Source organism: Methanolobus halotolerans, assembly GCF_004745425.1.
GTDB lineage: Archaea > Halobacteriota > Methanosarcinia > Methanosarcinales > Methanosarcinaceae > Methanolobus > Methanolobus halotolerans.
The window spans coordinates 1-57,542 of the sequence record NZ_PGGK01000001.1; the positions used below are offsets into that span (position 1 = coordinate 1).

At 45.7% G+C, this 57,542-nt stretch carries 60 protein-coding genes and 2 tRNA genes (1 of these 62 running past the window's edge); 20 read left to right on the top strand and 42 right to left on the bottom strand.

Going from position 1 to position 57,542, the window contains the following annotated elements; all coding sequences use genetic code 11:
• Positions 1–127 (bottom strand): transposase (locus tag CUN85_RS13610; RefSeq protein ID WP_205804316.1); only part of this gene is annotated, 127 nt, incomplete at its 3' end.
• Positions 128–309: 182 nt separating this feature from the next.
• Complete coding sequence (locus CUN85_RS00010; RefSeq protein WP_135387727.1) at positions 310–3,357, bottom strand: FAD-binding and (Fe-S)-binding domain-containing protein; 3,048 nt, start codon at positions 3,355–3,357, stop codon at positions 310–312.
• A gap of 164 nt (positions 3,358–3,521) precedes the next feature.
• Here CUN85_RS00010 and pyk point away from each other — a divergent pair, with 164 nt between their 5' ends.
• Positions 3,522–4,961, top strand: a complete 1,440-nt coding sequence (gene pyk / locus CUN85_RS00015; protein ID WP_135388317.1) for a pyruvate kinase — start codon at positions 3,522–3,524, stop codon at positions 4,959–4,961.
• A 39-nt stretch (positions 4,962–5,000) separates the two neighbouring features.
• Here the strand turns inward: pyk and CUN85_RS00020 are convergent, their stop codons facing one another.
• The 4 genes from CUN85_RS00020 to CUN85_RS00035 form a co-directional block, all read right to left on the bottom strand.
• Entirely contained in the window at positions 5,001–5,981 is a 981-nt protein-coding gene (locus CUN85_RS00020) for a formylmethanofuran dehydrogenase (RefSeq protein ID WP_135387729.1), read from the bottom strand.
• Positions 5,982–5,987: 6 nt separating this feature from the next.
• Positions 5,988–6,356 (bottom strand): ATP-binding protein, encoded by a 369-nt coding sequence (locus CUN85_RS00025; protein WP_135387731.1) that lies wholly within the window; start codon positions 6,354–6,356, stop codon positions 5,988–5,990.
• 13 nt (positions 6,357–6,369) lie between these two features.
• Positions 6,370–6,714, bottom strand: a complete 345-nt coding sequence (locus tag CUN85_RS00030) for a CGGC domain-containing protein (protein ID WP_328591213.1) — start codon at positions 6,712–6,714, stop codon at positions 6,370–6,372.
• 63 nt (positions 6,715–6,777) lie between these two features.
• Positions 6,778–7,440 carry an NAD(P)/FAD-dependent oxidoreductase gene (locus CUN85_RS00035; protein WP_135387735.1) on the bottom strand — a complete coding sequence of 221 codons (663 nt, stop codon included), beginning with the start codon at positions 7,438–7,440 and terminating at the stop codon, positions 6,778–6,780.
• Between the two features lie 85 nt (positions 7,441–7,525).
• On the opposite strand from CUN85_RS00035, the gene CUN85_RS00040 reads away from it, so the two are divergent.
• The 4 genes from CUN85_RS00040 (at position 7,526) to CUN85_RS00055 (ending at position 10,190) form a co-directional block, all read left to right on the top strand.
• Positions 7,526–7,882: a winged helix-turn-helix transcriptional regulator gene (locus tag CUN85_RS00040; protein ID WP_135387737.1), complete on the top strand. Its 357-nt coding sequence runs from the start codon at positions 7,526–7,528 to the stop codon at positions 7,880–7,882.
• Positions 7,883–7,985: 103 nt separating this feature from the next.
• Entirely contained in the window at positions 7,986–8,219 is a 234-nt protein-coding gene (locus CUN85_RS00045) for a PspC domain-containing protein (protein WP_135387739.1), read from the top strand.
• Between the two features lie 189 nt (positions 8,220–8,408).
• On the top strand, positions 8,409–8,837 hold the full coding sequence (locus CUN85_RS00050) for a YbhB/YbcL family Raf kinase inhibitor-like protein (protein ID WP_135387741.1): 429 nt from the start codon (positions 8,409–8,411) through the stop codon (positions 8,835–8,837).
• A 33-nt stretch (positions 8,838–8,870) separates the two neighbouring features.
• The gene (locus tag CUN85_RS00055; protein ID WP_135387743.1) at positions 8,871–10,190 is read left to right on the top strand and encodes a glycerate kinase type-2 family protein; all 1,320 of its coding nucleotides are present in this window, start codon (positions 8,871–8,873) and stop codon (positions 10,188–10,190) included.
• A gap of 44 nt (positions 10,191–10,234) precedes the next feature.
• Here the strand turns inward: CUN85_RS00055 and CUN85_RS00060 are convergent, their stop codons facing one another.
• Positions 10,235–11,077, bottom strand: coding sequence for a TatD family hydrolase (locus tag CUN85_RS00060; RefSeq protein WP_135387745.1), 843 nt, complete (start codon positions 11,075–11,077; stop codon positions 10,235–10,237).
• Between the two features lie 103 nt (positions 11,078–11,180).
• Here CUN85_RS00060 and CUN85_RS00065 point away from each other — a divergent pair, with 103 nt between their 5' ends.
• On the top strand, positions 11,181–11,411 hold the full coding sequence (locus CUN85_RS00065) for a hypothetical protein (RefSeq protein WP_135387747.1): 231 nt from the start codon (positions 11,181–11,183) through the stop codon (positions 11,409–11,411).
• 120 nt (positions 11,412–11,531) lie between these two features.
• Positions 11,532–12,560: an isocitrate/isopropylmalate dehydrogenase family protein gene (locus tag CUN85_RS00070; RefSeq protein ID WP_135387749.1), complete on the top strand. Its 1,029-nt coding sequence runs from the start codon at positions 11,532–11,534 to the stop codon at positions 12,558–12,560.
• Positions 12,561–12,737: 177 nt separating this feature from the next.
• Here CUN85_RS00070 and CUN85_RS00075 read toward each other — a convergent pair whose 3' ends face one another.
• Entirely contained in the window at positions 12,738–13,460 is a 723-nt protein-coding gene (locus tag CUN85_RS00075) for a helix-turn-helix transcriptional regulator (RefSeq protein WP_235856130.1), read from the bottom strand.
• A gap of 493 nt (positions 13,461–13,953) precedes the next feature.
• Here CUN85_RS00075 and CUN85_RS00080 point away from each other — a divergent pair, with 493 nt between their 5' ends.
• Positions 13,954–14,151 carry a YegP family protein gene (locus CUN85_RS00080; RefSeq protein ID WP_135387753.1) on the top strand — a complete coding sequence of 66 codons (198 nt, stop codon included), beginning with the start codon at positions 13,954–13,956 and terminating at the stop codon, positions 14,149–14,151.
• A 115-nt stretch (positions 14,152–14,266) separates the two neighbouring features.
• Here the strand turns inward: CUN85_RS00080 and CUN85_RS00085 are convergent, their stop codons facing one another.
• A complete protein-coding gene (locus CUN85_RS00085) occupies positions 14,267–15,616 on the bottom strand; it encodes a homocitrate synthase/isopropylmalate synthase family protein (protein WP_135387755.1) in 1,350 nt (449 codons plus the stop codon).
• Positions 15,617–15,873: 257 nt separating this feature from the next.
• Here CUN85_RS00085 and CUN85_RS00090 point away from each other — a divergent pair, with 257 nt between their 5' ends.
• Positions 15,874–16,377, top strand: coding sequence for an amino acid-binding protein (locus CUN85_RS00090; protein WP_135387757.1), 504 nt, complete (start codon positions 15,874–15,876; stop codon positions 16,375–16,377).
• Here the strand turns inward: CUN85_RS00090 and CUN85_RS00095 are convergent.
• Both CUN85_RS00095 and CUN85_RS00100 read right to left on the bottom strand, forming a co-directional pair.
• Positions 16,374–17,591, bottom strand: coding sequence for an NAD(P)/FAD-dependent oxidoreductase (locus CUN85_RS00095; RefSeq protein WP_135387759.1), 1,218 nt, complete (start codon positions 17,589–17,591; stop codon positions 16,374–16,376). The genes CUN85_RS00090 and CUN85_RS00095 overlap by 4 nt on opposite strands.
• Positions 17,592–17,593: 2 nt before the next feature.
• Positions 17,594–18,280, bottom strand: a complete 687-nt coding sequence (locus tag CUN85_RS00100; RefSeq protein WP_135387761.1) for an HAD family hydrolase — start codon at positions 18,278–18,280, stop codon at positions 17,594–17,596.
• 177 nt (positions 18,281–18,457) lie between these two features.
• Between CUN85_RS00100 and CUN85_RS12875 the strand changes: the two genes are divergently transcribed.
• A complete protein-coding gene (locus tag CUN85_RS12875; RefSeq protein ID WP_167848737.1) occupies positions 18,458–18,616 on the top strand; it encodes a hypothetical protein in 159 nt (52 codons plus the stop codon).
• A gap of 311 nt (positions 18,617–18,927) precedes the next feature.
• On the opposite strand, the gene CUN85_RS00105 is transcribed toward CUN85_RS12875, so the two are convergent.
• Positions 18,928–19,710, bottom strand: a complete 783-nt coding sequence (locus CUN85_RS00105; RefSeq protein WP_135387763.1) for a helix-turn-helix transcriptional regulator — start codon at positions 19,708–19,710, stop codon at positions 18,928–18,930.
• 220 nt (positions 19,711–19,930) lie between these two features.
• Positions 19,931–20,002: transfer RNA gene (locus tag CUN85_RS00110), tRNA-Arg, on the bottom strand.
• 334 nt (positions 20,003–20,336) lie between these two features.
• Between CUN85_RS00110 and thiS the strand changes: the two genes are divergently transcribed.
• The gene (gene thiS, locus CUN85_RS00115; protein ID WP_135387765.1) at positions 20,337–20,531 is read left to right on the top strand and encodes a sulfur carrier protein ThiS; all 195 of its coding nucleotides are present in this window, start codon (positions 20,337–20,339) and stop codon (positions 20,529–20,531) included.
• A gap of 7 nt (positions 20,532–20,538) precedes the next feature.
• On the opposite strand, the gene fdhD is transcribed toward thiS, so the two are convergent.
• The 3 genes from fdhD to CUN85_RS00130 are packed head-to-tail and all read right to left on the bottom strand — an operon-like array spanning position 20,539 to position 22,872.
• Positions 20,539–21,330, bottom strand: a complete 792-nt coding sequence (gene fdhD, locus CUN85_RS00120; protein WP_135387767.1) for a formate dehydrogenase accessory sulfurtransferase FdhD — start codon at positions 21,328–21,330, stop codon at positions 20,539–20,541.
• 1 nt (position 21,331) lies between these two features.
• On the bottom strand, positions 21,332–22,513 hold the full coding sequence (locus CUN85_RS00125) for an aminotransferase class V-fold PLP-dependent enzyme (RefSeq protein ID WP_135387769.1): 1,182 nt from the start codon (positions 22,511–22,513) through the stop codon (positions 21,332–21,334).
• Positions 22,514–22,548: 35 nt separating this feature from the next.
• Positions 22,549–22,872 (bottom strand): transcriptional regulator, encoded by a 324-nt coding sequence (locus tag CUN85_RS00130; protein WP_135387771.1) that lies wholly within the window; start codon positions 22,870–22,872, stop codon positions 22,549–22,551.
• 128 nt (positions 22,873–23,000) lie between these two features.
• On the opposite strand from CUN85_RS00130, the gene CUN85_RS00135 reads away from it, so the two are divergent.
• Positions 23,001–23,747, top strand: coding sequence for a HesA/MoeB/ThiF family protein (locus tag CUN85_RS00135; protein ID WP_235856131.1), 747 nt, complete (start codon positions 23,001–23,003; stop codon positions 23,745–23,747).
• Positions 23,748–23,780: 33 nt separating this feature from the next.
• On the opposite strand, the gene nadA is transcribed toward CUN85_RS00135, so the two are convergent.
• The 24 genes from nadA to CUN85_RS00255 all read right to left on the bottom strand — a co-directional run bounded on the left by nadA (position 23,781) and on the right by CUN85_RS00255 (position 49,517).
• On the bottom strand, positions 23,781–24,713 hold the full coding sequence (nadA, locus tag CUN85_RS00140) for a quinolinate synthase NadA (protein ID WP_235856132.1): 933 nt from the start codon (positions 24,711–24,713) through the stop codon (positions 23,781–23,783).
• 223 nt (positions 24,714–24,936) lie between these two features.
• On the bottom strand, positions 24,937–25,302 hold the full coding sequence (locus CUN85_RS00145; protein WP_135387772.1) for a DUF1641 domain-containing protein: 366 nt from the start codon (positions 25,300–25,302) through the stop codon (positions 24,937–24,939).
• A 13-nt stretch (positions 25,303–25,315) separates the two neighbouring features.
• Complete coding sequence (locus CUN85_RS00150) at positions 25,316–26,506, bottom strand: NAD(P)/FAD-dependent oxidoreductase (RefSeq protein WP_135387774.1); 1,191 nt, start codon at positions 26,504–26,506, stop codon at positions 25,316–25,318.
• A 277-nt stretch (positions 26,507–26,783) separates the two neighbouring features.
• Positions 26,784–27,095, bottom strand: a complete 312-nt coding sequence (gene rpsJ, locus CUN85_RS00155) for a 30S ribosomal protein S10 (protein ID WP_135387776.1) — start codon at positions 27,093–27,095, stop codon at positions 26,784–26,786.
• A gap of 33 nt (positions 27,096–27,128) precedes the next feature.
• On the bottom strand, positions 27,129–28,400 hold the full coding sequence (gene tuf / locus CUN85_RS00160) for a translation elongation factor EF-1 subunit alpha (RefSeq protein WP_135387778.1): 1,272 nt from the start codon (positions 28,398–28,400) through the stop codon (positions 27,129–27,131).
• A 119-nt stretch (positions 28,401–28,519) separates the two neighbouring features.
• Positions 28,520–30,712 (bottom strand): elongation factor EF-2, encoded by a 2,193-nt coding sequence (locus CUN85_RS00165; RefSeq protein ID WP_135387780.1) that lies wholly within the window; start codon positions 30,710–30,712, stop codon positions 28,520–28,522.
• Positions 30,713–30,753: 41 nt separating this feature from the next.
• The gene (locus CUN85_RS00170) at positions 30,754–31,314 is read right to left on the bottom strand and encodes a 30S ribosomal protein S7 (protein WP_394346209.1); all 561 of its coding nucleotides are present in this window, start codon (positions 31,312–31,314) and stop codon (positions 30,754–30,756) included.
• Between the two features lie 5 nt (positions 31,315–31,319).
• Positions 31,320–31,748: a 30S ribosomal protein S12 gene (locus CUN85_RS00175; protein ID WP_135387783.1), complete on the bottom strand. Its 429-nt coding sequence runs from the start codon at positions 31,746–31,748 to the stop codon at positions 31,320–31,322.
• 51 nt (positions 31,749–31,799) lie between these two features.
• Positions 31,800–32,225, bottom strand: a complete 426-nt coding sequence (locus CUN85_RS00180) for a NusA-like transcription termination signal-binding factor (RefSeq protein ID WP_135387785.1) — start codon at positions 32,223–32,225, stop codon at positions 31,800–31,802.
• 15 nt (positions 32,226–32,240) lie between these two features.
• Positions 32,241–32,528, bottom strand: a complete 288-nt coding sequence (locus CUN85_RS00185) for a 50S ribosomal protein L30e (RefSeq protein ID WP_135387787.1) — start codon at positions 32,526–32,528, stop codon at positions 32,241–32,243.
• A gap of 99 nt (positions 32,529–32,627) precedes the next feature.
• Positions 32,628–33,770: a DNA-directed RNA polymerase subunit A'' gene (gene rpoA2, locus CUN85_RS00190; protein WP_135387789.1), complete on the bottom strand. Its 1,143-nt coding sequence runs from the start codon at positions 33,768–33,770 to the stop codon at positions 32,628–32,630.
• Between the two features lies 1 nt (position 33,771).
• Positions 33,772–36,414, bottom strand: a complete 2,643-nt coding sequence (locus CUN85_RS00195; protein WP_135387791.1) for a DNA-directed RNA polymerase subunit A' — start codon at positions 36,412–36,414, stop codon at positions 33,772–33,774.
• An 11-nt stretch (positions 36,415–36,425) separates the two neighbouring features.
• Positions 36,426–38,240 (bottom strand): DNA-directed RNA polymerase subunit B, encoded by a 1,815-nt coding sequence (gene rpoB, locus CUN85_RS00200; protein WP_135387793.1) that lies wholly within the window; start codon positions 38,238–38,240, stop codon positions 36,426–36,428.
• Positions 38,233–39,825, bottom strand: coding sequence for a DNA-directed RNA polymerase subunit B'' (locus CUN85_RS00205; RefSeq protein ID WP_235856133.1), 1,593 nt, complete (start codon positions 39,823–39,825; stop codon positions 38,233–38,235). Before CUN85_RS00205 ends, rpoB begins: the two co-directional genes overlap by 8 nt.
• 143 nt (positions 39,826–39,968) lie before the next feature.
• Positions 39,969–40,205: a DNA-directed RNA polymerase subunit H gene (locus CUN85_RS00210; RefSeq protein ID WP_135387797.1), complete on the bottom strand. Its 237-nt coding sequence runs from the start codon at positions 40,203–40,205 to the stop codon at positions 39,969–39,971.
• A gap of 48 nt (positions 40,206–40,253) precedes the next feature.
• Positions 40,254–40,330: transfer RNA gene (locus CUN85_RS00215), tRNA-Lys, on the bottom strand.
• A gap of 374 nt (positions 40,331–40,704) precedes the next feature.
• Positions 40,705–41,940 (bottom strand): adenosylhomocysteinase, encoded by a 1,236-nt coding sequence (locus tag CUN85_RS00220; RefSeq protein ID WP_135387799.1) that lies wholly within the window; start codon positions 41,938–41,940, stop codon positions 40,705–40,707.
• Between the two features lie 58 nt (positions 41,941–41,998).
• A complete protein-coding gene (locus tag CUN85_RS00225) occupies positions 41,999–43,297 on the bottom strand; it encodes an amidohydrolase family protein (RefSeq protein WP_135387801.1) in 1,299 nt (432 codons plus the stop codon).
• Positions 43,282–43,941, bottom strand: coding sequence for an HD domain-containing protein (locus CUN85_RS00230; protein ID WP_135387803.1), 660 nt, complete (start codon positions 43,939–43,941; stop codon positions 43,282–43,284). Before CUN85_RS00230 ends, CUN85_RS00225 begins: the two co-directional genes overlap by 16 nt.
• On the bottom strand, positions 43,932–44,702 hold the full coding sequence (locus CUN85_RS00235) for a 4-phosphopantoate--beta-alanine ligase (RefSeq protein WP_135387805.1): 771 nt from the start codon (positions 44,700–44,702) through the stop codon (positions 43,932–43,934). Before CUN85_RS00235 ends, CUN85_RS00230 begins: the two co-directional genes overlap by 10 nt.
• 22 nt (positions 44,703–44,724) lie before the next feature.
• Positions 44,725–45,669, bottom strand: coding sequence for a prohibitin family protein (locus CUN85_RS00240; protein WP_135387807.1), 945 nt, complete (start codon positions 45,667–45,669; stop codon positions 44,725–44,727).
• Positions 45,670–45,757: 88 nt separating this feature from the next.
• Complete coding sequence (locus CUN85_RS00245) at positions 45,758–46,648, bottom strand: pantoate kinase (RefSeq protein ID WP_135387809.1); 891 nt, start codon at positions 46,646–46,648, stop codon at positions 45,758–45,760.
• Positions 46,648–47,892, bottom strand: a complete 1,245-nt coding sequence (gene coaBC / locus CUN85_RS00250; RefSeq protein WP_135387811.1) for a bifunctional phosphopantothenoylcysteine decarboxylase/phosphopantothenate--cysteine ligase CoaBC — start codon at positions 47,890–47,892, stop codon at positions 46,648–46,650. The genes CUN85_RS00245 and coaBC overlap by 1 nt, the downstream gene beginning before the upstream one ends.
• Positions 47,893–48,251: 359 nt before the next feature.
• Complete coding sequence (locus tag CUN85_RS00255; RefSeq protein ID WP_135387812.1) at positions 48,252–49,517, bottom strand: ABC transporter substrate-binding protein; 1,266 nt, start codon at positions 49,515–49,517, stop codon at positions 48,252–48,254.
• A 152-nt stretch (positions 49,518–49,669) separates the two neighbouring features.
• On the opposite strand from CUN85_RS00255, the gene CUN85_RS00260 reads away from it, so the two are divergent.
• The 5 genes from CUN85_RS00260 to CUN85_RS00280 all read left to right on the top strand — a co-directional run bounded on the left by CUN85_RS00260 (position 49,670) and on the right by CUN85_RS00280 (position 54,150).
• Complete coding sequence (locus CUN85_RS00260) at positions 49,670–50,500, top strand: formylglycine-generating enzyme family protein (RefSeq protein ID WP_135387814.1); 831 nt, start codon at positions 49,670–49,672, stop codon at positions 50,498–50,500.
• Between the two features lie 112 nt (positions 50,501–50,612).
• Positions 50,613–51,638 carry a Vms1/Ankzf1 family peptidyl-tRNA hydrolase gene (locus tag CUN85_RS00265; protein ID WP_135387816.1) on the top strand — a complete coding sequence of 342 codons (1,026 nt, stop codon included), beginning with the start codon at positions 50,613–50,615 and terminating at the stop codon, positions 51,636–51,638.
• A gap of 14 nt (positions 51,639–51,652) precedes the next feature.
• Positions 51,653–52,210 (top strand): DUF7109 family protein, encoded by a 558-nt coding sequence (locus tag CUN85_RS00270; RefSeq protein WP_135387818.1) that lies wholly within the window; start codon positions 51,653–51,655, stop codon positions 52,208–52,210.
• A 39-nt stretch (positions 52,211–52,249) separates the two neighbouring features.
• Positions 52,250–53,026, top strand: coding sequence for an RlmE family RNA methyltransferase (locus CUN85_RS00275; RefSeq protein ID WP_135387820.1), 777 nt, complete (start codon positions 52,250–52,252; stop codon positions 53,024–53,026).
• 134 nt (positions 53,027–53,160) lie between these two features.
• Positions 53,161–54,150 carry a tetratricopeptide repeat protein gene (locus tag CUN85_RS00280; protein ID WP_135387822.1) on the top strand — a complete coding sequence of 330 codons (990 nt, stop codon included), beginning with the start codon at positions 53,161–53,163 and terminating at the stop codon, positions 54,148–54,150.
• 33 nt (positions 54,151–54,183) lie between these two features.
• On the opposite strand, the gene CUN85_RS00285 is transcribed toward CUN85_RS00280, so the two are convergent.
• Entirely contained in the window at positions 54,184–54,474 is a 291-nt protein-coding gene (locus CUN85_RS00285) for a DUF211 domain-containing protein (protein WP_135387824.1), read from the bottom strand.
• Between the two features lie 174 nt (positions 54,475–54,648).
• On the opposite strand from CUN85_RS00285, the gene CUN85_RS00290 reads away from it, so the two are divergent.
• The 3 genes from CUN85_RS00290 (at position 54,649) to CUN85_RS00300 (ending at position 57,094) form a co-directional block, all read left to right on the top strand.
• Complete coding sequence (locus CUN85_RS00290) at positions 54,649–55,290, top strand: histidinol phosphate phosphatase domain-containing protein (protein WP_135387826.1); 642 nt, start codon at positions 54,649–54,651, stop codon at positions 55,288–55,290.
• A 22-nt stretch (positions 55,291–55,312) separates the two neighbouring features.
• Entirely contained in the window at positions 55,313–55,978 is a 666-nt protein-coding gene (locus tag CUN85_RS00295; protein WP_235856145.1) for a cyclase family protein, read from the top strand.
• 234 nt (positions 55,979–56,212) lie between these two features.
• On the top strand, positions 56,213–57,094 hold the full coding sequence (locus CUN85_RS00300) for an archaellin/type IV pilin N-terminal domain-containing protein (RefSeq protein ID WP_135387830.1): 882 nt from the start codon (positions 56,213–56,215) through the stop codon (positions 57,092–57,094).
• Positions 57,095–57,116: 22 nt separating this feature from the next.
• Here CUN85_RS00300 and CUN85_RS00305 read toward each other — a convergent pair whose 3' ends face one another.
• Positions 57,117–57,542: the 3' portion of a hypothetical protein gene (locus CUN85_RS00305; protein ID WP_135387832.1), read on the bottom strand. The gene runs 162 nt beyond the window's last position; only the last 426 of its 588 coding nucleotides appear in the window; the start codon falls outside the window, past its right edge; the stop codon is at positions 57,117–57,119.

Below are 57,542 nucleotides of genomic sequence, written 5' to 3' on the forward strand. Positions count from 1 at the left end.
GAAGCTCTTTTAAACGTGCCTCAATCTCATTTTCTAAAACATTTCGTCTATATTTAGAACACCATATTAAATGAAAACCGATGTTATACACTGTTGTATTGCTATGTTTCCATCGTTCTGTTGCCATAACAATGTATTATATGTCTGACAGTTATATAACATTTATGATTATCTATAAGGTGGGGTACGATTCATCCCACAGCTAAAGCAGTGGGCTTTCTCTACCCCTACACCCCCGTTAGTCGTAAAACAAAAAGTATTTTTTTGCAGGAAGGGCTGTCAGCCTTCCTGCTTTCTGTCCTTATATATTCAGTTCGCCTTTATGTACTCTATCATCTTCGGCGTAAGCAGTGGCGCTATCTGCGGAAGCATGTTTGGCATCAGGTTTGCCATGGCAGCCGGCATCAGGTCCGGCATCTGCTCTTTCATATAATCCGGCATCGGTACTCTCTTCTCCACCGCCACAAGCATTTTAGGCATGACCTTTGGCATCAGGGATGGCATGAGCAGTGGCATCATCCTTGGCATCATGGGCTTCATGACTGCGTCCATACCCGGTACGTACTTTACGGTCTTCATCATGGCCTGCATGTAAGAAGGCATTGCATCGATCATATCTGGTAGTAGCTCCACCATCATGTCTGTCATGTTCTCCGGCTCCATCAGCTCGATCATCTTATCGAAGGTCGCCCATGCTACAAGTGCATCGTTTGTTGTGTCGGGCAGGTTATAACCAAGACTGCGGGCCGCAAGCGCTCCCAGATCCTCGATCTTCAGATCCACATTGTTCTCCTTTGCAGCTATCCTGAACTGCACAAGGCAGCAGGGGCATAGTGCAGCCATAATGTCGGCATCCTGGTCCACAGCCTCCTGCAAACGGACATTACCTATCTTACCGGCCACTTCAGGCTCATCGATGAGCGTAACCACAGAACCGCAGCAGAGGGCCTTCTCGCGGTTGTGCTCCATTTCCCTGAACTGCACTCCCGGGATTGCTTTAAGCAATTCTCGTGGAGCATCGTATATCCCTGCACCGGCCCTGCCTATGTGGCATGAATCGTGCCAGGCAACGGTCTTGTTCAGGGGTATCTTGAACTTTGGCTTCAGCACATCCAGTTTATCCATAAGCACTTCAGAATAGTGCTTTGCCTCTATGTCAAAGTCCATACCGAGTTTATCGGCCCACTGGGGGTAAATGGTCCTCCACATAAGCAGGCATGCAGGGCATGAAGTAATGACCGTCTTTGCACCTGCCTTCTGCATGTTGGCAATATTCATCTTGAGAATTCTCTCGAACACATCCCACTTTCCGGCAACAAGCATTGGTATTCCACAGCAGGACTCCTTATCGCCAAGGTATGTGAACTCGATGCCCGCATCATCCAGGAGACGAACCGTACCTTCGGCAACATCCTTTTCCACAAAAGAGGCGGTACATCCTGCAAAGTAGGCTATCTCAGCCTTGTCCTTTATCTTCGCCCTGATGTCATCAGGTACCCATTTGTCCCTGTCGGTCCTGTAATTTGCCCAGATGTTCCTCTCTTTGTCCAGACTCTGTGCCATTATTTCGAACGGGGGAATGGTCATCATACCTTTTTTCTGTACAAAGTTCTCCCTCAGTGTCATCCATGAGCGTTCGATGGGAAGGTCAAGCTGACAGTAATAATCACACATCTCACAGGTCGTACATGCAAGGAACGTATCTGCCTGTTCCTGATCAAGTTGCATCCTGCCGGCAAAGTATTCTTTCAGGAAGAACCATTTCCCTCTGGGTGACTGGGACTCCCATCCCCTGCCATAGTACTGGTCACATTCGTTCACACAATACCCACACTGAGCGCACGTGTATGCGTGGGAGACAATATCGCCGGGGATACCTTTTATGTCCTTGAACTCCTGTTTGTCCACTCCTGACATATTACCCACTGTGCGGGTCATGGGTTCAAAAGTCCTTGCAAAGGAAAGCCCTGTACTGAGCAATGGTTTGCCCGTGAGTGTCTCGGGATTCATTATGTCATCGGGGTCAACCTGTCTTTTGAACTCCTCGATTAGTGGTAGTCTCTCACCAAAGACATTCTCTGCCTGCTTAGAGAAGTACAGTCCCGATGAATATATCCGTCCACCGTTCTCCTCTGCTATTTTAACTATGCTCAAAGCAAGAGGGAATGCGAGGTTATATTTGAATACTTTTTCAGAGTGCGGTATGAAGCATAGCATGACTGCCTCGTCGCCCTTTGTTACCATTCCTTCCACCAGTACAGGCAGGCCGATCTTGTCATTTATCTCCCTGAACATGTTATCAATCCTGTCTACAGGCACGACCACTTCTGCAGGTATGAAGGACGGTCCGAGCCTCTTGACCTTCATGGACCTGAACCATTCCTGAGTCTCATGCTCGGCGATCTCCTCGGGCAGCACTTTCCCTCCGGCCTCTTCAATGATCACTCTCAGACCGCTGACATCCCTTGATCCGGGATAAGCGAAATTGCAGATATAGGCTTCCGGAAGCTCAGGCCTGTGTTCCTCGATGGTCTCACCGTAGTGTGTCTTATAAGGTGCACGGTTCTTCATGCCAGCCCATTGAGGGTTAATGAACGAGATAGCCCATACGGGTATTTTTTTCTCCCCTGCCTTTATGATAGCATTCTTCATACTGGTAGCACCGGGAAATTCTGCAGAAATAGCATCTGTTCTCTCATAGTCCCTTACCCTGAGAGTGACCTGGGTAATGATGCCGGTAGTTCCCATGGTGCCGATTATCTTTGCCAGCTCCTCTCCGGAGAAATCCTTTACCTCACCGTTTGGCAGTACCACACGAGCCGACTTCATTGTGTCCTGTGACCAGCCATATTCATAACTTCCATAGCCGACACCGTTCTGGGCAAGCCATCCCCCTACGGTTGCCGAGAGTGCACTGGACGGGACAGCCTGTACTGCAAGTCCTTCCTTGTTCAGTTTCGTTTCCAGGTCATACCATATGATTCCTGCTCCTACAGTTACAAGGTGATTCTCTTTATCGACACTGATGATATTTCTCATAGGGGTCACATCTGCGACAATGCCTCCTTTTGTGGGGATTATACCGCCGTAACCTGAGGAGGCGCCAGCCCTTGGTACCACCGGAATGCCGTGTTTACGTGCGAACTCCATCAGTTCCACTGCTTTGTCCTCCCCGGTGACCTTCACAATCGCAGCAGGTCTTGTGTTACCGATAACTTTTTTTACGAGAGGTGGTAATGCGCCTACATCATGTGCATAATAGTGCCTTTCTTTTTCACTGAAATTGACCCCTTTCCCGAACATGGATAAAAGCTCTTGCTTTTGTACATCCTTGAACTCATAAACCGTATTTGTCATTTTAACACTCCATAATTAATATAACTTGTATATCTTTATAATAATTCTTGATGATTAATCATTTAATCCTGGATTATATAAAGCCGCTTGAATACTGCGGAATAAACCTTAATTCGGTCAGTTCCATATTGTAATTAGAGGTGGAATTGAGGATGGATGAAACAATGCACTTGCCGGATAACAAAACCAAGATCGTATGTACCGTCGGCCCCGCATCTTCTTCCGAGGATGTGCTTCGGGAATTGATCATCAGTGGTATGAATGTGGCAAGACTCAACTTTTCCCACGGTGATATAGAAGACCAGCGTAGTGTTATAAAGAGAGTAAGGTCCCTGGCCTCCGAACTTAACAAGGTGGTTACAATACTTGTTGACCTGCCTGGTCCCAAGATGAGGGTCGGCAAGTTCCCCGAGGAGCCGGTGTTCCTGAAAAAGGGGGATCATGTGACCCTGACCACAAAAGACGTAATGGGCACAGAATCAGTGATACCTGTAAACTACACGAGGCTGTCTGAAAGCGTACATGTGGGCAGGCCGTTGTACCTCAACGACGGTTTTATCCAGCTGGAATGTACTGATATTCAGGGTGAGGATGTTCACTGTGAAGTTATAGTCGGTGGTCCTCTTTCTTCTAATAAAGGGCTTAACATACCTGGTGCGGCACTGTTCATAGATCCTATAACAGGCAGGGACCTGGAGATAGTTGATTTTGCCCTTGAGGAAGGCCTGCATATATTTGGCGTATCTTTCGTAGAGTCCGGGGAAGATGTAAGGAAATTGCGTGAATACGCAGCCAGTAAAGGTAAGGAAATATTCATTGTTTCCAAAATCGAGCGTGAAAAAGCGGTAAGGAATATTGATGAAATTATAAGGGAAAGCGACGGTATTATGATCGCCCGGGGGGATCTGGGTGTGGAAATACCCATTGAGAACGTACCGGTGGTTCAAAAAGACATCATACATAAAGCCAATCTGCTAAGCAAACCGGTTATCACCGCTACTCAGATGCTTGAATCCATGGTAGAGAATGTCCGCCCGACAAGGGCAGAGGCGACTGATGTTGCAAATGCAATCATAGATGGTACGGATGCAGTTATGCTGTCAGCTGAGACTGCCGTGGGGAAGTATCCAGTCGAGACCGTGAACATGATGGTGCAGATCGCAATATCCACGGAGAAGTGGAGGAGTGATACCAAGGAAGGTATTGAACTTATGAGGAGGGCTCTGCGTCGTATGCAGCTTGGTGTTGAGGATATGATCTCCATGCAGGTGAACGACGCTCTCCAGATCCTGGATGTAAAGTATGTTGTCACTCCCACGGTATCAGGAAAGACTCCGCGCAATATCTCCCGCTTCAGGCCTGACCGCTGGATACTTGCCTTTAGCCGCTATCCTGAAACATGTGAACAATTGTCATTGCAGTATGCTGTATATCCGACGTTTGTCAGAGATGATGTTGAGTATTGGGAGATCATGGTAACTGAAAGTTTGAAAAAGTCAGGGGCGGTAGGATCTGGGGACCTGATAATCCTTACACAGGGACAGCCGTCAGGTCGTGGTCGTCCAGGGGGGACCAACCTTCTCAAGTTCATCCATATTGACTGATCCGTATACAGGGTAAATTGATCTTGATAGGTGGCAGATTCAGTCTGCCTTTCTGAGTACAATGGATCCGTCGCGCATACGGACCTCTATGTATTTTTCCTTTTCCTCTTCAAACCCGTACTTATTGTAGATCATAGACTCCACTCTTCCGGCATCCATTAGCCTTCTCATAAGGGCACTGTCTTCTCCCTTCATTTTGACTTTGGCGGCGGGTGAGCTTGTCTTTGCCTTGCTCTTGGAATAGATACTGCCTCCTGACATACCGGCTCCTATGAATCCCTTTGCTTCATGGAAGGCAAGTATTCCGTTTTTCATGTAGGCTCCTGCAAATTCCCCCGTTTTTCCATGGATTGCCACAGTACCGCCATTCAGGTGCGAACCGGTATTCATTCCAGAATTACCATGTATAGTTACAACACCTTCTTTCATCAGGACTCCTGTGCCGTTATGTGCGTTATTTCCTACAATAATATTTACAGGCCTGTAGCATCGTGCACCGATGGTTCCCCGTAATATTCCGTCGTTGAGTACAAGTGTCCGGTCATCTGCATTGTATTCATTTGAAATGATTGTGTCGCTACCTGGTCCGTTGCAGGCTATGTCCGTAATGGAGCGGAACTTGCGATAATTGTCCCTGTCCGAGACAACCTCTATGATGTTCCCAAGCGGCTCTTCTATCCTGCCGCTAATATAGATTGAACCCGAGACCATGCCCATGGCAGCCTCCGGGCCGGCATTTCCGTCCACGGATATGTTTCCTGTCCTCTCGGCATCACCGCTCCCCCCGAAGTGCTTCAGGTCAGCTCCCATGCTATAGGCAAAGTTCCTGCCAACATCTCCTGTGATGTTTACATCGTGCTCTGCTCTTAAGGTCCCGATAAGGTCTCCGTAGGTGTAATGTGTATATTCCTGGCCGGGTATTTCATAATCGGGCCCGATTTTCCGGTTATGCCATTGAAAATTAAAAGTATAGTCGCACAGGTAGTCTGCTGCTTCTGTCAGTTCTATCTCTAATGCCATGCAACCTTATCCATGTATTAGCTGTGGCAGGCAACGTGTGCATATCCATTGGCTTTCCATGCCATGTCTTACGGGGAGCAGGTAAGCGCTTTCCTCCCCGCAGCCGCACTTGCAGCACTGGATTGATATATCTGTCTTCTTTGGCTGTGCTTCGGCTTTTTCAGGATTGAACTCCAGGGCTTGTCTCTGCTCGATGGAAATAGCATCAACAGGGCACACTCCTATACAGAACCCCATCCCGTCACAAAGTTCGTCTGAAACTACCTTTGCCTTGCCATTGACAAGCTCTATAGCTCCCTCAGCACATGGGGCGATACATTTCCCACAACCTGTGCATTTCTCTTCGTCGATTCTAACTATTGTTCTGTTGACCATGATTCCCCTCACTTTAGTGATGTGTTCCTTCAACAATTTTAATATCTGCATCGGTGATAGTCTTTTTTATAGCATCTATATGCGGGCACCCGGGATAGTTCTTCATCTGCATGCATGAACTGAGATGCACCACGTCAACCCCATGTCTCTTGAGGGATTTGACCAGGCGGTATACCCTGCGTCCTGAGCATCCTCCGCATGTAAAGAAAGCTATCATCTCAGTTTTATCGTTATACTGTTTGAAATGCATACTGCGCTTGTTAAATGCCATGAAACATCCCGTTCCGGGACATGTTTCGGAGACCGTATCACATCTTACAACCGCGATCTTTGTTAGCTTTTCAACATCTTCGATAATAGCAACCCCGTTTTAAGAAAAAGGAAAGGGAAGATTCCCTTATTGTCAATAGCCGGATCGGACTTACTGCAGTCCGACCTCTTTTTTGAATTTATCGATCCCTATCTCATCAATTACTCTGCCAAGGCGATGTTTTGAACCGTTGCTCTTGGTAAAACTAATAATCTTATCTACGAGTGAAAGTACTTCATCTTCATTCAGCTCGTCTGCGATAACGTCAGCAAGTCTTGGTTTGAGTGCTGCATTTCCTCCTACCATGACAGTGTATCCTTTTGGTGTACCCATTACACCTATGTCTTTGATAGCAGGTTCTGAACATGAGTTCGCACAGCCGGAAACAGCCATTTTGAATTTGGACGGAAGCGGCATTCCATGATATTTTTCATCGATCTTAAGTCCCAGGCCCACAGAATCCTGTTGTCCGCGTTTACAGAATGTTGTACCTGGGCATATTTTTATGCTCCTCACACAAATTCCAATGGCTGCACCTGGTTTAATCCCCAGCTCATCCCATGCTTTATCGATATCCTCCTCTTTCAGTCCTACAATGGCAACCCTCTGGGATGAAGTGACCTTTAATGTTGCAGCTTCATACTTTTCAGCAACATCTGCAATCTTACGCAGTTGCTCTGCTGAAACAATTCCACCCGGAAGATGCGGTGCGATCGCATATGTTTGTTTATCTCTCTGAAGGATCGCTCCTTTCTCAAGTAAGTCTTTTGCCATTTGATTAACTCCTTATGTCTACTTTTAAGTACATGGTATATTATGGATAGTGGCTTATATATTGGATGGTTTCCAATTAGATATCATGAAAGATTGCACGATTTATAAAACGGTGGACATCATAGGAAAAAAGTGGTCCCTGTGTGTTCTTCTTGAACTCTACAAGGGTGAAAACAAAAAAAAGCGTTTCAATGAACTAAAAAATAAATTGCAGGATGTCACTCCAAAGACCCTTTCAACAAGGCTGAAGGAACTGGAAGATCAGGGATTTATTGTAAAGAAGACAGATGATTCTACGGTTCCCATCAAGTGCGAGTATTCTTTGACTGAAAGCGGTGAGGACTTCATCAGGGTCATCCATGATATCAAGAAGTGGGGTCTTAAGTGGAAGTTTGAGAACGACGAATGCGAGAACTCTAACTGCAGGCTTTGCCAGTTGTAGCTTTTCTAACTATCCTGCTTTTGTCAGGAAAGCTTATATGTGAATTTTCGCTAAAATACCAGTGAAGATCGATTGATCAGGGATTTATTAAAGGAGTGATAATATGGGTAAACAATTAACAAGATCAAAAGACAAAAGGATGATAGCAGGTGTATGTGGGGGTATCGGTGAATATCTTGGCGTCGATCCGGTTGTGATACGGCTGATATGGGCGGTTGTTACTTTATTTAGCTTTGGTATAGTAGGTGTTATAGGTTATATAATAGCCTGGGTGATTATTCCGGAAGAGGGGCAGCAAGTTTCTGGCGAAGTGCAGCATACTGACCAGGAAGAGTAAGACTTTATCCATATATGTTAAAAGTCTACCATTGTATTTCACCTGTGTCCGGTCTATCGTGCAAAACAATAAATAGACAGCATACTGAGTTGTAACCAGGGATAATGCAGTTATCTCTTACCAGCTCGGAGTCTGATAGTAACTGAGCCGGATGGAGATACACATATCAATTATCAGGGTGGATGACATATGATTATAAGTAGTGCTTTTGAAGACAGGGGTAAGATACCGGCCAAGTATACATGCGACGGGCAAAATGTCAACCCTCCTTTTGAGTTTGAGGAGGTGCCTGGGGGAACACAAAGTCTGGTGCTGATAGTTACGGACCCCGATGCTCCATCAGGTAACTTCGTTCATTGGGCTGTATGGAATATAATGCCTGAATCAGGGATAGATGAGAACAGTGTTCCGGGAATTGTTGGCAGGAACAGCTATGGAAAAAGTTCATATACAGGTCCGTGCCCTTCTTCGGGAACACACGGGTATTTATTCAGGATTTTCGCTCTTGATACGGAGCTTGGACTTGAAAGTGGATCGAAGATCGATGAGTTGGAAGCGGCTATGCAGGGGCACGTTCTTTCGGACGGGCAGATTACAGGCAGGTATGGGAGAGCTTAGGTATTTGATTTTTACTTGGTCTGAGGAGTTTATATGCCAGGCGATCTAAGGTCTGATGCAAAGGAGATCATATCACAGGCGATATCCGGAGTGGACCCTTACTCCTGTGTTCACAGGGCTGTCCGGAGGGAAGGGGACCGGCTGAATATCGGGATGAGCTCATTCGATCTATCTGCCTATGAAAACATCTACATTGTAGCCTTTGGGAAAGCTTCGGTTACCATGTCACGTGCTCTGGAAGAAATACTGGGCGATAATCTCTCCGGTGGCTGTGCGATCACAAAGTATAATTTCGGTAGTTCGCTGAAAACAGTGAAGGTGATGGAAGCAGCCCACCCTATACCGGATGAGAATGGAGTACTTGCAGCAAAACATATTCGTGCCCTCCTTGAAAAAACAGGGACTAACGACCTTATATTTTTCCTTATTTCCGGTGGGGGCTCAGCTTTGATGACCCTGCCGCGAAAAGGTATTTCCCTGTCGGATTTTGTAAACCTGACAAATAAACTCCTGCATGTAGGTGCAACTATCTATGAACTAAATACGATAAGGAAACACCTTTCTGCTGTGAAAGGCGGCGGGCTTGCGAAGATGGCCTACCCTTCGGAATCGATAAGCCTTATTCTTTCTGATGTTGTGGGCGATCCTCTGGATGTGATATCATCAGGCCCGACGGTTCCTGACAGGTCTACATTCGATGACTTCCAGGAAATTGTAGAACGATATGACCTGAAATTATCTCCGGCAGTACAGGGTTTACTGGAGGACGGACTTGAAGGTGTTGTGGAGGATACTCCCAAATCCGGGGGTCCTGCCTTTAAAAGATGCCACCATTACCTTGTGGGCAACAACTATGTTGCTTTGCAGGGAGCTGAGGATAAGGCGATTGAATTGGGTTACAATACCCTGATTCTTACATCTTCACTGGTCGGTGAAGCCCGCGAAGTTGCCAAGGTTCTTGCATCAATTGCAAGGGAGGAGAAAAAAAGGTACATGCCGCTAGCACTTCCGGCCTGCATTCTTACTGGCGGGGAAACCACTGTGACGATTGGGGGCAGAGGTAAAGGTGGCAGATGCCAGGAAATGGCACTTTCTTTTGTAATTGAAGCGCAAGACCTGAAGGATACTCTTTTTCTGCCTGCGGCTACCGATGGGAATGACGGTCCCACGGATGCTGCCGGAGCCTTTGCGGATAGTTATACCATGGAGAAGGGCAGGGATTTGCATATAGATGCAAGGACGATGCTCCAGGAGAACAATTCATATGACTTTTTCAAGGAAACAGGAGATTTGCTGATAACCGGTCCCACAGGCACGAATGTAATGGATGTGTATGTCCTGCTTATCAAATGATCTTTTTGATTGCGGATTACAAAGTCCTCATTGATTCTGGGTGTCTAAATTTCAATATCAACACTGTAGACCTTCTCAGGGTTTTCCTTATGAACCTTCCAGAATGGCTCCTCTCCGAATTCTGCAGCAAGCTTCAGGGTTCTTTTTGGTATCGTTTTTGGTCCGAGTACTGCGCCCGGTCTCTCCGGATCATCGATATAATCGGTTTCCATCATGAAACGGGTTCCCTGCTCCAGTGCTTCTTCGATAGCTCCTTTACCTGCAAGCACCCCGGGAAATATTCCCAGGCCTTCACAAACGCTGACCAGGGGTGGAGCGTAATGCTTGACAACTCTGTGTAGCTGAATGCCTGTCTTTTTGGCACGTTCGGTTATATCGATCAGTTCCGGCTCACCCACGCTCTCCGTGTGCAACTGGACGGCACAGTCAAGGTCAGCGGCAAGTGTGAAGGCGTGTTCCATGATCTCATTGGAGGCATCCCGGATCTCCTCTGAAACAGGGTAGTGAGGTCTCCCGCTCTTCAGTCCCACTGCCAGTCCCTTCTCCACATAGCCTGCGGCAATTTCCAATCCACCTTTCATGGTCTCAACAGCTTTTGATAGTTCCATGTATTCGATGAGTTTCGTAATCTCTGCAGGATGAACGCCCAGTACGGGGAAGGATGTGACCCCAGTCTCATTTATCTGCCTTGAGATGTTGATGGTCTCCTCAAAAACGGCTATGTGGTCTTCAGGCCTTGTGACCTTTATGCCAAGGGTCCAGCTTGGTTTCATGACCAGGAATATATGCGTACCTCCGGCATTCTGGAATTCCCTGACTGCTTTTAGTCCTTTGGCCCTGGGATCAATATGCATGTGTTCATCCGTGATGGGGAATGTGCAGTTCATACTATCGTTTATGAATCCATTCTATCTAAAACTGTAAGGTGTTAATTCGAAATGGAATTATTATTTGCTTATGTATAAATAATCACAATATCAATATGTTATTATGGATGCCGGATCGTTTTTAAATAACAGGGAAGTCCGACTTAGTTTACTATCACTTCTTGGTCAGATCATCATAATTTCTTTTGCTTCTGCGACATTGATATATGAAGACGTTTCCCAGGAAAGATATACTGTGTTGATAATCCTTGTGCTGGCTTTTATGTCTCTTGTTGTCCTCACTGTTCTAAGACTACTGCGCCTGGCAAAGGATGCTGATTCCAGCGGTAAATAAGCATATTAATACAATGTTTCTATTTTCTATATTTCGCGTTGGGTATAACATATATATGATGTAGTCGTTAACAAAGCAATTTCCTCTTTATAATTATATCAATTATTGGAAAGTGAGAATATGGCAAAATCAGCAGCAGTAATAAAAGGCGATGGAGTTGGACCGGATCTTGTAGAAGCAATGCTGAAGGTAGCGAATGCTGCAAACAGCGATGTGGAGTTCATCAAATGTGATGCAGGCGCAACATGGTGGGAGGAAAATGGTGGTGACTCACTCATTCCCGACGAGACATGGGCTCTTCTTGAAAGCTCGGATGCATGCTATAAGGGTCCTACAACGACCCCTGGAATAGTGGGCGCACCAAGGAGTGTGGCCGTATCCATCAGGCAGAAGTACAATCTTTATGCCAACGTAAGGCCGGTAAAGACTTTCCCAAATACCAACAAGCCACTCGGTGACGTGGATTTCGTATGTGTCAGGGAAGGAACAGAAGGCCTGTATGTGGGTGAGGAGATCAAACTGACCGACGATGTATCGATCGCTATCAGGAAGATTACACGTACGTCCAGTGCAAATGTCTCGAAGTACGCTTTCGAGGAAGCAAAGCGAAGGAACTGCGATGCAGTTGTTGCCATCCATAAGAGTAACATCCTGAGAAGGACCTGCGGTCTTTTCCTTGAAGAGGTCGAGAAAGCAAGTAAGAATTACGATGGGATCGATGTATGGGAATATCATATTGACAACATTGCCCAGCAGCTTATCAAGAACCCGCAGATATTCAATAACAAGATCTTGCTCTCAACCAACCTGTTCATGGATGTCATCAGTGAGGAATGTTCCGCGCTTGTAGGAAGTATCGGACTTATTTACTCTGCAAACATAGGAGACAACTATGCAATGTTCGAGCCTGCACACGGTTCAGCACCAAAGTACGCAGGTCAGGACAAGGTCAACCCTGTGGCAACTATCCTTGCAGGTGCATGGATGCTCGATTATCTTGGCGAGAGTGAGCAGTCAAAGGCGATTTTTGCAGCAACCGAGAAGGTCATCTCAGAAGGCAAGTATGTAACATACGACCTCGGTGGCAGTGCAAAGATGAGTGAAATGACAGATGCGATTGCAAAGTACGTTGAATTAGAGATGAAGTAATTTGCTGTGACCTATAAACAGACATAGTTGCTTAACCAGCAATATTAGCGTGTTTTGTTATACTATACTTGGATTGTCTGAATAATCTAGGTAAGTATGACAGAACCGATTTTTTTCAGAATCATCCATAACATCTATAGATAAAGTGAATTTTTTATGCGGTGCAAAGGTAAGGTATTATATTTCAGTGATTGGAATTGAATCTTTCTGATAATATTCAAATAACTGTTTTCCCCATGCTACTGCCTTCGGACCATGGCACATAAGTTGTTTGTGGTCATATATGCCCTCATTCGTTAGTAATTTCAATACAATACAATACTCGTTTACCTTCAGCGAGAGGAAATGCATTTTTTCAGGATACATGTATAGTTCTACCCGCTCATTATGCATGAGTTCATGCAGTTCATCATTATTATCTCTCTTTATTTTATCGAAAAGATGTGGGTCAAAAGTGAGTGATAGATTAACTCCTCTCTCTATCATGTCCTTGAACAGATCAGGAAAATCAGGATGGATGCCGGAGGCTATCATATTAAATGATTTTGAGGATCTGGATTTTTCATGAGCTTCTTTGTTATAATCAAAAATTTCCGCTAAACCTGGTTGGACAACAGTGCAAGGATGAACTTCATGTAATCTTTTTAATAAAGGCGGAGGGATGAAATCCAGATTCCTGTTCTGCCAGTAACCCTCGGTTGTGTTCATAAATTCCTCAATGCTTAAAAAGGGTTTTAACTTTTCAATAATTAATTTTCCCATACAAGTTAGGCTGTAAACGCCCTTCTCTCCTGTTACCAGGTAATGTTCTTCCAGTATCTCTATATTCGAGAGAAACTCTTTTATGGCCATTCCCGAGGCTATACAAAGTGTGTCAAAATCTTTTGGACCCTCGTCCATATATAAAAGTAAAAGACAATTCTTATTTGACGCAATCACCGTTTGAAGTGATGTTTTTTTTATTCAGGTACCCCCTTTTCAATCAAACCCCTTAAAAAAACTACAACAAATTTGGTGCATAGGAAAATCTTATATATGTGCTCATTCTGTACTTCAACCAAAATAAAGTTCTTTTCGTATTTATAGATTACTAAAACAATATTAGCTTAATGGTATAATTGTAAACCGGAATTGTTTCTGGAGCGATAAATTCTGACTACTCCCACGACTCAAGTCGTGAAGTTCTGATCAGAACCCTGTTGAAGCCTCACGGTATTTTTGATCACTATCTATTATTACCTAAAACCCTGATTCACAGGATTTACATACATTTTGCATCTTATCTTCAGGCATGTACTCCCAATCTTTTTAATAGATAGGTCTGATAATCTATATGGGGGAATAATACGGGGAGTATATGTTTTCCCTGTTTTACGCCAGGAGGGTGTATAATATGCCAAAGTTCGAAGTGTTCACAGATAAAAGCGGGAAATACAGGTTCAGGTTAAAAGCTCCGAATGGGGAAATAATCGCAGTGGGGCAGGCCTATGCAAGCAAAGCTGGTTGCATGAACGGAATCGAGTCAGTAAGGAAGAACGCTCCGGTCGCAGATATCGTAGAGATTGAGGAGCCTGAGGATATAGAAAGTTGAAATATTTAGAAAAGATTCCCGGTTCTAAATAAAACAGATGATGGCGGAAATTTCCGCCATACTGTTCTGCTATGCTCTTCCCGGGCGGCAGTTTACGATCAAATGGAAAGCGTGTTCAATCTATAGTATCATGCATACGTGGCTTAATTCCACGTGTGTTGCTTTCCGTACTTGCTTCTATATTATCGCCATCTTCGTCACGGTGCATTTCCTTTCTGACCATGGGATTGAACATGAAGTATTTTTTGACATATGCGAGTATCTCCTCGTCGGAGATGCAGGAAACCCTTCTATCCTCATTGTAGAGTTTCTGGATATCGGCCTGGATAGAACGAAGCCTTTTGTCATTTTTCTCAATTTCTATATTTACATCCATCAGTTCATTGAGAGTTTCCTGTACCTTGAATCTCAGAACTTCGATACCTGATGAGTCTCCTACAAGGAATATCCTTTTCCCCCCGACTATCTCGGGAGGGTAGGGTTCGTAGGTGAAAGGGTTCTTGATAACGCCTGCAGTATGGATGCCTGACTCGTGGGCAAAGACATTGTTACCGACAACGGACTTATTCCTTGGTATCCTGATACCGATCTCCTTCTCCATGAACTTGGAAAATTCGGCGACACAGTCCAGGTTGTACTTATCAAATCCCTCTATACGCCTTTTAAGGAAAAGGAGTAATTTCTCCATCTCTGCATTACCTGACCTTTCTCCTATCCCAAGGAAAGTGACGTTTGACCAGTTGGCACCATGCCAGTATCCTGCCAGGGAATTGGGGACGGCAAGACCGAAGTCATCATGACAATGTGTTTCGATCTCCTTAACATTCAGTTTCTCTTTGAGGTGTCTGACAATTGTTGGTATTCCATAGGGTTCGTCCACACCTGTAAATGGTACTCCGAAACCAATAGTGTCACAAATGCGTATTGTGCAACCGGGGTCGATATCCATGATCTTCTCGATAAGGGGGAAGACGAAATTATAGTTGTCAGCACGGGTCATGTCCTCTATATGTGCTCTTGTCTTCAGTCCATGGTCCACCGCATATTGCAGCGCATTGAGGTATTTCTCTTCAGCTGCTTCACGGTCTGGCAGTCCCATCTTGTCAAAGATATGCGGATCGGATACAGACATCAGGATGCCTGTCTCCTCAATACCGTCAACATCCAGGACCATATCTATATCTGCAGGATTTGCACGGGCCCAGCCTGTAATCTCCGGGAACTCATATCCCATATCCTGCATAAGTTGAATTGCTTTTCTGTCCCTGTCGTTATAGACGAATGTCTCCAGCTTTTCAATGCCTATTCTGTGCAGATATTCATATATCTTCACCTTGTGGTGTGTCCTCACAACGATACCAGGCATCTGGGCACCATCACGTATTGTACTGTCACTGATAGATACTTCCTGCCCATATGGCAATTTTATCTTCGGAAGGTCATCATAGTCCCTGTATGTTTTCATTCTGTTCCTCCTATAGAGCAAGCTGTCCGATTTTCCCGGTATAAGTGACTTCTCTAGAAATGGCAGGATGATTATTATCCATCCGGATAACGAGCGTTTCAACTCCGGGTAAACGTGCGTTATTAAATAACTAGTAGAGGGTAGTACATGACTTTATCCTTAAAATGCTTTTCTTCTATCCTTGTACAATTATATGTACTGTTATGAGGGACGAACTAACCTTAAATCTTAATACTTTCAAGGATTACATGATGATTATGTGGAGTATACTACTCAAGAAATTTGAAAAACATCCGGCACAACAAAAAGTACTGAGACTTTTGTTCGAGCGCGGTTTTCAGGTGAACGATGAAGGAAAGGTTATATCAGGTGCTATCGAGGTGGCCCATACTCAGCTTGCAAAGGAAGCAGGTGTTGACAGGCGTGTTGTGGACTCAACGACAGAGGCTATACTATCCGATGATACTTTAAGGAATATATTCCAGAATGTAAGGTCCATTCCTTTCCTGCGTGACGTCGCTCCGTTGCTTGACCTCGGAGTCATAATAATCACACCGGACGATGCAGTTCACAAAGGTATTATCTCAGAGGTATCCACGGTCATCGCACGTCACAATATTAGCATCAGACAGGCAGTTTCAGATGATCCTTTTTTTACGACGGAACCACGACTGACAATAATAACCGATACAAAGGTTCCAGGTAGTATTGTTGAAGAACTCCTTGCCCTTGAATCCGTCAGGGGTGTGAGCATCTATTAGGAATGCCAGAGCACAGTCTTTGCGAAGGCCCTGAACACTCCTAAGAGATGCCTTGAATTAGATGGTCTCAACAGTTTTTTAATGACTATAGATGGGTGGTCCATATCGCCGTAGGTGGTGATGGTGTCAAGTATAGGTGGCTTGTTCATTGAAGCAATGAGCTCATCCATTTCGGAGTCCGAACGTCCTCCTATAAAGTTATGTATGTTCATTCCTATGGCAAGTTCCCTGCCAATTTTTGCCCTCCACCTGCAATCATACTCGGCAAGCCGTTGAGCTGAATTGTCTTCCTCAAGTGCAGCCCTTGCAGCAACCTCACCTGCTATTCTGGCACAGGCAACACCTGTGTATATTCCTCCTCCGGATGTGGGCTTGACCTGTCCTGCTGCATCCCCTGTAATGAGTGTACCTTCAGCATATGTCTTGTCCGGGGGTCCAAGGGGTATGCCGCCTATCACAAGGTCAAGATGCCCTCCCTCGTACCGTGAGGCAATATGATCATTATTCTTCAGCATTCTGTCCAGATATGTCCGGACATTCTCATCGGCCCTGCAGTCAATGGCCAGCCCTATACGGGAAATATTTTCATTGACAGGGACTGTCCAGCCAAAGAACCCCGGGGCCTGTGAGCCAACGAACAATTCCACATAATCCACATCAGGGGATTTATAAGGGGCCTCGATCTGTATGCCCGGAAGTATTTTCTTGACCTGTCCGAGTCCTGCCATCCTTGCTACACGACTGCGCACACCATCGGCACCAATCACTACTTTTGCCCTGATCTCTCCTGGCTGGCCATTTTCTATAATTGAGAGCTTCTGAACACCATCTATGTTATCAAGGCCAGTAGCCCTTGTGTTGAGTTTCAGTTCTACTCCACTATCAAGTGCCATTGAAGCCAGGGTCCTGTCAAAGTTCTTTCTTGACACGACATATGCCTTTGTCTCTTTCCCGTCTATTGGAAGACAGGCACCACTCATCGGGTATACGAAAGCACCGCGTACCTTATTCAGGACAAAACTGTCAGAAGGGAGGACCTCACACTCGGATAGAGCTCTTGTGCTCAAGAGGCCCGTACACCCTACAGGCGAACCTATGGATGCATGGTCTTCTATCATCAGTACAGTTGCGCCGTTGTTCACAGCATATCTTGCGGCTGTGGAGCCCACGGGTCCTGCTCCTACAACAACGACATCATAATCGGTATTCTTCATTTTTATATCCCGTTCCTGATCAGGTCAAGTATGTCATTGAAACTCCTGAGCACATGGTCGGGTCTTTCCATGATGTTATCTCTGTCCTTTTCAGGGTTCCTGTCACCATAGATCGCATATGCTGCCAGCATGCCCAACTGTTTTGAAGGTACAATATCCCTAACCAGGCTGTCCCCTACAAAAAGTGTTTCTTGAGGCTGGAGTCCCATCGAGTCCAGGGCATGTATGAATGTTCTGTGTGAAGGTTTCTTCCATCCTGTGATGTCATAGGTGAAAAGGGAGTCAAAGGAATCGAACAGTTCTACCTTTTCCAGGCGTGGTCTTGCGTTCTTCATTTCCGCATCCGTAAGGATACTCAGCATAATATTCATTGATCTCAGTTTCTGGATAGTTTCCCTCACGCCCGGGTAAAGCTTAACTGAACGAATCTTTTCTTTCTCATATATACTGCAGCATTCAAGAAAGTTCTTTTCGGAGAAAAAACCACTATCTTTCATATAATCACTGATGTTTTCAGTGCTTTCAAATCCATGCTTTCCTCTGCGGAAATATCCAAACAGTTCGTGAGAATTCCCCTTTTCCAGATACTGTACAACAGCTGAGCAGGCAAATATCTTTGCTTCTACTAGATCGAACAGCGTATTGTCCATGTCAAAAATAATACCTTTGATGCTGCTGTTTTCATTCATTTTTTTCAGTTGCTTTATAGGCATCTTCTTACTCTGCTTTAGGTCAATAGTTTTCAGATATATATTCAATATACTTGTTAACTTTGGTAATTTTAACAGCAAAAATTTTATATATTTAATTTTTATAATATATACAAGGATTTTCTAGCAGAAAATCTTTTGCCAGGAGGGCACACATTGGCTACAGAAGCAAACTCCACCATAAACAAGAACAAAGGAGCAACACACCAAGCTCCGATATCTGATGATGATGCAAAAGAATATGTTAAAGAGGGTTTCTATTCTGCTTGCGGGCAGGCTTTCATACGTGTATCTCCGAACAAAAGAACTAATTGAATTAGGCAGGTATCCAATGATCTCTTTAAAATGATATGTCCGGGAGAAAAAGCTCTGGGAATATTCTATTTCCATTTGCCAATCCTCTGCTTTTATACTATTCTACTTCCTTATATAACGTAATAGAAGGTTTGGTTATATACGAATAAATCCTACTATTACATGTACACATCTTGACAACCTCAACCAACTAACTTTTACAAAGGGTGTGTACTGACCACTGAAGCACCTATCACAGGTGCTTCAAAAACTTTAGCTGACAGAGCAAGATGTTTGGAAGCCCTGCCCCCGGGATGATCATAGGTCAGGCTCTAGTCGTTCAGGATATCGGACCTTTTCTTGTAATACTGGAAAAGTTCTTCGCCCCAGGCAATGGCAGTTGGTTCAGAACTCAGGATAATGCGGTTTGTATACCTGCCGTTCTTATCCAGCAGTGAGAAGGACATGCATTGGTCGCTTACAGTAATACTGACAGGTTTTACGGCTTGTCTGTAGATGGAAATATGAGAGTTACCGTTCTTGAAAAGTATTTCTATCTCTTTTTTATACTCTCTTTTTAGCGACTGTGACAGGGTATTCTCACTGGACGAAACAGTAATGTCTGAATGCGTATCACCTTTTAGTATGTTATATACCTGTTCTGTCATTATCACATTCACATCAACACCCTGTTCCAGAAAACTGGAATATGGCAGAAGATAGGAAGGATGGTATATGGAGATCAATGTTGATATATGACTTGAACCGTCGATCCTCTTGAGCATCTCCTCCTGTTGTTCAAAAATGCTCGGAAGGTTTGGTTCCAGAACTTCACATGCACCCAGTTCTCCTATTCTGTGGAGCAGATCTTTGGGTATGGGGCTAAGATCATGGTCGATCCAGTAATCCATATTCTTCTCATGCACATTCAGGCTCATCAGGAGTTTTTCCATGTTCTCTACTATAGCTTCTCCTGTTGGTGTAAGGGCATAGGTATCCCTGTCATAGCTCACCAGATTCCACTCAAGTAACTTTTTCACCTGCGGTATCATGGATTTCCAGGGAAAATCGAAAAAATCCTTTATTACTTCTTTTGTTTTTGGACCCTCTTTCAAGAATAATAACAGATTCTTCCTTTTTTCCGAAAGAAATATAGTATCAAGTAAGGAAGACCTCGTTCTAAACCCCCATCTCTATTTGGTCTTGCATGCATATAAATGATTGCAAAAAGCCATTCCTCTCTTATTAATAATTTAAGAGGCTACTGGTTATATGGGATGTACAATGGCCTGTTATGATAGTTATGGCCATGTTCGCATGACCGGAGATGTATTACGGACCCGCCGGGAATTGAACCCGGGTTCTAAGCTCCGGAGGCTCAAGTGATATCCTCTACACTACAGGTCCTCTAAAATAGATCCTATGCAGTTTCCTAATACGGTCATTGAAGATAAATTTGATGCATAGTGCTTTCAGACTAAAGATATGATTTCCAGAAGTTTTGTAACATCAAAGGCTAAATTCGTACTGTTGGCAGCTTTAAATAACTGTTATCCTTACCCGCGCAGCTTTTAAGTAACATACCTGTATATTTGTTGTGTCACAATTGTGAATCATTATCTGGATGGTGAACCGCAATTCAACTGCCGGCAGGGTGATCTGATTTCTGTTAGAATCCGAATACCGGTCCCTGATCTTTTCATGTTTGAGAAATCCTATGTTCCTGTGAGTTGTAAAGTTTATGAAAGTTACGCTACATTCCGGAAAAACAGAAGAACTGGAAATTGGACATCTGACTGTTGAAAAACTCCTGCAGTCCCTTAAGATCAGCCAGGGTGAAGTACTTGTGGTACTGGACGGTGAAATAATTCCTGAGGATTACGTACTCTGCAATAGTGATGAGATCCGCATAATTCATGTTGTTTTTGGAGGTTGAGCCTGGCTCATCCTTGATCTTTCTCAAGATAACTGATATCCCTGGAAGGAATATCTGACACGCGTTTCCCTCCAGAATATATATTCATCTTTTTCCCCCTCACAAAACCAATGATAGTAAGGCCTCTGGCCCTTGCTATACTAATAGCAAGTGTAGTGGTGGCACCTCTGGACACGATTACGGGTATATTTGCTACAAGGCATTTTCGGACCATTTCTGAGGAAATGCGCCCTGAACATATCACATATGTCCCGGATAGGTCTATCTTCTGTTCCAGAGCATATCCTATCACGCGGTCAAGTGCGTTATGCCGGCCGATATCCTCCACTACGGCAATCCTTCCCTTTGTGTCATACAGTCCTACAACGTGTATGCCTCCTGTCTTTACATGCAGTTCGGATTCAAGTGCTTCCTTCACGGTAGTTCTGATATTTTCAGTACTAAGTGACAGGTTCGAATCTATCTCCGGAAGTTTTTCAATATCAAGGAACGACATGCTTCCACCGCATCCGCTAAGCACCGTTTTTTGTGAAGTGAGTATCTTGAAAGGCTCTGTTGTGAGGACGCTGACACTGTTACCTTCGAAGCGAATGGATTCTATCTCTTCGATACTCCTGATTATGCGCTCGGTATAGAGAAAACCAATAATGAATTCCCTGAACATCACAGGACTTGTCATAGCAGTCAGGACATGTCGGCCGTTGACACTGACAGCAAGCGGTATCTCTTCTATGACCGGATGCAGATCAGTTGAGAATGATTCTCCTTCTGCTTTGATACAAGGTAGGTCTCTGAACATTTCATAGTCTCCGGGTGATCTCTTCAATGGTAGCCAGGAGGAGGTCTATCTCCTCTTCTGTGTTATACAGGTACATACTTATGCGTACCGTGCCGTTGGGAAGCCCCATGTATTCCATGAGCGGATGGCAGCAATGTTCCCCTGACCTTGTGATCATATCTGAGCCCTCATCAAGTATGTGTGATACTTCGTGCGGATGCATGCCTTCAATGTTGAAAGAAACAACACCTATCCTTGCACTCTTTTCAACAGGGCCGTAAACATGTACTTGTTCCATGTCTTCAAGTCCGTGAATGACCTTTTCCGTGAGTTTCTTCTCATGTCTTTCGATGTTATCCATGCCTACTTTTCTCAGGTAGTCAACAGCATACCCAAGTCCGATCATGCCTGCAATATTGGGCGTTCCGGCCTCGTAACGCTGGTAACCTTCGGCAAGGGTGTAACTGTCAAGGGATACTTTGTCGATGGCCCCGCCTCCAAGCAGGAGGGGATCAATATCTGTCTCCTTCATCCAGAGTATTCCCGTACCGGTGGGTCCGAGCATCTTGTGCCCTGAAAAGCAGAAATAATCACATCCTGTTTTCTTTACATCTACAGATATATGAGGCACCGACTGTGCGCCATCTATCAACAGTCTCGCACCGTGCTCCTGGCATATTGATGCTATCTCTTTTACTGGCAGGACGTTCCCAAGGACGTTGGAAGCGTGCGTGAGGGCCACAAGTCCGGTGTTCTCATTGATCGCAGACTCAAATGCACTGATATCTATCATGCCGTCGGGGAATGGTTCAATGGTGGACACTCCAATCCCTTTCTTACGAAGGTGAACCCAGGGGAGGAAATTCGAATGGTGTTCCAGTACAGTTGTCACAATATTGTCGCCACTATGCCACTCGAGCCCGCAGGCAACCATATTGATAGCTTCGGTCGTGTTCTTGGTAAGTACAGTGGTACCATCTTCTCCGCCAATCAACTCTGCTACTTTTATGTGGGAGTCCCAGTAGCGTTGTGTTGCAATGGTGGTCAGCCGGTGGACTCCTCTGCCCACATTTGAGCGGTAATGCCGTTCGAATTCATTCATGGCACGGATCACAGGCTCAGGGGAAAGGCTTGTTGCGGCATTGTCAAGATAGGCAATATTGTCGAGGAGTGGAAAATCCTCTCTTATAAGATCAATATCCATTAAGTATCCCCTCTCGGTAGATCACATGTACAGTATTATTTTTCGTTTCCACTGCCCATGCACTTTTGGTCTTCCTCACGCATTTGCATGCATATATGGCATATCCTGACAGAAAGGTTGTCCACGCGTTTATCTTTCATATCCATCGCCAGGAGGTGAATAGTTTCTTTGACGTCATCCTCGAACACGATTCTGTATCCTCTCTTTTTAGAAAGATACTGTGAGACTGCCGATGGTGCCATATCAAGTTCTTTTGCGATGTCCTGCTGACTCAGGCCACAGTTCACAAGCTCTTCTGCAATTGCTGCTCTTATAGCGGGAAGAATATCCCAGACTATCATCTGGCAGGGTAATTTCATAATATCTACTCATATTCTGATTTTAAATATCTGTTCCCGGAACTGATCAGCAATTGCGGATTACTTCTATAGGTTAAAGTACCTTTTGCAATATGTGCAGGAGCAGGTTTTTGTGCCTTGAAGGGAAAATGGGAAACATGTTAAGCGAGCAGGAACTGGAACGCTATTCCCGGCAGATAATGCTTTTTGGTGAGAACGGGCAACAACACCTGAAAAATGCAAATGTATTCATTGCAGGTGCAGGGGGTCTCGGGTGCCCGATAGCACTGTATCTTGCCGTTGCGGGAGTGGGTAATCTGAAAATGGTTGACAAGGATGTGGTCGATCGCTCCAATCTTAACAGGCAGGTGCTTCACTGGGAAACGGATATCGGAAAAGAAAAAGTGTTATCCATTGAAGAGAAGCTTCGTTCCATAAACCCGGATATTGATGTGGATGTATTTACTAAGATCATAGATATATCAAATGTTTCTGAACTCATTGCCGATGCTGATGTTATAGTGGATGCCATGGACAACTATTCCACACGTTATCTTCTCAATCAAGTGGCACAAGAGAAGGGCATTCCGCTGATCCATGGTGCTGTCCGGGGTTTTGACGGGCAGGCTACAACGATCATCCCGGGAAAGACCGCCTGTCTTAATTGTCTTTTTCCTTCCGCGCCCCCGGGTGAGATATTTCCTGTCGTAGGTGTGACCGCAGGGCTCATTGCCATGGTACAGGCGAACGAAGTAATAAAGTACCTCGTGGGAACAGGTGAAATGCTTACTGACAGGCTGCTGATCTGGAACGGTCTTTCCGCGGAAATTGAATACTTAAAATTCAAAAAAAGATGTGACTGTATCATATGCAGCAGTTATTCGGATAAAAGCTGATCTTGCTTCCTGCTGCGAATGAGCAAATCCGACTTAACGGACTTCAAGCATTCTGATTATGGCCTTACGTGCTCTGTCAGCTATCTCTTCGGGGACCACTACCTGTGGTGTGAGATCTTTAAGAGAATTATATACTTTATTCAGATCGGTCTTTTTCATATTTGTGCATATGGCCTGAGAGGACAGCGGGTAGCATGTCTTTTGAGGGCATTCCTTTTTCATTCTGTGGAGTATGCCTATCTCTGTGCCTATTATGAACTCCTTGCCCGGACTTGAACAGACATGTCTGATCATTCCTGATGTAGAATATACACCATCTGCAAGGTCAATGACCTCTGCCCTGCATTCGGGATGAACAAGTACTTCTGCTTCAGGATGCAGGTTACGAGCCTCTTTTACGTCTTGCGGGGTGATCCTGTCATGTACAAAACAGAACCCTTCCCAGGGAAGTATTTCTTTATCACTGAATCTGGAAACATAGGATCCGAGATTTTTATCCGGGACAAAAATAATCCTGTCCTCATCCAGTGATTCCACTACCTTCACAGCATTTGAAGAAGTACAGCAGATATCACTCTCTGCTTTGACCTCTGCTGTGGTGTTGACATAACATACGACTGCTGCATCAGGGAATCTTTCTTTCAGGACCCTCAGTTCTCCGGCGCTGATCATATCTGCCATGGGACAGTTAGCTTCAGCGGCCGGCAGCAGGACTGCCTTATCAGGTGAGAGGATGGCTGCAGTCTCGGCCATAAAATCGACCCCGCAAAAAACAATAACATCATTATCCAGGGTAGCCGCTTTGCGTGCAAGTTCCAGTGAATCCCCTGTGAAATCAGCTATATCCTGTACTTCTGCTACCTGGTAGTTGTGGGCAAGTATAATCGCATTTTTTTGCTCTTTGAGACTGTTTATCTCCTTTCTCATCCGGTCCGGATCATAAGTAATCTTGTTAATGTCATCCATGGATTGACCTTTGTTAGGTTTTTATCGTATCAATATGTAAATACCCGGTTGCTCAAGACCGGATTCACAATTGTGAGTAGTTTCCATTGCTTTTATCTGTATTTATACATATTGACGGGTATCCGGATTTTCTTTGTGAAAGATCGCAGTGATTCTTCTGAATATATTAAGGATTCCGGTTAAAATATGGTTTCCACCGATATTATGTGGAAGCCGGAGCATTTCAATCACTGGATGCCCTGCCAATTGCTTTTAATAATTCCAGCATGATTCCGAGCCCTTTCTGGAAATCCTCATTCTGCATCTGCCTGTACAGTCCACTGACGCCTACCTTTGGTGGATTCAGGAGAGCTTTATCGAGCTGGGGGTCCTGCAGTCCCCTTTCCATGATGTCAACAAGATCTGTGCTCATGACGGTGTTTGTGATCTTTAACACGGTTGTCATGAGTCCGGCGATCCCGTGGGCAGTCTGGTCGTTCATGTAGTCCTGCAGGATTTTTGTTGTTCGCACAAGGTCTAAAACAGCTTCAACATCAGCTGGTGTTATTTCGATTCCTGATATCTGGTTTGCACTAGTTCCGTCTGTCATATTCTTTTCCTCCTCAGAATAGTCCCTTTACACTGATGTCCCAGTGTATATGGTAATACATTCGGTACAGGAACCAGCCCATTTTTGTGGTTGTAAAGGGTTCGGGAGGCACACCGTACTTCCAGGTGGCAATATAGCCTCTCCCCTGTGTGGAAGGAGACTCAAGTTCAGTGACGATCGGACATCCTGTTTCTCCCTCATAAGGAGTTTTGATACGGTTTCCGCGGATATCATTGATCAGGTTCTGACTCACTGCAATTGCCTGATAGTGGGCTCCGATCCCCGTCTTAAGAATATCGGCGGGGCCGAGGTCGCCAAGTACGTACACATCATCAAAGTTCCCTGCAGAACCGCGATACTGGAGGGTGGCCTTATCTGCAGATAACCATCCTTTATCATCCGCAAGGCCTGAATCTATCAGTACCTGGGGTGCCTTATGCGGAGGAACGGTTATCAGCAGGTCATAGTTGATTGTGTCCCCGTTCTTTGATGTCAATTCCTTTTTGGCTGCATCGACACTGGCAAGCTGGAAAGTCCTTATGACCTCTATGTTCTTTTCTTTTAATTGTCCGGTCACTAGTTTGTTGAATTCCGGTGGTCCTATAGGCTCCATGGGCCAGGCAAGGGTCAGTTGTACATCGTCCCTGTTCTTCCTGAAATTACGCAGGTAGCTCTCAAGCATGAAAGTGAATTTTACAGGTGCGCCCGGACACGGAACAGGCATAGAAGCAACAGAGACCACAATCCTTCCGCCATTAATGTTCTTTACCAGGTCCCTTACTTTGAAAGCATCCTCTATGGATGTGTAGAAAGTGTTCAGATCATCTGCAAGGCCCGGAACTGCATCAATATCAGCTCTGCAGCCCATTGCAATAACAAGATAGTCATAGCTATACTTCTTATCGCTCTTGACAGTTACTTCTTTATTGTGAAGATCTACTGCTGTAATCTCGCCATTCCTGCCGTAAAAAGACTTTACTCTGGGGCTTATAAGTTTCTTTCTTGGTCTTGTGATGTCTTCGGGCGTGTAAAGCTCGAAGGGTATAAAAGTAAAACCGCCCTGGTTTATATTCGTGTCATTTCTGTCAAGAATTATTATTTCTAATTCTTCTTTTGCAATCCTGTTCCTGAACTCTCTGGCCAGTACATTTGCTACTACCGATCCGGCATAGCCCGCCCCTAATATCAGTACCCGTTCTGTCATAAATATCACCCCAGTTTTCACTGAGTTTTCACTTGATATATTAGTTACGTTACTGATGTATTTCAGCAGTTATATTTAACAGAATTGAAGTACGTACGGAATTTAGAAATTACAGCAGTTTAACATTGTGAACTAAGCCTGATCAAATTTGCAAAGTTCAATTCAATTTATAAAAACTGGCGTCCTTGTTAAAAAATTCAAAAGAAGATTGGGGTGTTACAGAATGCTCTGTAACATGATAAGATGTATAGTTATTGTGGCAATAACTATACGTTTTTTAGTTCTGTAATACTATCTCGATGTTGATGTCCTTTGGGACCTGAATGCGCATGAGCTGCCTGAGTGCACGTTCGTCGGCTGCTATGTCGATGAGCCTCTTGTGTACGCGCATTTCCCAGTGGTCCCATGATGCGGTTCCGTCACCACTTGGACTTTTTCTGACAGGTACCACCATCTTCTTAGTGGGTAGGGGAACCGGTCCTGACATACTGACACCTGTTCTGTCTGCAATAGCTTTTACCTGATCGCAAACTCCATCCAGGTTTACCGGACTGATTCCTGATAATCTTATTCTTGCTTTCTGTGACATGTTCGTCTCCTAAAAAAAGGAAATGTGAGTATCTTACTTTCTCTGTGAGACACTCATGCACATGCCAGCTGCAATGGTCATGCCCATATCACGGATAGCGAATCTTCCGAGCTGTGGGATTTCCTTGACTGGCTCGATTACCATTGGTCTGCTTGGCTTTACAGTGATGATTGCTGCATCTCCGGCTTTAATAAAGGTTGGATTCTCTTCCTTTACCTGACCGGATTTTGGATCGAGCTTCTTGTTAAGCGCGATAAGTGTGCATGCAGTCTGTGCAGTGTGGCAGTGGAACACAGGTGTGTAACCAGCCGTGATTGCGGATGGGTGCTGGAGCACTACGATCTGTGCGGTGAACTCATCTGCAACGGATGGTGGATTTGCGGCCGGGCCACAGACATCTCCTCTGCGGACATCGTTCTTACCTACGCCTCTTACGTTCCATCCGATGTTATCGCCAGGTCCTGCCTGTGGAGCTTCTTCATGGTGCATTTCGATGGATTTTACCTCTCCACTAACACCGCTTGGGTTGAAGATTACGGTTTCACCTTTCTTCATAATACCGGTCTCTACTCTGCCTACTGGCACGGTTCCGATACCTGAGATTGTGTATGCATCCTGTACAGGGATCCTGAGTGGGAGTTTGTCTGGTTTCTCTGGCTCCTTAAGATCATCAAGTGACTCAAGAATAGATGGGCCGTTGTACCATGGAGTATTCTTGCTTGCTTCCTTTATGTTGTCTCCCTCGAATGCTGAGGTTGGGATGAACGGGATATCACTAGCCTTGAATCCTACCATTCCAAGAAGCTGGCTTACATCTTTCTTTACCTGCTCGTACCTTTCCTCGCTGTAGTTTGCTGCATCCATCTTGTTTACAGCAATAATGAGCTGGTTGATACCGAGGGTTCTGGAAAGGAACACGTGCTCCTTTGTCTGAGCCATTACACCATCTGGTGCTGCTACTACAAGGATCGCTGCATCAGCCTGGGATGCACCGGTAATCATGTTCTTTACAAAATCACGGTGTCCCGGACAGTCCACGATCGTAAAGTAGTATTTGTCAGTGTCGAATCTTTTGTGTGCGATATCAATTGTAATACCTCTCTCACGTTCTTCTTTGAGGGAGTCCATTACCCATGCAAAAGCAAATGATTCTTTTCCTTTTTCTCTTGCTTCTGCTTTATACTTCTCGATCATATGAGCAGGTACTGCTCCTGTCTCAAACATCAATCTACCGACAAGTGTGGACTTGCCGTGGTCAATATGACCGATAACCGCTAAGTTCATGTGTGGTTTATCAGCTGCCATTTTAATATCTCCTTTCTTGATTTATAAATACTTCAATTTGATTTGTCCTAATAGTTGTTTTCACGTTTAAACCTTTCTGACGAAAAGGGATTTGCAGCCAATGCTGCAGTTTCCCACAATCACTGGCTCAGGTAGTCAGATGCTTGTGGGAGTTCCTTCTTCAATCCCTTTCTCTCTCTGATGGAACCGACGACCTCACTGTTGAGGTTTGTGGGCAGTGTGTCAAATCCTGCAAACTCAGTACTCCACATTGCACGTCCTTCTGTTGCAGACCTTATGTCTCCTGCAAAACCGAACAATTCTGCTACAGGTGCTTTGGACTCGATTATTGTCATGTCACCTTCAGATGTCATGTTGATGATGATTCCACGGCGCCCCTGGATCTCCTTGGTAGCTCCTCCCATCTGGTCCTGAGGTACCTGGATGAATACCTTCTGGTATGGTTCCAGGAGCGTGTCATCTGCCATGAGCATTGCGGCCTGTATAGCCTGCCTTGATGCGGGGATGACCTGTGCAGGACCTCTGTGTACCGCATCTTCGTGCAGCTTTGCATCGACAAGCTTTACTTTGACACCCATACATGGTTCCCTTGAGAGGGGTCCTGCCTTCATGACCTCTACAAATCCTTCAAGGATGAGCTCCATAGTCTCGTTGAGGTGCTGGATACCCTTGGTCATATCGATGTAAATGTTACTCTCAATGATGTCTGCAATACCCTTTGCCTCATCCTTCCCCATTCCGGCTGCCATGAGCTTTTCCCTGCGCTCGAGTTCAGGCATGCGCATTGAGATATCGCCGTTGCGGATAAGTTCCCTTACATTTTCCTCGAGTGGCTCTACTGTTACATAGAACCTGTTGTGCCTGTTTGGTGACTTCCCTTCAACAGGACCTGCACTACCACGGATGGTCTCACGGTACACCACAATAGGTGGTGTGGTTGTGATCTCGACATTCTTGTCACGCTGGATCCTGTGTGCAATGACCTCAAGGTGAAGTTCACCCATGCCGGCCATCAGGTGCTCACCTGTCTCTTCATCGAGGGTGATACTAAGGGTCGGGTCTTCCTTTGCTACCTGCCGCAGTACATCGACAAGCTTTGGAAGGTCCTTCATATGCTTTGCTTCCACAGCGACTGTAACTACAGGTTCGCTTGCATGTTTAATGCTTTCGAACGGTGCCATGCCGTCAAGCGTGGTTACCGTGGAACCGACCATCGCATCCTTAAGACCTGTCACTGCTGCAATATTGCCTGCAGGGATCTTCTCTACTTCAAGCCTTTCCGGGCCCATGAAGATACCGACCTGCTGAATCCGGTTCTTCTTTGCAGCTCCTGATACGTATACTTCCATACCACGGGAAAGTGAACCACTGAACAGTCTTCCGGTTGCAACTTCTCCTGCATGCGGGTCCATGGAGATGTCAGTGACCATGAATGCAAGGTCTCCCTTGGCATCTGCATCTTTCATCGACTTTGCGATCGGCGTACTCTTGTCGCCATGCCAGATTACACTGACCCTGTCTTCCTGTGCCTGGATCGGGCTGGGAAGGAATCTGATGACCATGTCGTTTACAGCTTCATGGAGGGGACACTGATCAGCGAGAGCCTGCATGTCCTCTTCACGGCAGTAATTATAAACATCATTGAATGTGATCCCGGTCTTCTGCATCATGGGAACACTGATGGCCCAATTGTATAGTGCTGAACCAAATGCAACGGTACCTTCTGCAGCATCGACTCTCCACCCTGCTTTGTAACGTTCTTCGTTCATTCCCTTGATGAGTTTGTTCACATGGTCGATCAGCTTTCCGAGCCTGATCTGCATCTCCTGTGAATCTACCTTGAGCTCATTGATGAGGCGGTCTACCTTGTTGATGAACAATACTGGTTTGACATGTTCCTTGAGTGCCTGCCTGAGTACGGTCTCTGTCTGTGGCATTGTACCTTCGACAGCATCAATGACAACTACGGCTCCGTCAACAGCGCGCATTGCACGTGTAACGTCACCACCGAAGTCTACGTGACCCGGTGTATCGATAAGATTGATAAGATAGTCCTTTTCATCGTACGTGTGTACCATGGAAACGTTGGACGAATCAATTGTGATACCTCTCTGCTGCTCCTCTTCATCTGAGTCCATGAAGAGTTGCCTGCCTGCAAGCTCCTTTGAGATCATGCCGGCACCTGCAAGGATGTTATCTGACAAGGTGGTCTTGCCGTGGTCGATATGTGCAACAATGCCTATGTTACGGATCATTTCTGGTTCGTTCATAAGCGCTGTGACACGCTCAACCATCTTTTTTCTTCTACCCATGTTTATTCCCTTAATCCTGAATTTAAGTGTAAAGGTCAGTATTAACGTGCTGCCTTTGCAACTCTTTCCTTTCCATCCTTTCTGTTAATTGAGAAGCATTTTGCATCGCGGTTTGAAGCAGCGATTATCTCGGCTGCAAGACAGCTAGCTGCACTTTTCTTTGATTTGAAAGCTGCCTGGTTGGCACCCATTGTAATATATCTCAATGCAGTGTCCACGCGTCTCTGTGAAGATGTATCGACAGCCTTTGGCACGGAAATCCCTCCGTATTTGAGCCTTACTACTTCTTCTCTTGGTCCTGCATTTGCAATAGCTTCGACAAGTACCTGTACAGGGTTCTTTTTTGTCCTTTCGTTGATAACTTCAAGAGCTTCCTCTACGATCTTGAGTGCAACCTGCTTCTTGCCGGTGTTCTGCTCATTGCGCATAACATTGTTAACCAGGCGCTCAACAATACATATCTCTGATTTGTTGAACTGCTGCCTGGCATGTTTCCCATTGCTGTGGGGGATTATCACAGGGTCCAGACTGACATAGGCCTTGATTCCCTGATCTGCGACCTCGACCTCTGCAAAATCCCATTTGCCGAATAATTTGATCATGTGAATTATCTCCTTGGTTTATCCTTGCGGCCAATGACCATCTCATTGAGGGATACATTGTTCACTGCGATGACCTTGAAACGTACGCCCGGAATATCACCCTTTGCACCACCCATTCGGCCACCGATCCTTTCCACTGTGACCTCATCGTGTTCATCGATGAAGTTGATGGCACCGTCGCCCGGGCAGAAAGCTGATACCTGGCGACCGTTCTTGATCAATTGTATTCTTACACATTTCCTGATAGCCGAGTTAGGCTGTTTTGCTTCGATACCCACTTTCTCAAGCACGATGCCTCTTCCCTGAGGTGCTCCCCCGAGAGGGTCAGCTTTAACGTCAAGACCTAATGTACGTCTGTTGTAACCAGGATCTTTCCACCTTGCGCTCTTACGAACGCGCTTGAGGGTGTGAGCTGCATATTTTCCAGTTGGCATTAATTATGTCCTCCGATTATGTATTATGATGAGTTGTTAGTTTTGTAATTACTATTGCAAGATAACGTCATCTATATCATGATGTCTTTTAGCAACAAGCTTGACCTTTTCGATGTTTTTCCCGTTACGTCCTATGGCAAGTCCCTTGTCCTTATTGGATACTTCTACATAAGCTAATCGCTTGTTGTTACGGTTCACAATATTCACAGATTTGACGGTTATCGGGCCGAATGCATTCTTGATGAATGCATCAGGTTCTTCTGAGTACTCTACAAGATCGATATGCTTATCCACAGTTTTTTTCATCCGGTTTATGTGATCCCCATTCTTTCCTATAGCAGCACCCATATCGCCTGCCTTGATCACATATATTATGCGTCCGTCATCGATTATACAATCCTTGACAGTTGCTCCGGTCAGTTTTTCAAATAATGCAATATATCTGATCCCCTCTGTAGATAGCTTGATCTCACTCAAATAAGGCAACTCCGTTTAAGCTGCAGCTAATATGTCAGACTCGCCGCTGTCAAGGATGGCCATTGCTGCAATAAGGAATGGTTTACCGCATGCTGGTCCCAGTTCGGTACCAGGTCCCGGATAATTCAGTACAGGTACATTTGTACTTTCGATCTTCTCCCGGATGTCCGGTGGGCAGTTCGCAGCGAGTACTACCATCTTCGCTTCATTGTTCATGGCAGCATCAATGGTCCGGTTGGAGCCGATTATGACCTTCCCGGTCCTGATGACCTTGATAAGTGCTTTATCAATGTTAATATCCATTTAGATCAACTCATTTATAATCAATTTGAGATTTGTATTCTAATAAATGATTCCTTATATGTAGTTTCTGGTTGCTCTTCCTAAGCAACATCATATTGTTTATCTGGAAATTAGGTGTACGTCGCCTGTACCAAGCTTAATTGGCTGGCCAACGATGATGTTCTCTGTTACACCGTTGAGTTCGTCCCTGTCACCACGCATTCCTGCATCAAGCAGGTGACTGACCGTAACCTCGAAAGCTGCACGTGCGAACACACTGGCTTTCTCTCCGGATATACCATGTCTTCCGATCTGCTTTACTTCACCGTCAGAACACATGATGTCTGAAACAAGCATGATATGTCTGATGTCCACAGTAAGGCCCTGCTCACCAAGTGTGTCGGTCGCTTCTGTGATGATCGCATTCCTTGCAGCTTCGATACCGAACACCTCATAGATCTCTCCAATGTTGTTGGTATATGTCCTTGTCACATCCACGCCTTCGATCTGCAGTACCTCTTTAAGTTGTGAGCCTTCAGTATAAAGGGTATATTCCTCGCCATCTTTTCTGATGACGACCCTTTTGATACCTTCGATTCCCTTGAGGGTAATATTGTGTATGTTCTTGGCCAGTTGCAGGAGTTCCCTGTACGAAGGGGAATTAGGTATGACTACGATCTGGTTGCGGATATCTCCGGAAACAGTCACCATCACATCTAGTGATTCCCGGAGCTTGTCTGCGATATCATCTGCTGCGAGGGACCTTTGTGTAAGCGTCTTTTCATGCAGGTCTATAATCAGTTGCATATTTGCAAGATCTGTGGTGATGTCGGCAAGGTGTTCGATGTGTGTTGCCTCTATCTCCCATGCAAGCACACGGGCTTTGTCCCTGTCTGTCGCACATCCTTCTTCCAGTGCGATCGTCATCATCGGTGTACTTGGCTGCTTCCTTGCGTCTACGATCTCTATAAGACGGGGCAGTCCGAGAGTAACGTTGATCTCGGCCACACCCGCGTAGTGGAACGTACGCATGGTCATCTGTGTTCCGGGTTCTCCGATGGATTGTGCTGACACGACCCCTACCGCCTCACAAGGTTCTACACAGGCATAGTCATAACTTTCCATGAGACGTTCGATGATGTCTTCAAGTTCCTTCTTTGTGACACCGACCTTAATAGCATCGTCTCTCAATGTTCTCTTTATATTCAGAGGAAGATCGAGGGGCTCGATCATTGAATCTATGGTAGCTTCACTGACACTCATTTCAAATCACCTCTCTTCCCGTAACCATCCTGACAATGCGATGCACAGCTTCTGGTTTACTGTAATCACTCTTGGTGGAATCGATGCCATCTTCTCCGTACTTGAACTGCACGACGACACCACGTGTCTCACGGACAGACCCGTCATACTGTACTTCCAGATCCTGGAGTGCATTCACGAGTCTCCTCTGCAGGTAACCGGATTGTGATGTACGGACTGCAGTATCCACAAGACCTTCACGTCCGCCTATTGCGTGGAAGAAGTATTCGGTCGGATTCAGACCGCTCTTGTAGCTGGCTTTGACGAAACCGTGTGCGTCTGCTCCCAGGTCACCTTTATCAAAGTGTGGGAGGGTCCTTCCTGAGTAACCTCTTCTTATCCTCTCACCACGGACCGCCTGCTGTCCTACACAGGCTGCCATCTGTGTGAGGTTAAGCATTGAGCCCCTTGCACCGGATTTAGCCATTATGACTGCGGAATTCTCCAGACCAAGCTGCCTTCCGGCAATGTTACCGGTCTGGTCCCTGGCTTTACCAAGTTCCTGCATGATCTTCATTTCTATGGTTTCTTCAAGTGTACGTCCCGGCAGTGCTTCCAGTTCCTTTGCCTCATAAGCTTCGATCAGGCGCTGAACATTCTCTTCAGCTTCGTTAAGCAGGTTGGCTATCTGGGACTTGGCGGTGAGGGGTATGTCCTCATCGCTTATTCCGAAACTAAGGCCGGTTTTCATGACACCGCGTATAGCAAGCCTTGTGAAGTCATCCACGAACTTTGCACCGGCCTCTGTGCCATATTCCTTTACCATCTTGTCAAGGATCTTGCCTTTGAAAGCACCGATGGACTGTTCGTCAATTGTTCCCTTGATCATCTCTCCGTCTTCTATCACGACGTAAGCATTATACTCGCAGTCGCTTTTCTTACAGATGTCACATTTATAACAGACCTGGGCAGGGAATTCAAGATACAGTCCCTTTGGTAATATCTGGCTGAAGATCTGCTTACCGTTCCATAAAGGTTCACCGCTATCGGAATGACTTGAAGGCTCGGGAAGTACTTTGACATCGGATTTCCTGAGCAACTCCAGGGCGGCATTCTTTGTGATCTGGTTCTCATTCCTGGTCAGAAGGAACAGTCCTGAGATATGGTCGTGTATACCGCCGATGATGGGACCTCCGAAACGCGGGGAGAGGATATTTTCCTGTACCTGCATCAGAATGCTGGCCTCAGCCCTTGATTCTTCGGTCTGGAGTACGTGCATGTTCATCTCGTCACCGTCAAAGTCCGCGTTATATGGCGGACATACTGCAGGATTCAGCCTGAATGTCTTGAACGGGAGGACCTTCACCTTATGGGCCATAATACTCATCTTGTGAAGAGATGGCTGCCTGTTGAACAGAACGATATCTCCGTCCATTAGTTGCCTTTCCACTGTCCAGCCGACCTCTACCTTTTCTGCAAGTTCCTCTTTATTGAGCTCGGATACTCTTATACGCCTTCCGTCATCACGAATCACATAATTGGCACCGGGATGCACATCACTTCCTCGTTCTACATACATACGCAAAAGTTCTATGTTCCTGGTAGTGACTCTCTCGGGTATCGTCATATGTGTGGCGATCTCAAAGGGCACGCCGACCTCATTGATGCTCAGGTTCGGCTCAGGGGACACGACAGTACGTGCAGAGAAATTGACACGCTTACCTGACAGACTGCCTCTGAACCTTCCTTCCTTCCCCTTAAGACGCTGGGTAAGGGTCTTCAGAGGTCTTCCTGACCTGTGCCTTGCAGGTGGTACGCCGGACACCTCATTATCAAAGAAGGTTGTCACGTGGTACTGCAGGAGTTCCCACAGGTCCTCTATGATCAGCTGTGGGGCGCCTGCATCACGGTTCTCCTGGAATCTCTGGTTGATGCGTATGATGTCCACAAGTTTGTGGGTTAGGTCATCCTCACTGCGCTGGCCTGATTCAAGGGTGATCGATGGCCTGACTGTGACAGGTGGTACCGGAAGTACGGTCAGCACCGTCCACTCGGGTCTTGCGCTTGAAGGGTCCATTCCAATGACCTTAACATCCTCATCGGGAATGTTCTCGAAGCGGTCTCTGATCTCGGTTGGCGTCAGCTTGTGTCCATCTTCTATGTAATCGGTAGGTTTCTCGAATTTGATCTCTTTCTGTTCGGAAGAACAGTATGGGCATATCTTTGTCTTACGGGCCTCTTTGAAGACATCGTTAACGATATCGTCGGGCAGGTGTCCCATTTCCTTGGCACTTTCAAGCTGTGCAAGGAAATCTTTTTTCTTGTCTGCTTCAAGCAACAACCGGCTGCAGCTGTGGCATATGGAACGGAGGGCCTTACGAATGGTCTTGTTGAACCCCACGTGGATTACAGGAGCAACAAGTTCTATATGTCCGAAGTGACCGGGACACTCGCCTGCACGGCTTCCACATGTCTTACATTTAAGACCGGGGTCAATGACCCCGAGTCTGAGATCCATGAGTCCCATGTCGATGGGATAACCGTCATCATCGTATGTATCTGCAGTGATGATGGAGCTCACGCTCATTTTTCTTACTTCACGCGGTGATAACAAACCAAATTTGATAGCACCTATCCTTTTAGGAATTGATGGCAGATCTTTCATTTCATATCACCTCACACAGCATCCTCGAGCTGCAGCCTGGGGGCCACACCAAGGGACTTGATCTCATCAAGTAGTAATTTAAATGCATAACTCATTTCCACTGGGTGGATGTCGGTTTCGGCACCACAGTTCGCACAGTATCTTACGTTCCTTTTCCTGTCGAGCGTGGCAATCATTCCGCAGTGGCCGCAAACCAGCTCCACTACCTTATCCGATTCATCAAGCAATCTTTCTTTCAATGTCATTGCAGCGCCATGTCCTATTAGCACATCACGCTCCATTTCTCCGAACCGCAGACCTCCTTCTCTGGCACGTCCTTCGGTGGGCTGGCGGGTAAGCACCTGTACAGGACCGCGGGACCTTGCATGTATCTTTGATGCTACCATGTGGTGCAGTTTCTGGTAAAGGATAACTCCTACGAACACATCTGCCTGAATCTTGTTTCCGGTAACCCCATCAAAGAACACTTCCTTGCCGGTATGTGCGAAACCCTGTTCTTTAAGTCCTGCACGCAGGTCGTCCTCATACTCTCCGGAGAATGCGGTTGCATTGATACGCCTTCCTTCCATGGAGCCGACCTTGCCTCCTATCATCTCAAGCACGTGGCCAACGGTCATACGTGAAGGGATTGCGTGTGGGTTGATGACCAGATCCGGAACTACTCCGGTTTCCGTGAATGGCATGTCTGCGTAAGGGACTATCAGTCCTATGACACCCTTCTGTCCGTGTCTGGAAGCGAACTTGTCGCCTATCTCGGGTATCCTCTGATCCCTTATCTTTACTTTTGCAAGCCTGGTCCCGTTGATGGATTCTGTGAGCAGCACCGTATCGACTATACCCTTCTCATTGGACCGCATTGTGATTGCACTTTCCCTGCGCTGTTCCACAGTGATACCAAAATCCGACTGTTCTTCAAGAAAACGCGGAGGGCTGGTCTTTCCGATAAGGACGTCGTTTGGTCCGACGACGGTCTCAGGGTTCACGAGGCCGTCTACATCCAGGTTCGCATAGGCTTCGGGACTACGTGCGCCCCTGAACTCGGAATCCGGAATCTCGAATTTGTCTTCCTGTCCGCCAGGATATCTCCTTTCCTCACCTTCGAATGTCCTTACAAAGTGGCTTCTTCCAAGGCCCCTTTCAATGGAACCTTTGTTGAATACAAGGGCATCCTCAATATTGTGCCCTTCGTAGGACATAACCGCTACGACAAAGTTCTGTCCTGCCGGCCTTTCATCAAAGTGGGTAGCCTCACAGGTCTGGGTCCTTACCATTGCTTTCTGTGGATAGTGCAAAAGGTGTGCGCGTGTGTCAGGCCTGAGCTTTGTGTTGGATGTCGATACGCCGATACATTGCTTTACCATCGCCGCACCCATGGTATTACGAGGTGACGCGTTATGCTCAGGATATGGTACCATGCCTGTGCATATACCTAGCATCAGGCCGGGGTTGATCTCCAGGTGGGTGTGCTTTTCGGTAATGTCTGTACCATAGAGGGCAATGAACGCATTTTCTTCTTCTTCTGAATCCAGGAATTCTATTTTCCCTTCACCGAGAAGTTCGTCAAAGGTCAATTCACCCAATGCTATCTGTTCCTGCTCATCCTGGCTTATAAGGGATTTCCCATCCTCCACGATGATAAGCGGTCTTCTTGCACGACCCATATCCGAACTGATTATTACCTCATGTATATCTTCATACAGGGTCACATTGATCTGGCTGGAAACAACTCCTGCCCTGCGCTGCTTTCTGATGTTCTCCACCAGGTCTGTCGGATCAGTATGTGTTCCTATGAGTTCTCCGTTCAGGAACACTTTAGCCTCATTCATCGGGGTTGCCTCCTATACTATCATCCAGTGTATCCGAATAGCTCGTATATCCTATCGCTTCTGTACTCTCATTCTCTGTATGCGGGATGCTTTCAAGTTCTTCAATGTAGTCACCCAGTTCTTCTTCGTAGCCTGGTACCTTCATGGTTGCGGAACGCAGTGTGGTAGGCACGACGTTGAGGTCGTGTAATATGTTCTTGATGACATTGTTATCATCAGTCCCTGTGGAAAGTTCCACCATCTGTGCGAAGTTCTTTACCAGTCCACAGTTAGGACCTTCCGGGGTTTCTGAAGGGCATAATCTCCCCCATTGTGTGGGGTGCAGGTCACGGGCTTCAAAGTGTGGCTGTGCTCTTGAAAGCGGGGATATCACACGTCTCAGGTGGGACAGTGTCGATATGTAATCGGTCCTGTCAAGCAGTTGTGATACGCCTGTCCTGCCGCCTACCCAGTTCCCGGTTGCAAGCGGGTGTTGTAACCTGTCGGTAAGCACATCAGCCCTTACAAGAGTGATGACGTTGAGTTCGCGGTTTCGCATATTGGCTCTTTCGAGCTGATATTTTACATCACGGGAAAGCCTGTTAAAAGCCACTCTGAACAGGTCCTCCATCAGGTCACCTGTGAGTTTTAGCCTCTTGTTGGAATAGTGATCTTTATCATCCTCATTCCTCTTAGCAAGGGCAAGTTCAAAGCATGACTCGGCCATCCTGCCAAGGAAGTTTGCCTTTGCTACCCTGTTTGAAGGCTCGTTGCCCAGGTGTGGCAACAGGTACCTGTCGATTACATAATTGGCACGTTTTATCTGGTAATCCCTGGCCTGCCCGGAAGCTACGCGGGAACCTATCTTTTCCATAGCTTCTTCGATCGTGTCGACTTCAGCCTCTTCAAGGTTCTCGAACATAAACTTCATTATTTCGGGATCGGTGGAAACGATCTTGACAAGATCTTCATCAGTCTCAACACCGAGTGCCCTCATGAGTGTGATGAAATTGACACGTCCTGATATGGATGGGAACGAGACCTCCAGAAGTGATTTTCTTCCTCTTTCGACAACTACGAGTGCCCTGTAGCCTCTCCTTTGAGAAAATACTTTGGAAACTTCGATGGTGTCGCCATACCTCTCCCCGAATTCGGTGAGTATCTTGTTAGGAGCAAGATCCTCAAGCGTCATGACCACGCGCTCGGTTCCGTTTACGATGAAATATCCTCCCGGGTCAAGAGGATCTTCGCCGTATTTGACCATTTCTTCATCGGTCAGATCCTGCAGATTACAGATGTTGGATTTGATCATGACCGGAAGCTGGCCGATCTTTGCTTCCTGTGGTTCTTTCTCTTCCTCGCCTTCTACTACGCTCATCTGAAGGTAAAGAGGTGCGGAATAGGATAGGTTTCTAAGCCTTGCCTCGTTAGGGTAGAGCTTTTCGATGGCTCCGTCTGCCTCTTTAACAATTGGATTCTCGACCCTGATCTTCCCCAGCTTGATGTATGTATCTTCAAGGTCCGTTTCAATTATTTTCTGTTCATCGATTATTTTCTGAAGCCCGGTTTCCAGAAACTTGTTGTAAGAATCGATATGATGTTGCACGATTTTATCTTTCGTGAAAAATGATTTCGCAATCTGTCCTTTACTTAACGCTATGATAGCACCCTCTTTATGTAATTAATGATATCGCGAAAAAAACATAATAGTGATGTCCTTGTTCTCTTGTGAAATGCATGATTTTGATTTCACGCAATGACAAGTCGATAATAAAATGCCTCGCCGGCGGTCTGGCTCTTTCGGGTTATCCTGACAACTTCTCCAACCTGCGCCCCAATCTCTTGTACAACAGGATCTTCGACTTTCACCTTTGGAAGTTGTTCTTTCCCGATATTGTATATTTTTAAAACAGCTTTCAATTCTTCTTCCGACATGATCTCATGTTTCGGGATTAACTCATGGTCGAGCAGGCTAAACTTTCTCACTTATTCTCCTCCCTCAAAAATGTGAACGTGAACACTCCGCAAAATATATGGCGAGCTCGTAGGGATTTGAACCCTAGGCCGTCTGGTTAAAAGCCAGACGCTCTGCCTGACTGAGCTACGAGCCCATTGTGATTTATGTGGTTTTTGCTGGAGGTACTGCACGTCCTTTCTTCGGTGTAGCGGTGACAAAAGGAACCCATGTTATATATAGCTTGTGGGGGCAGTTGCCATTGGTACTATTTTTATCATGTAACGTTATTTCGCCATATATATTTATTTGTTTTCTATTTTATTTGTCTCAGATTAAATAATTAAATCTCACAACGTATATATATGATTGATTTTGACATTTACAATGTTACTCCACTATTTTCTTGGTAAGTGTATAATTGTGGCTCTCTCTCTGATTTTTTCAATATGTTGCTCGTGTATGTAGTATAATTATCACAAATACACCGTATGCGGATAATTCCTGGCATTAAAAAGAATAAATGCGGTTTTATGTACCGCATGACCAGCTGTCCATGTATAATGTCTGCTCCGGTGAAAGCTTATCCAGACTGATTCCCATGGACTTAAGCTTCATCTCTGCAACACTTATGTCCAGCTCACGGGGGACGGAATGAACTCCGTTCACAAGCGTATTCTCGGCAATGTATCTCACACAGAGTGCCTGGTTTGCAAAGCTCATATCCATGACCTCGGCAGGATGCCCGTCACCAGCTGCGAGGTTCACGAGCCTTCCCTCGGCAAGGACATATACCTTCCTGTCACCAAGATCATATTCCTTGATATTCTTCCTGGCGGTGCGTACTGATCCTGCCATCTTTTTGAGATCCTCAAGATTTATCTCAACATTGAAGTGGCCTGAGTTGGCAAGGATGGCACCGTCCTTGATGACCTCAAAATGTTCCCCTGAGAGGATATCGCGGTTACCTGTGGTGGTGAGGAATATGTCGCCTATCTTCGCAGCCTCTTTCATTGGCATTACCTCATTCCCGTCCATGCGGGCTTCCAGTGCCCTTATTGGGTCGATCTCCGTTACGATGACGTTTGCTCCGAGTCCCTTGGCACGCAATGCCGCTCCTTTTCCGCACCATCCATATCCGCCAATGACTACATTCTTTCCGGCAATAAGGAGATTTGTGGTTCTCATGATGCCGTCCCAGGAGGACTGTCCTGTGCCGTAGCGGTTGTCAAAAAGGAACTTTGTCATAGCATCATTGACAGCAATGACTGGCATATTCAGGGCACCCTCGCGTTCCATAGACTTTAACCTGTGTATCCCGGTGGTTGTCTCTTCACAGCCTCCGAGGATAGTAGCAAGCATTTCCGGACGTTCCGTATGCATCTTGAAGATAAGGTCTGCACCATCGTCAATTGTGATGTCAGGGCCGAAATCAAGGACCTTGTCGATGGCTTCATAGTAATCTTCAGTGGAGCAATCGTAGGATGCGTGGCAGTCAATGCAATTACGTGTATCCAGCGCAAGTGCGACATCATCCTGTGTACTTAGCGGGTTGCAGCCCGCAATGGCAACTTCCGCACCACCTGCTGCCAGTGTCTCAACAAGTACGGCAGTTTTGGCCTCTACATGCAATGCCATGGCGATCCTGTGTCCATCAAGTGGTTTTTCTTTCTCGAACTGTTCTCTGACTGCTGCAATGACAGGCATGTGACTGCGAGCCCACTCTATCTTCTGGTTGCCGGACTCTACCATTTCTTTGTTACTCATTTAATATCTCCTCTGATAATTTGAATATAGTTTGCTGTATGTACTTATAAATTAATATTCAAGAGTTAATCCTTGAGACCAGGTTTTTTGAGATACGTTTCATCCTCTCAAGGATGCTTTGTTCATCAAGGCATGTGATCTCATGGTCTTCCATCAGTATCTTTCCGTTGACTATTGTGGTCTTGACATCCTTTCCATTTGCAGCATAGACCATATGTGATGCGATATCATATGCTGGACTCAGGTGAGGTTGTTTCATGTCAACGATTATGATGTCCGCATTGTATCCTTCCTTTAACATCCCGCTGTTTATACTAAGAGCCTTTGCACCGTTCACGGTGGCCATTTCAAGCACCTGGCTTGCAGGCAATACAGTGGGGTCCATGGTGCTGACTTTCTGGAGGAGTGCCGCTGTCTTCATCTCCTCGAACATGTCCAGGTTATTATTGGATGCGCATCCGTCTGTTCCCAGTGTAACATTGGCTCCGGCGGAGAGCAGCTTTGCAACAGGCGCTATCCCTGATGCAAGTTTCATATTACTGATTACATTGTGGGAGATGTTCACCTTGTGCTCTGCAAGTATCCGGATATCACCGTCGGAAAGCCAGACACAGTGAGCTGCAAGCACATCTGGTCCCCAGAAGTCTATATCTTTAAGGAAATGTATGGAGCACATGCCGAAGTTCTCTTTCATATGATCAAGTTCGGCCTCCGTTTCCAGTACGTGAATGTGTATCCCTGCATTGTCCCTCACAGCCTGCTCTTTAACCCTGATCAGGAAATCTCTGGAGCATGTATTGGGTGCATGCGGTCCGTACATTGTAGTTATCCTGCCGTCTGCTTTCCCGTTCCATTCTCTTACGAACTCCGTACCTTTTTTGAGCTCTGCATCTGCTTTCTCCGTATCACCGAAGTCTAGCATCCCGTAGGAAAGTGCTGCCCTCATGCCGGATTCCTCTACAGCCTGCGCGACCATGTCCATGTGGATATACATGTCTGCAAAGGCAGTGGTTCCGGATCGGATCATCTCCAGGCAGGCAACTAGTGTCCCGCCATAGATGTCCTCATCGCCGGCCTGTGCTTCCGCGGGCCAGATGTGGTCTTCAAGCCACTCCTTTAAAGGCATATCGTCCGCATATCCCCTGAACAGCGTCATTCCCGCATGGCAGTGAGTGTTTACCAGCCCGGGCATGACAACGCCTTCTCTGGCATCGATTATCTTTTCTGCAGTGCTTTCCGTTGAACTGCCGACTTCCGTTATGATGCCATCCTCGATAACCACAACACCGCTCTCAATATCTCCTTTATCGGGATCCATTGTAAGTACGTATGCATTCTTTATTATGATATCAGCCATTTTTGCTTCTCCTGATTAGCTTCTCTTTTGAGTTCTTCAAGGTACAGGTGCATTATCCTGAGCCGCTGCTCTGCAATCACTTTTGCGGTTTCAGTGTTCAGTCTGTCCATTATCCTGAAAGGTTTCTTTTCCATATAATCGTAAAATCCGTCAAAGGGATTATCAGTATATGCATTCATGGACGTTTCCTTGACTGTGCCGATACTATTTTTCAGCGCCCTCAGGGCCCCCATGGAAACCAGTGAACGGAAGATCCCGACTGCTCCAAGTGCATCCAGCCTGTCTGCATCCTGTAATATGCATGCCTCGGTGGTCTCGGCTTTCATGCCTCTGCTGAACCTGTGGGTCAGGATACAGGATGCCACGTGCTCTATGAGCTCGCTTTCAACGCCTTCGGCGGAAAGGAATTCCCGCGCTGTCTCTGCACCGTACTCAGCATGATTCCCGCCTTCCCGGTGCTCCCTTACGATCCCTATGTCATGAAGCAATGCTGCAAGTCGCAGTACCTTAAGGTCGCCGCCTTCTTTTTCCCGTATCTCGAGACAAAGCGCTTCCACACGTTCTATATGCGAGATATCATGGGTGCTTGGCTCATCTGCCAGTACCTCTGCGACAAATCCTCTTGTGCGTTCTATCAGATCCATTGAATCCCTCTTTCCCCTGCCTGCAGTTTCAATCTTTCCTGGATCGCATAGAGTGCATCAGAGATCACCTTGTTGTTATCGTATGAGACGATGACATCCCGGAGGGACTGCCGGCTGTCATGCTTCATGTCCTTTGCGAACTGTGTCATGTTCTGCAGCGCCCTGGTGACATTGTCTATAATGGATACGGTAGAGCTCAGTGATGTCCTTGAGAGTGGGTTCAGGTCGATGGATATCACAGTCTTTCCCATTTCCACAAGTTTCTGGCAGCGATCTCCGTCTTCCAGGGGAACTAGTACAACATCAGCATTGAAGATGCCTTCTTCGTCAACGATCGCCCTGTCATGGGACAAGTCCAGTCTCTTGTCTCCCTTGCAGCCGAGCACCTTTCCCGCCCCCCGGGATTTCAGGTGTTCTGCGATCTTATGTATGCGTGCATCACTTCTATGAAAAAGGTTCACCTCCAGGGTCGCACCGGTGACATCTGCAAGTGCTACAAGGTTCTCAGGCACGAGAGCTGCAGTGTTTCCATTTACGGAGATGATCAGTTTGGTTGCGAGAAGCATGTGGGCCACAGCCGCACGTTCTGCAAAGGCGGCGGATTCGGTCGTACGTTCTCCGATGAGGTAATCGAATGCCTCGCCCCGACCTTGGGCAACCAGTCCCTGCTTGCTGGTAATGCCGATGCGCACTCCTTCTACTATCTTCTCCCTTGTTATAAGGGATTCATATCTTGGATGTTCTCTGGAAATCTCTGTCATTCAGTCGCTTTTCTCCTTATGTTCAGCTGCTGGCATCCAATATTATACCCTGGTCCGTTGGGACGAGCATTGTCTGTATTTCCTGCCCCTGCAACATCTCTATATACTTGTAGTTTATGAGATTAGGGTTCTTAGCCAGCTGTTCATTGATAATTCCAAGTGCTTCGGCTTCACCATGTGCCTTTGCTATTGTCGAGTTTGCAATACCGTTCGCCTCGATTATCTTTCTTTCTGCTTCAAGCTGCTCTTTTTGCTTTACAAATATCATCCTCTGGGCATCCTGGTCCGCCTGGAGTTTTGCTTCAATAGCCTCGGCAACTTTTGTCGGCAATACCACATTTCTCACCAATACCTCTTCCACAACGATGCCATCATTTCCCAACGCATTGTCTATGCTCATCAGCATTTCTCCTGCCACAAGTTGTCTTTCTTCCCCATAGACCTGCAAAGCTGTTTTGGTTGCTACTACTTCACGTATGGATGATCTTATTGTGGGACGTATTATCTTTTCAGCATAATTAGCTCCAAGTTTCTGATGTACATTGCTGACATCATCCGGTATTAATCTGTACCTGACAGTTATATCCAGTCCAAGGGTAAGTCCTTCTACTGTAAGGGCCTTTATCTGGTCATCTCCTGTTATCTGACCTTCATTTTGAGCTTCGCTCATGGTGTATGTTTCACTTCTGACGGAATATTTGGTGACACTGACCCATGGAGGTACGATGTGCAACCCCTCACCAAGTTCTTCTTCCTCGACCCCGCCGAACTGGTTGAACTTCACTCCTGCCTCACCGGCTCCAACAGATACAAAAATAGATCCGAACATTACTGAAAAGATGATAAGTATTATGAAAAGGATTCCGATCGAGCGTAATATGTTAACAAATATCGGGGGTATTTCCTTGATAGGCATGTCTGGAATGCCTTTTTTAGGCTTTGGGTCCCACTGCTCGTCAATAACCATTTTTTAATTTCTCCTTCATTTTGCTTTAATATATTTTTCCAGTGAACTATGAACATACTTGTAAATAGGTTTGCGCTATCCTTGCTGTTTAAAGTGGTTCTACACTTCCGGTCCTGATTCTGTAATGCAGTACGTTTCCAAACTCGGAAAGTATGTCTATTATCCCGGTAGCATTATCTTCAGGTCTTTGTGCTATTGCAAACACTGTGTTTCCCAGCATTGCCTGGGATGCGAGCCCCCCGGAGGATTCTACCGCTTCGATAACATCAACTATCTTATCATTTGCCAGGCCTGTCTCGATTGAGAAATCCCTTGAGCAAAGCATGAAATTCTCCAGTGTATTCCTTCTCATGAGTCTCTTCATAGCAGACCTTCCTGCCTGATTGATACTTTCAACTGTTTCTCTGCTGCTGAGTACTGATGATGTGGACAGTTGGCCAAGCACGATACACCAGATATCCTGTTTGCCGACGGGGATTCTGTCATATGTACCTATGCCGGGTGCACCTGGTGTTTTCCTGATCACCACTCCGCCCAGTGACTGGGCAGCAACATCTCCCAGTCCGCTCCTGTTCTTTACTTCTGCGATATGTGCAACCTGATCCAGTTTGCTGCTCGTGAGATCCAGGCGGAGTGCAGAGTTGAGCGCATAAGCCGTTCCCAGGGCACCTGCGCCTGATGCGCCCATCCCCGATTCAATGGGTATCTCTGCCTTGCTTTCAATTTTCACCGGCCTGTTAGTAAGCGTTCCAATCACAGTACGGATAGTCAGCCCCTCGACTTTTACGTCGTTGAGGGATACGACTGTCTCTTCTATGTCTTCTCCGCAAGTGACAGTTGTTTGAATGCCTGTGTCAAGGACTATCCCGCAGCCTGTGGATCCTTTTCTTAATGGGTCATTATGATCGTGTACTTCAAAGAAACCTGTGATATGAGCCGGTGCAAATGCTTTTGCACTGGCCGTACTCCTGGAGGGCATCAATACTTTTCTCCTGAAGAAAAAATTGCGGTGATCTCATCCATCAGGGCAACTGCAATCATACTTTTGGAACCAATGAAGTTCAGGTGCTCTTTTCTACCAGGCCGGATGACGCAAACATTGTTATTCTCTGTTCCAATACCCCCGGTGCTGACATCATTTGCAACTATCATATCAAGTCCTGTATACTCCAGAGTCTGCAGGGCACGCCCTATGAGCTCCTTTTCCCCAATGCCGGTTTCTGCCTTGAATCCAACTATTTTTATTTCCGGATGGGCATCCCTTGCCTCTTTTATGAGCTTGCGCGTGGGCCTGAGCGAAAGCACAAGTTCATCTCCTGATTTAATCTTAGTCTCAGCTGCTTCAAGTGTGTAATCACTAATTGCAGCCGCGCTTATCAGCACATCACAACCCTTTCCAAGCTCTTCAAGAACTGCATTTGTCATCTGCTCCGCACTTTCTGCATGTATTTCGTTAATTCCGCAAATTCCGGCCATGTTCCTGTGGACGATCGTGACCTCAGCACCTCTGCGGTAGGCCTCCAGTGCCAGCTCGATCCCGGTCTTCCCGGATGCCCTGTTGGTGAGTATGCGTATCGGGTCAACGGCTTCAGCGGTTGCACCGCTTGTTATGAGCACCTTTTTACCGCGCAGGCTGTTGCTGCCTATCATGCGCTCGACCTCGAGCACGATCTCATCGTTTCCGGCTATCTTGGCAATGCCTTCTTCTATCCTGGGTCCGACAAAGCGTATTCCCCAGCCTTCTAACTTCTCAATGTTCGCTGCCAATGCCGGATGATTGTACATATCTTCATGCATTGCAGGCACGACCATTACGTTTTTTCCTGCTCCGACCGCCGTTGTCGCGAACGTCGTCACCGGTGTGTCATCTATCCCTGTTGCAATCTTCCCGATGGTATTGGCTGTTGAAGGTGCCACAAGCAACAGGTCTGCCCTGCCCATATTGCCAAAGAACTCCACATGCTCTATCTTACCGGTAATCGCAGTGATCACCTCGTTCCCGGTAGCATAATGCAGGGCCATGGGATTGATTATCCATTCGGCAGCCTCGCTCATAACGGCATGCACATCCGCCCCTCTGCGTATAAGCTCCCTGGAAAGTTCTACGGTTCTCACAGCAGCAATGCTGCCTGTTACCGCAAGCACGATGGTCTTTCCCTGAAGTGAGCGGGATTTTGCGGACTTTATCCAGAGGGTGGGATGTTCGTTTGGAATCCTGGGCATGTTCTATCCTTTTTTGATTAAATAAGTGGATTTTTAGTATTTAAGGAGGTTGGGTAGGATATTTGATTCAGGTGAATTTCAAATCACTTAGATAAGTATTGTATAAAATACTACATATCTGCAACTACAACTCGGGAAAAGGTGCTCTCATTGAATCTTCATCCCTCTCCCATCCAGCAACTCTTGCCGACAAGCCCAGATTGTCAGCCCTCTGCCATGAAGTAGTCTCGATCTCCCGAGGCATTATACGCCAGCCTGCGAGATTACAGGGGGATATAGATAAGTTCCTCACAAATAAATTGAGCTATCATTTTAAAAAAAGGACAAAAATAGAAAAGGTAGTTTGAGTAAACCACCGTTCACCTGACAAAGGTCACATTCCCGCCGCGCACAATCATCATGTTATTCTGGACCGGCAGGAGTATTTTGGCGTAAAGTTCCCACTGGTTGCTTCCGTCTTCTTCAGTTACTGTCCAGATGTCGTAGTTCCAGTATTTCCTGTCTCCGTTCTCATTGAGTATTGTCCATCCGCTAATTCCATTATATGTGTCTGAGAGCGTATTTATTGCCATTTTAACACTCTGGTCGTTATCCGGGATGGCATCCAGGTCTGCAAAGGTGGCTATCCAGAGGGCATCATATGATGTCAGTGCATAGGACTCGGGAGTTCTTCCTAGCTTTTCTTCGATCCGGGGTCCGACTTCCTGATATCTGTCATTTGCTATTACATATCCATACATTGATGCCTTGAGGTTCGTTTCCGCTGCAAAGGCAGCTGCTTCATTATCATTGATAAGCTCTTTGTTCAGTGCCATGCCGTCGGTGCCGTACCAGTCAACTTCTGACAGGGCAGGATATTCCTTTGCCAGTTTAAAGATATCTGTTGCTTCTCCGAAGGAACAAAGAAGTACAGCCACGGAAGCTTCACTATTTTCGGAAATTGCAGTTACTACTTTTTCATTGAGTGCCTCCACCTCTGAGGAAAGGTCCGTGTTGTCGGAATCATATGTTATGCTCTCAAGCACAGTACCATTAAGAGTTTCGAAATTCTTCCTGATCTCATCAGCAAGTCCGGTACCCCATGAATCGTTCCTGTACATTGGGATCACAACATCGGTCCCCTCCTCATTCATGAATGTAGCCAATGTCATTCCCTGGTTTGTATCATCAGGCACAAACCGGAACAGATTATCGCCAGGAATGGCTAAAGACGGGGCTGTTGATGCAGTACTCATAAGGATGATATCATTCTCGGTTGCATATTCCAGGACGGCTTCTGCTTCATCGCTTGCCTGCGGGCCGACTACGATATGGATTCCCATTTCATCAAGCGCCTTGAGCTGTTCGAGGGCTGTCGCAGGATCACTTTCGGTGTCCTTTATAATCACTTCTACGTTCTTTCCAGAACCGAGTCCTGAGAAATAACCATTGATATCGCTGGCCGATACCTCAATTGCTACCTGGCTTGCTTCTCCTATAGAGGCAAGATCTCCGGTAAGCGGCAGAAGAGCACCTATGATTATATCTTCGGATTCGCTTGTAGCTCCTTCGGATGATTCAACACATCCTGACAGAAAAGTTGCTAAAAGGAATATACTGATTAGAAAATAAGTTGTTTTTTTCATAAAATCACATTGAATCTATGCAAATACTATATTTATATATTTCTACTGTATTTGTGTAGTTAATATATAGGGTTTGCATTCTCGTTCTCCAACGGCAACTTATAGATACTTATTAATAGCATCATACCCGAAAAAATGATTAAGTGGTATTTATGTGGCTAGGTACAAAAAAAGTAGTAATAATCCTGGCGGTGCTCCTTATAATTATATCAGTGACCGGATGCACCTCCGATAATGAAAGCAGCGATAATAGCGAAAGCATTTCAGCAGATGGTGGTGATGCCGGTGATGAGTACACCAACTCCATCGGCATAGAGTTTCAACTTGTAGAAGCCGGAAGCTTTGATATGGGCACATCGAAGTATGCTTACTCCCAGCCAATCCATGGGGTAAGGCTTGCGGATCCATTCTACATCGGCAGGTATGAAGTGACGCAGCAGCAATGGGAAGTGGTCATGGGTAGCAATCCTTCAAAGTTCAAAGGTGATAACCTGGCTGTCGAAAGTGTATCATGGAACGATGTCAGGGAATTCATTGACAGGCTGAATGAGATGGAAGGTACTACAAAATACAGGCTCCCGACCGAGGCAGAATGGGAGTATGCTGCACGGGCCGGTACAACCACACTCTATTCGATCGGGGAAATGGATGAGAAAGAAGGTCCTTTCCTGGGGGATTATGCATGGTACCAGGCAAACTCTGATGGTATATCGCACAACGTGGGAGAGAAATTAGCTAACCCGTGGGGACTTTATGATATACATGGCAATGTCTGGGAATATGTAGAGGACAGCTGGGTTGACAGCTATTCCGGTGCATATGAAGATGGCAGGGCGGTTGAGAAGGGGCCGGGTTCTCTGAGGGTTGCCAGAGGTGGTAGTTACTCCAGTAAAGATAATGCACTGGAATCTGCATACAGAAGAAGACAGGATCCACGTGATGGGGATCCTTCGATAGGTTTCCGTCTTGTGATGGATTCCTGATATTCTTTCTTTAACCTTCTCTTTTTTGATCGGGGTCGTATATTTTAATCCATGCTCCTGTCTTTGTGACAATAGACAGATTTTTGATACAGGACATCTCTATTGCAGTTAGATGGTCGAAAAAGACGGGGTCATTAACAATATCAATTATATCTTCAAGAAATATTCAGGTAAAGAAGAACTGGAGAATGAGGTCAGTAAGCTTCAGTCCCATTTGTTAGAGCTTGAGCTGAATGTAAAGGCTGCAAATACACGCTATGAAAAGAGTGCGGTATCCGAAAAAAAGGCCGTTGCAGCAAAACAGGAGTCCGAAGAGAAACTGAAATCTGCTGAAGTACGACTCCGCACTCTTGAGCATGAGCTTGAGAAACAAAGAATAGATACTGCGGGGGACTTATGCTTTACCCGCAGGGATCAGTTCGGTCAACAGCGGGTTGAGGAATTCATTCTGTCCCTGTCGTCCATAAAATACCCGCCCGGCTCATTGTCCACAGTATATATTGCTGCAGGGGCAGTACTGGATGGTCTGCAGGATCATGAGGCTGTGGTGGAAAGAATAGACAGTGAAACCCTTGCAATGGTCGATAAAGTGACCTCTTCAACAGGCTACGTACTATTCCATTCTCCTGATCACCTTGTAAATGAACTGTTAGTTCCGCCTTTGCCTCTGAATACCTCTCAATGGACCACAGGTGACACTTTTGATACTGATCTTTTGCTCGGGTCGCTAAGAAACAATGTAAGTATCTGTGTCCTGCTAGCACACGCCGGTGAATCATTTGTGGGATATTCACTTGACTCCGAGGAGTTCGATTCATTCCAGATGATAAAGAGTAATGTGAAGGCTAAACATGCGAAAGGAGGCTTTAGCCAGAGACGGTTCGAGCGTCTCAGGGACGAGGATATAGCACATCATATCGACAAGGTAAGGTCGTCTCTCAAAGACATGCTTGAGGAATTCGAAGGGAACACAGACTACCTTATCCTGGCAGGTGATCCTCAGCTTGCAAAGGAAATGGCTGCTGACATCTCCCCGGATATCGAACAGATCATCTCCTCTTCTGATGTCCGTTTGGAAAAACAGAATATATCAGACATCCTGAAACAGCTTTTGGTCTATCGAAGATATCGGTTTTGAAAGGTTGGATTGCTATGAGGAATAAAGATGAGCTATGTGGAATAATCGATGCCCTTGGTGCCCTGAGCATCGAAGAGATATATATCGCTGCGAAAGAAATATCCCTGCTCAGGGGCGGTGTTCCATTGACGCTGCCATCCATAAAGGACATTTGTGCAGAAGCTGAAAAAGAGCATCTGGTTGCTGTTGTTTCCTGGGAGGAAATTGAAGGTCTTGAAAAGAACGATATTTCTTATTATATACTGGGTCCGAATGCTTTTCCTGAGATACCTTTCGAATTGAGTGAGGTCATTGATATACTTGAGATGTCTACAAGGCAAGTCGACCTTAGCAGAGCTGCAAGCAGGTTCAGTAAGAATTTGCATAAGAAGGTGAATAATCTGGAGAACAAGATCGACTCCATTGATCCGGCAAAATTTCATCCTGAAGATCTTGAGAACCTTGAACACAGATATAGTGACATACTTAACCAGTATTACGATTACAGTTTCTGGCTTCCGGGCGACATGTCAGCTATCGGGGCAGAGATACAGCAACTCAGTAAAAGGATAGAAGTCCTTAAGTCGGCATAAGGTATTTGGCAGTTGGATATAATCAGGTAGCAGATTCGTATGGCAAGAGACAGACGGGACAATTATTATTGGCGGGCTAAGGATGAAGGTTTTCGCTCCAGGGCTTCCTACAAACTTTTACAGATAAATGAAAAGCATGGTGTTATTAAACAAGGGGATACGGTAGTAGATTTGGGGGCTGCTCCCGGTGGCTGGCTCGAAGTAGCAAAAAAGTTGTCTGAAGGAAGAGTAGTTGGTGTCGATCTGAAAAAGATAAGCCCGATCGAAGGTGTTGAGACTATCAGGGGTGATATCACTTCGGACCGGACTGTGGAGAAGATACTGGACATGGTTGGTAAGGCAGGTGCCGATGTTGTTATATGTGACGCCGCACCGAATCTTTCCGGAAACTGGAGCCTTGATCATGCAAGGTCCATAGACCTGACTACCTCTGCTCTTGAATGTGCCAGAAAGATATTGAAACCCGGGGGCAATTTCGTTGTAAAGGTCTTCCAGGGAGACATGTTCAAAGGTTTCCTTGACGAGGTGCGCAATAACTTTACTTTTACCCGTTCATACTCTCCACACGCTTCAAGGTCCCAGAGTGCCGAGATATACGTTGTCGGTAAGAAGTTCCTCACGGCACCTCTTCGCAGAGGCGATGAGTTCGATATCGAGATAAAGGAACTGGGTTCTAGCGGGGATGGAGCTGTTCTGGTAGAAGGTTTTGTGGTCTTTGTGAAAAATGTACAGGTGGGTGATTACGTGAAGATCAAAATAAAGGATGTAAAACCGAATTTTGCCTTTGCGGATGTCATTAAAGTTATGGAACCCTGATCATCTGTAGTTTTCCCAAGGTGTTCTGGGTTGATATGGCTTTTAGGCATAGTCTGATAACTTAGATTAAATCTTAAATATGATGCTGACGATGATGTGATATCTGCATCACTTCCAGTATGGGGTCTGGCTCAATGTTACCTGTTCCAAGAAAGATTCCGGGGCGTATTGCTGTGGTCGCTGCAATTGCAATCCTCCTTATAGCTGGTGCTGCACTTTTCGATCAATTCATGGTAAAACAGACAATTGGCGAAGTAGAAAGCCGCTGGGAAGAAGCGAACAAGTTAAGTGAAAAAGGACAACATGAACAGGCTTTAATAATCTATGGTAGTGTTTTTGAACTGATCTCCCCCGATGAATTCCCAAAACAGTATGGAATGAATCACTACTATTGTGGTAAAACATACGGGGGGATGGCTTCTCAGGTAAATGCCTCCGGCAATCTGCAGAACAGCATATCCGCATACAATGTGGCTGCGCGTTATCTGGCAAAAGAGAATCATCCGGGGGAATTCGCTCTTGTGCAGTACGGTCTGGGTGATGCCTGCCTGAACTTATACGGGTTGAATAACAGGAAAGGAGATCTTCAGACCGCGATAAATTACTATGAGGAATCACTTAGTTACTATACTGTGGCCAGCGATCCTCATTACTTTGCATCAGCAAATAACAGGCTTGGAAACGCCTATAGGAAAATGGGTGTCCGACAAAATGATTCAGAATACCTGTTAGCAGCTGTAAAGTCCTATAATGAGTCTTTGAGAGTTTTCAGAAAAAATGTATATCCTGTGGAATATGCGGGTGTGCAGAACAACCTTGGGAATCTGTATCTGGAAATATCGGAATTCACTGATAAAAGATCCAATATCAACAAAGCCGTAGCTGCATATAACAGTGCTCTGGATATACTGACAATTGATGCTCAGCCTGTAGAATATGCTACTGTACAGAATAATCTGGGTAACGCTTATTTTGAACTGTCTGCGATAGAAAACAAAAAAGTGAATTCTGAAAAGGCAGCAAGTTCCTACCATCAATCCTTAAAAGTGTTTACAGTAAATCGTTTTCCTGTTGAACACGAAGGAATCATGGACAATATCGCAAAGGTTTACTCAAATCTCTGAATTCCGTACCTAAAAAGAGTAAATGCTGCCTTTTTATCTCTCCTGCAGAGTCTCCACTTCCTCTACAAGTCTTTGGCCTGCAGCAATTTCATCTATGCTATGTACCACAGCTCCCAGTTCCTCAATTGAATTCTTTATTTCTTCATAATCCAGATTTTCTCCTTCCACAGTGATTTTGACGGTCTCCGTCTGCTGGTCTACTTCATATAGGCTAAGGTTGACACCATGGACGCCATCAATCACACTCAATACATTGGAGAGCTCCACGATTGATGGATGATGGGGTTTTAGTACATCAAGGACCAATCTTCTGATTCCTGTCACTTTTTACCTCCTTCCTGATAGGAATATGCTGATAGTTAAACTACTATTGTGGGATATGAGCTTGCTGATAGTTTAAGGCTTCTGGAATTTAAAGCCCATGGATGGTTTTATTAGAGTTAGATGCATAGCTATGTATAAAATTCAAATTCCGAAAAATAGGTCTAAGGTATTATCATGATAGATATGCATACTCACTCAATCTTCAGTGATGGTGAACTAATTCCCAGTGAGCTTGTAAGAAGGGCGGTAGTTAAGGGTTACAGGGCGATAGGGATTACGGATCACGTTGATTTTTCCAATGTAGAACATGTTCTGGAGAATGTCAGGAAGGCTAAGTATCTGGAAGATGAACTTGAGATCCAGGTGGCTATAGGTGTCGAGATAACACACGTTCCTCCCCGGAAGATCGCTCCCTTGGCACGGAAAGCAAGAGAACTGGGGGCTGAGATCGTTGTGGTCCATGGTGAGACGATCAACGAACCTGTTATGCCGGGTACGAATGCTGTTTCAGTTGAACTTAGTGACGTTGACATACTTGCACATCCGGGTTTTATAACCCCGGAGGAAGCTGAGACTGCCCGGGATAACGATGTGTGCCTTGAAATAACCGCACGCAATGGGCATAACAGAACGAACGGGCATGTAGCAAGGATAGGAATGGAAGCAGGTGCAACACTTGTTGTGGATACTGATGCGCACAGTCCCAATGACCTTATAGATCGTGATTTTGCAAAGATGGTAGCAATGGGTGCGGGACTTAATGAAAAGCAGGCAAATGCGGTGCTTGATAACTCAATGCGCTTCCTGAAAAGATAGGTGATTCCGATAATTGTTTCAAATGCGCAGGAAGATCATTGATATCTCTGTCGGCATATCTTCGGATACATGTGTATATCCGGGGGATCCGGAAACCCTTATAGAATCGGTATACTCCATCAGAGGTGACGGGTATGCGGTTTCCCGGGTTAGCTTTGGTACTCATACCGGAACTCATGTGGATGCGCCTTCCCATATTATTGATGGCGGCCCAAATATTGACAATATCCCGATAGAATCGTTTGTGGATGGGGCTTTAGTTCTCGACCTCTCCTTTGTAAGTACGGATATATCGCTTGATGACCTGGTACTTGCTTTTGCAGGATTTGAAGGATATGATGCAAGTGATGTCCGGGTCCTGCTGATAAAAACTCACGAGTACGCTCATGAAGACCCGGATGAAACCCCTTTTACTGCTCAAAGGTGTCTGCAGTCCGATGCAGGCTCCTGGATAATGGAGCACGGTTTCAGGGCAGTCGGGGTGGACACTCTTTCTGTAGATGTGTCTCAGTCCCTGAATAACCACCGGCTGTTTCTGGAGAACGGGGTGATTATTGTAGAAAACCTGGATCTATCCGGAGTCGAACCCGGCCTGTATGATTTTATATGTTTACCTTTGAAACTGCATGGTTGTGAAGCAGCACCTGCACGTGTGGTTCTGGTCGAGAAAGGATTTTTGAATAAATAATCTATTTTTATACAGACACTAACATATTAATACATTCATTTAAATATGAGATATGTTATATTATGTCATGTGTAACAGTTTCAAGTGAGTGCAATGTTTTTTTGCACTTCCTTCTGCTCAATACCTAAATTTATTAAATAATAGAATTAATATACTATGAAGCAGATATTCATATTACACAATTGTTAAAACGTTGATGAGGGAAATCGCACGAAAGCAAATCAGAAGCGTACAATGCACAGTGATGACCGTGCACAAGTAGGCATAGGTACTTTAATTATTTTCATATCGATGGTACTGGTAGCTGCTGTGGCATCAGCACTCCTGATAAAAACCTCCGGTGTGCTTCAGCAGAAGGCTTCTCAGACAGGCCAGGAAACCACCAGGGAGGTCGCATCCAACATGCGTGTAGACCGTGTGGAAGGCGAACGTGCGAAATACTCAACGATCACAGTAACAAATGATTCGATATCAAATGCAAATCTAATCTGCTATAAGGGCCAGATAGTCGAATGGATCTCTTCTTCGGGAGCTTTTAATGTCTCAATAAATGGGGGAGATGCTATCTCGGTTGCCGATGGTTCTTTTTACGAACAACGTTTTTCTCAGACGGGTGAAAATAATTTCACTGTAACTACAGAATCTGGCTCTGTTATTCCTGGAACGATTACTGTCGGTGATGAGGTCGAGTATGGTGAGATCACAAAATTACACATCTCCGTATCCCTCGGTCCTGGCAGTGAGGACGTTGATCTGTCGCAACTGATCATCTATCTTTCAGATGGTGAGCATGTTGCCAATGTAAGGTATGATACATCAGATACGAGTACTGAGATACATAAACCTACAGATGAGTACTTCTCTGTAAGTCCGATACGTTCTCGTGATCAAACATCATTCAAGGCCACACAGCCGGTGTTAAGAACAGGTGATATCATGGAGGTCATAGTTGATATTCGACAGGTTTTCAGGGAAGATAATATGGACTATGAGGGTCTCAAACCCCGGACAGAAGTATCTTTCCAGGTAAGGCCTGAAGCAGGAGCTCTTGTAGTGTTCGACTTTACAACACCTGGTGCTTATTTTAATGAAAAATACATTCTGCTAAGATACTGAAAGCAGGTTTGAATGTCAAATATTAAAAGTGAGACAGAGTGTATTTTCCGTCATTTAGAACAAGTTCAAAAACGAATTCACCTGCAACAGGATTCTCAATAACAATTCCTTTATTTTCGGACAGACTGCCTGTGTCAATGTTCCACTCTCCTTTTTCACCGGGAATACCTTTTCGGAATTGGATATCTTCACCACTGATCAGGAATCGCTTCTTCATTCCATTATAATATTGAACGATAATTGTGTTATTCTCAACAATCCACGGGGAATTACTTAGATCCCCGTCAGTATCCGGGTCCGGATCGACTCCTAATGATATATATTGTACATTATCCGGAAGGGATAATTGTGCGGTGCACATTGAGCCCTCCGTACTTTGTACATCCTTTAAGTCTCTTGGGTATCCGTTTTGAATGGAGAGCAGTTCCACAGAAAGGTCATTGATCTC

Bases quoted from the DNA above. Each gene is read 5' to 3' on its own strand.
- CUN85_RS00010 (WP_135387727.1), bottom strand. From the start codon at position 3,357: ATGACAAATACGGTTTATGAGTTCAAGGATGTACAAAAGCAAGAGCTT.
- pyk (WP_135388317.1), top strand. From the start codon at position 3,522: ATGCACTTGCCGGATAACAAAACCAAGATCGTATGTACCGTCGGCCCC.
- CUN85_RS00020 (WP_135387729.1), bottom strand. From the start codon at position 5,981: ATGGCATTAGAGATAGAACTGACAGAAGCAGCAGACTACCTGTGCGAC.
- CUN85_RS00025 (WP_135387731.1), bottom strand. From the start codon at position 6,356: ATGGTCAACAGAACAATAGTTAGAATCGACGAAGAGAAATGCACAGGT.
- CUN85_RS00035 (WP_135387735.1), bottom strand. From the start codon at position 7,440: ATGGCAAAAGACTTACTTGAGAAAGGAGCGATCCTTCAGAGAGATAAA.
- CUN85_RS00040 (WP_135387737.1), top strand. From the start codon at position 7,526: ATGAAAGATTGCACGATTTATAAAACGGTGGACATCATAGGAAAAAAG.
- CUN85_RS00045 (WP_135387739.1), top strand. From the start codon at position 7,986: ATGGGTAAACAATTAACAAGATCAAAAGACAAAAGGATGATAGCAGGT.
- CUN85_RS00050 (WP_135387741.1), top strand. From the start codon at position 8,409: ATGATTATAAGTAGTGCTTTTGAAGACAGGGGTAAGATACCGGCCAAG.
- CUN85_RS00055 (WP_135387743.1), top strand. From the start codon at position 8,871: ATGCCAGGCGATCTAAGGTCTGATGCAAAGGAGATCATATCACAGGCG.
- CUN85_RS00060 (WP_135387745.1), bottom strand. From the start codon at position 11,077: ATGAACTGCACATTCCCCATCACGGATGAACACATGCATATTGATCCC.
- CUN85_RS00065 (WP_135387747.1), top strand. From the start codon at position 11,181: ATGGATGCCGGATCGTTTTTAAATAACAGGGAAGTCCGACTTAGTTTA.
- CUN85_RS00070 (WP_135387749.1), top strand. From the start codon at position 11,532: ATGGCAAAATCAGCAGCAGTAATAAAAGGCGATGGAGTTGGACCGGAT.
- CUN85_RS00075 (WP_235856130.1), bottom strand. From the start codon at position 13,460: ATGGACGAGGGTCCAAAAGATTTTGACACACTTTGTATAGCCTCGGGA.
- CUN85_RS00080 (WP_135387753.1), top strand. From the start codon at position 13,954: ATGCCAAAGTTCGAAGTGTTCACAGATAAAAGCGGGAAATACAGGTTC.
- CUN85_RS00085 (WP_135387755.1), bottom strand. From the start codon at position 15,616: ATGAAAACATACAGGGACTATGATGACCTTCCGAAGATAAAATTGCCA.
- CUN85_RS00090 (WP_135387757.1), top strand. From the start codon at position 15,874: ATGTGGAGTATACTACTCAAGAAATTTGAAAAACATCCGGCACAACAA.
- CUN85_RS00095 (WP_135387759.1), bottom strand. From the start codon at position 17,591: ATGAAGAATACCGATTATGATGTCGTTGTTGTAGGAGCAGGACCCGTG.
- CUN85_RS00100 (WP_135387761.1), bottom strand. From the start codon at position 18,280: ATGAATGAAAACAGCAGCATCAAAGGTATTATTTTTGACATGGACAAT.
- thiS (WP_135387765.1), top strand. From the start codon at position 20,337: ATGAAAGTTACGCTACATTCCGGAAAAACAGAAGAACTGGAAATTGGA.
- fdhD (WP_135387767.1), bottom strand. From the start codon at position 21,330: ATGTTCAGAGACCTACCTTGTATCAAAGCAGAAGGAGAATCATTCTCA.
- CUN85_RS00125 (WP_135387769.1), bottom strand. From the start codon at position 22,513: ATGGATATTGATCTTATAAGAGAGGATTTTCCACTCCTCGACAATATT.
- CUN85_RS00130 (WP_135387771.1), bottom strand. From the start codon at position 22,872: ATGAAATTACCCTGCCAGATGATAGTCTGGGATATTCTTCCCGCTATA.
- CUN85_RS00135 (WP_235856131.1), top strand. From the start codon at position 23,001: ATGGGAAACATGTTAAGCGAGCAGGAACTGGAACGCTATTCCCGGCAG.
- nadA (WP_235856132.1), bottom strand. From the start codon at position 24,713: ATGGATGACATTAACAAGATTACTTATGATCCGGACCGGATGAGAAAG.
- CUN85_RS00145 (WP_135387772.1), bottom strand. From the start codon at position 25,302: ATGACAGACGGAACTAGTGCAAACCAGATATCAGGAATCGAAATAACA.
- CUN85_RS00150 (WP_135387774.1), bottom strand. From the start codon at position 26,506: ATGACAGAACGGGTACTGATATTAGGGGCGGGCTATGCCGGATCGGTA.
- rpsJ (WP_135387776.1), bottom strand. From the start codon at position 27,095: ATGTCACAGAAAGCAAGAATAAGATTATCAGGAATCAGTCCGGTAAAC.
- tuf (WP_135387778.1), bottom strand. From the start codon at position 28,400: ATGGCAGCTGATAAACCACACATGAACTTAGCGGTTATCGGTCATATT.
- CUN85_RS00165 (WP_135387780.1), bottom strand. From the start codon at position 30,712: ATGGGTAGAAGAAAAAAGATGGTTGAGCGTGTCACAGCGCTTATGAAC.
- CUN85_RS00170 (WP_394346209.1), bottom strand. From the start codon at position 31,314: ATGATCAAATTATTCGGCAAATGGGATTTTGCAGAGGTCGAGGTCGCA.
- CUN85_RS00175 (WP_135387783.1), bottom strand. From the start codon at position 31,748: ATGCCAACTGGAAAATATGCAGCTCACACCCTCAAGCGCGTTCGTAAG.
- CUN85_RS00185 (WP_135387787.1), bottom strand. From the start codon at position 32,528: ATGGATATTAACATTGATAAAGCACTTATCAAGGTCATCAGGACCGGG.
- rpoA2 (WP_135387789.1), bottom strand. From the start codon at position 33,770: ATGAGTGTCAGTGAAGCTACCATAGATTCAATGATCGAGCCCCTCGAT.
- CUN85_RS00195 (WP_135387791.1), bottom strand. From the start codon at position 36,414: ATGAAAGATCTGCCATCAATTCCTAAAAGGATAGGTGCTATCAAATTT.
- rpoB (WP_135387793.1), bottom strand. From the start codon at position 38,240: ATGAATGAGGCTAAAGTGTTCCTGAACGGAGAACTCATAGGAACACAT.
- CUN85_RS00220 (WP_135387799.1), bottom strand. From the start codon at position 41,940: ATGAGTAACAAAGAAATGGTAGAGTCCGGCAACCAGAAGATAGAGTGG.
- CUN85_RS00225 (WP_135387801.1), bottom strand. From the start codon at position 43,297: ATGGCTGATATCATAATAAAGAATGCATACGTACTTACAATGGATCCC.
- CUN85_RS00230 (WP_135387803.1), bottom strand. From the start codon at position 43,941: ATGGATCTGATAGAACGCACAAGAGGATTTGTCGCAGAGGTACTGGCA.
- CUN85_RS00235 (WP_135387805.1), bottom strand. From the start codon at position 44,702: ATGACAGAGATTTCCAGAGAACATCCAAGATATGAATCCCTTATAACA.
- CUN85_RS00240 (WP_135387807.1), bottom strand. From the start codon at position 45,669: ATGGTTATTGACGAGCAGTGGGACCCAAAGCCTAAAAAAGGCATTCCA.
- CUN85_RS00245 (WP_135387809.1), bottom strand. From the start codon at position 46,648: ATGCCCTCCAGGAGTACGGCCAGTGCAAAAGCATTTGCACCGGCTCAT.
- coaBC (WP_135387811.1), bottom strand. From the start codon at position 47,892: ATGCCCAGGATTCCAAACGAACATCCCACCCTCTGGATAAAGTCCGCA.
- CUN85_RS00255 (WP_135387812.1), bottom strand. From the start codon at position 49,517: ATGAAAAAAACAACTTATTTTCTAATCAGTATATTCCTTTTAGCAACT.
- CUN85_RS00260 (WP_135387814.1), top strand. From the start codon at position 49,670: ATGTGGCTAGGTACAAAAAAAGTAGTAATAATCCTGGCGGTGCTCCTT.
- CUN85_RS00265 (WP_135387816.1), top strand. From the start codon at position 50,613: ATGGTCGAAAAAGACGGGGTCATTAACAATATCAATTATATCTTCAAG.
- CUN85_RS00270 (WP_135387818.1), top strand. From the start codon at position 51,653: ATGAGGAATAAAGATGAGCTATGTGGAATAATCGATGCCCTTGGTGCC.
- CUN85_RS00275 (WP_135387820.1), top strand. From the start codon at position 52,250: ATGGCAAGAGACAGACGGGACAATTATTATTGGCGGGCTAAGGATGAA.
- CUN85_RS00280 (WP_135387822.1), top strand. From the start codon at position 53,161: ATGTTACCTGTTCCAAGAAAGATTCCGGGGCGTATTGCTGTGGTCGCT.
- CUN85_RS00290 (WP_135387826.1), top strand. From the start codon at position 54,649: ATGATAGATATGCATACTCACTCAATCTTCAGTGATGGTGAACTAATT.
- CUN85_RS00295 (WP_235856145.1), top strand. From the start codon at position 55,313: ATGCGCAGGAAGATCATTGATATCTCTGTCGGCATATCTTCGGATACA.
- CUN85_RS00300 (WP_135387830.1), top strand. From the start codon at position 56,213: ATGCACAGTGATGACCGTGCACAAGTAGGCATAGGTACTTTAATTATT.